35 protein-coding genes and 4 pseudogenes (1 of these 39 cut by a window edge) are annotated in these 57,671 nt (G+C 68.0%); 24 read left to right on the top strand and 15 right to left on the bottom strand.

Annotated features, from left to right (window positions below):
* Nucleotides 1–465: 465 nt before the first annotated feature.
* Both POL25_RS04550 and POL25_RS04545 read left to right on the top strand, forming a co-directional pair.
* The gene (locus tag POL25_RS04550; protein ID WP_272084596.1) at nucleotides 466–1,713 is read left to right on the top strand and encodes a LysM peptidoglycan-binding domain-containing protein; all 1,248 of its coding nucleotides are present in this window, start codon (nucleotides 466–468) and stop codon (nucleotides 1,711–1,713) included.
* Between the two features lie 428 nt (nucleotides 1,714–2,141).
* On the top strand, nucleotides 2,142–3,239 hold the full coding sequence (locus tag POL25_RS04545; protein ID WP_272084595.1) for an IS5 family transposase: 1,098 nt from the start codon (nucleotides 2,142–2,144) through the stop codon (nucleotides 3,237–3,239).
* 400 nt (nucleotides 3,240–3,639) lie between these two features.
* On the opposite strand, the gene POL25_RS04540 is transcribed toward POL25_RS04545, so the two are convergent.
* The 3 genes from POL25_RS04540 to POL25_RS44845 all read right to left on the bottom strand — a co-directional run bounded on the left by POL25_RS04540 (nucleotide 3,640) and on the right by POL25_RS44845 (nucleotide 5,827).
* A complete protein-coding gene (locus POL25_RS04540) occupies nucleotides 3,640–4,446 on the bottom strand; it encodes a hypothetical protein (RefSeq protein WP_272084594.1) in 807 nt (268 codons plus the stop codon).
* 119 nt (nucleotides 4,447–4,565) lie between these two features.
* Nucleotides 4,566–5,513, bottom strand: coding sequence for a hypothetical protein (locus POL25_RS04535; RefSeq protein WP_272084593.1), 948 nt, complete (start codon nucleotides 5,511–5,513; stop codon nucleotides 4,566–4,568).
* Nucleotides 5,514–5,524: 11 nt separating this feature from the next.
* Entirely contained in the window at nucleotides 5,525–5,827 is a 303-nt protein-coding gene (locus POL25_RS44845; protein ID WP_373372065.1) for a MerR family transcriptional regulator, read from the bottom strand.
* A 54-nt stretch (nucleotides 5,828–5,881) separates the two neighbouring features.
* Here POL25_RS44845 and POL25_RS04530 point away from each other — a divergent pair, with 54 nt between their 5' ends.
* The 4 genes from POL25_RS04530 (at nucleotide 5,882) to tnpB (ending at nucleotide 7,947) form a co-directional block, all read left to right on the top strand.
* Nucleotides 5,882–6,331 carry a hypothetical protein gene (locus POL25_RS04530; protein ID WP_272084592.1) on the top strand — a complete coding sequence of 150 codons (450 nt, stop codon included), beginning with the start codon at nucleotides 5,882–5,884 and terminating at the stop codon, nucleotides 6,329–6,331.
* A gap of 53 nt (nucleotides 6,332–6,384) precedes the next feature.
* Nucleotides 6,385–6,663, top strand: a complete 279-nt coding sequence (locus POL25_RS04525; protein ID WP_272084591.1) for a hypothetical protein — start codon at nucleotides 6,385–6,387, stop codon at nucleotides 6,661–6,663.
* A 460-nt stretch (nucleotides 6,664–7,123) separates the two neighbouring features.
* Entirely contained in the window at nucleotides 7,124–7,387 is a 264-nt protein-coding gene (locus POL25_RS04520; RefSeq protein WP_272084590.1) for a hypothetical protein, read from the top strand.
* Nucleotides 7,384–7,947: an IS66 family insertion sequence element accessory protein TnpB gene (tnpB, locus tag POL25_RS04515; protein ID WP_272084589.1), complete on the top strand. Its 564-nt coding sequence runs from the start codon at nucleotides 7,384–7,386 to the stop codon at nucleotides 7,945–7,947. The genes POL25_RS04520 and tnpB overlap by 4 nt, the downstream gene beginning before the upstream one ends.
* A gap of 1,020 nt (nucleotides 7,948–8,967) precedes the next feature.
* Here tnpB and POL25_RS04510 read toward each other — a convergent pair.
* Nucleotides 8,968–9,252 (bottom strand): hypothetical protein, encoded by a 285-nt coding sequence (locus POL25_RS04510; protein ID WP_272084588.1) that lies wholly within the window; start codon nucleotides 9,250–9,252, stop codon nucleotides 8,968–8,970.
* 144 nt (nucleotides 9,253–9,396) lie between these two features.
* On the opposite strand from POL25_RS04510, the gene POL25_RS04505 reads away from it, so the two are divergent.
* The gene (locus tag POL25_RS04505) at nucleotides 9,397–10,116 is read left to right on the top strand and encodes a hypothetical protein (RefSeq protein ID WP_272084587.1); all 720 of its coding nucleotides are present in this window, start codon (nucleotides 9,397–9,399) and stop codon (nucleotides 10,114–10,116) included.
* Nucleotides 10,117–10,408: 292 nt separating this feature from the next.
* On the opposite strand, the pseudogene POL25_RS04500 reads toward POL25_RS04505, so the two are convergent.
* Nucleotides 10,409–11,775, bottom strand: a pseudogene (locus POL25_RS04500) (IS3 family transposase); the annotation flags it as partial.
* A gap of 789 nt (nucleotides 11,776–12,564) precedes the next feature.
* Here POL25_RS04500 and POL25_RS44840 point away from each other — a divergent pair.
* The 3 genes and pseudogenes from POL25_RS44840 to POL25_RS04485 form a co-directional block, all read left to right on the top strand.
* Nucleotides 12,565–13,023 (top strand): annotated as a pseudogene (locus POL25_RS44840) (formylglycine-generating enzyme family protein); the annotation flags it as partial.
* 31 nt (nucleotides 13,024–13,054) lie between these two features.
* Nucleotides 13,055–13,321: pseudogene (locus tag POL25_RS45175) on the top strand (SUMF1/EgtB/PvdO family nonheme iron enzyme); the annotation flags it as partial.
* A 205-nt stretch (nucleotides 13,322–13,526) separates the two neighbouring features.
* Nucleotides 13,527–19,154 carry a pentapeptide repeat-containing protein gene (locus tag POL25_RS04485; RefSeq protein WP_272084586.1) on the top strand — a complete coding sequence of 1,876 codons (5,628 nt, stop codon included), beginning with the start codon at nucleotides 13,527–13,529 and terminating at the stop codon, nucleotides 19,152–19,154.
* 453 nt (nucleotides 19,155–19,607) lie between these two features.
* Here the strand turns inward: POL25_RS04485 and POL25_RS04480 are convergent, their stop codons facing one another.
* Complete coding sequence (locus POL25_RS04480; RefSeq protein ID WP_272084585.1) at nucleotides 19,608–19,982, bottom strand: hypothetical protein; 375 nt, start codon at nucleotides 19,980–19,982, stop codon at nucleotides 19,608–19,610.
* Nucleotides 19,979–20,458 carry a MerR family transcriptional regulator gene (locus tag POL25_RS04475; protein WP_272084584.1) on the bottom strand — a complete coding sequence of 160 codons (480 nt, stop codon included), beginning with the start codon at nucleotides 20,456–20,458 and terminating at the stop codon, nucleotides 19,979–19,981. Before POL25_RS04475 ends, POL25_RS04480 begins: the two co-directional genes overlap by 4 nt.
* 104 nt (nucleotides 20,459–20,562) lie before the next feature.
* Between POL25_RS04475 and POL25_RS44835 the strand changes: the two genes are divergently transcribed.
* The 7 genes from POL25_RS44835 (at nucleotide 20,563) to POL25_RS04445 (ending at nucleotide 33,547) form a co-directional block, all read left to right on the top strand.
* On the top strand, nucleotides 20,563–20,892 hold the full coding sequence (locus tag POL25_RS44835; RefSeq protein WP_373372064.1) for a hypothetical protein: 330 nt from the start codon (nucleotides 20,563–20,565) through the stop codon (nucleotides 20,890–20,892).
* 24 nt (nucleotides 20,893–20,916) lie between these two features.
* Nucleotides 20,917–21,651 carry a Crp/Fnr family transcriptional regulator gene (locus tag POL25_RS44830; protein WP_373372063.1) on the top strand — a complete coding sequence of 245 codons (735 nt, stop codon included), beginning with the start codon at nucleotides 20,917–20,919 and terminating at the stop codon, nucleotides 21,649–21,651.
* A 297-nt stretch (nucleotides 21,652–21,948) separates the two neighbouring features.
* The gene (locus POL25_RS04465; protein WP_272084582.1) at nucleotides 21,949–25,629 is read left to right on the top strand and encodes a hypothetical protein; all 3,681 of its coding nucleotides are present in this window, start codon (nucleotides 21,949–21,951) and stop codon (nucleotides 25,627–25,629) included.
* 74 nt (nucleotides 25,630–25,703) lie between these two features.
* Nucleotides 25,704–26,471, top strand: coding sequence for a Crp/Fnr family transcriptional regulator (locus POL25_RS04460; protein WP_272084581.1), 768 nt, complete (start codon nucleotides 25,704–25,706; stop codon nucleotides 26,469–26,471).
* A 33-nt stretch (nucleotides 26,472–26,504) separates the two neighbouring features.
* The gene (locus tag POL25_RS04455) at nucleotides 26,505–27,011 is read left to right on the top strand and encodes a hypothetical protein (RefSeq protein WP_272084580.1); all 507 of its coding nucleotides are present in this window, start codon (nucleotides 26,505–26,507) and stop codon (nucleotides 27,009–27,011) included.
* A gap of 36 nt (nucleotides 27,012–27,047) precedes the next feature.
* Nucleotides 27,048–32,891 carry a SpvB/TcaC N-terminal domain-containing protein gene (locus POL25_RS04450; protein WP_272084579.1) on the top strand — a complete coding sequence of 1,948 codons (5,844 nt, stop codon included), beginning with the start codon at nucleotides 27,048–27,050 and terminating at the stop codon, nucleotides 32,889–32,891.
* Between the two features lie 137 nt (nucleotides 32,892–33,028).
* Nucleotides 33,029–33,547, top strand: a complete 519-nt coding sequence (locus tag POL25_RS04445) for a hypothetical protein (RefSeq protein ID WP_272084578.1) — start codon at nucleotides 33,029–33,031, stop codon at nucleotides 33,545–33,547.
* A gap of 20 nt (nucleotides 33,548–33,567) precedes the next feature.
* Here the strand turns inward: POL25_RS04445 and POL25_RS04440 are convergent, their stop codons facing one another.
* Nucleotides 33,568–34,317: a suppressor of fused domain protein gene (locus POL25_RS04440; protein ID WP_272084577.1), complete on the bottom strand. Its 750-nt coding sequence runs from the start codon at nucleotides 34,315–34,317 to the stop codon at nucleotides 33,568–33,570.
* 443 nt (nucleotides 34,318–34,760) lie between these two features.
* On the opposite strand from POL25_RS04440, the gene POL25_RS04435 reads away from it, so the two are divergent.
* The gene (locus tag POL25_RS04435) at nucleotides 34,761–35,867 is read left to right on the top strand and encodes a hypothetical protein (protein WP_272084576.1); all 1,107 of its coding nucleotides are present in this window, start codon (nucleotides 34,761–34,763) and stop codon (nucleotides 35,865–35,867) included.
* A gap of 11 nt (nucleotides 35,868–35,878) precedes the next feature.
* On the opposite strand, the gene POL25_RS04430 is transcribed toward POL25_RS04435, so the two are convergent.
* The 3 genes from POL25_RS04430 to POL25_RS04420 are packed head-to-tail and all read right to left on the bottom strand — an operon-like array spanning nucleotide 35,879 to nucleotide 40,401.
* Nucleotides 35,879–37,534 carry a hypothetical protein gene (locus tag POL25_RS04430; RefSeq protein WP_272084575.1) on the bottom strand — a complete coding sequence of 552 codons (1,656 nt, stop codon included), beginning with the start codon at nucleotides 37,532–37,534 and terminating at the stop codon, nucleotides 35,879–35,881.
* A gap of 36 nt (nucleotides 37,535–37,570) precedes the next feature.
* Nucleotides 37,571–38,638 carry a hypothetical protein gene (locus POL25_RS04425; RefSeq protein WP_272084574.1) on the bottom strand — a complete coding sequence of 356 codons (1,068 nt, stop codon included), beginning with the start codon at nucleotides 38,636–38,638 and terminating at the stop codon, nucleotides 37,571–37,573.
* Nucleotides 38,635–40,401 carry a serine/threonine-protein kinase gene (locus POL25_RS04420; protein ID WP_272084573.1) on the bottom strand — a complete coding sequence of 589 codons (1,767 nt, stop codon included), beginning with the start codon at nucleotides 40,399–40,401 and terminating at the stop codon, nucleotides 38,635–38,637. Before POL25_RS04420 ends, POL25_RS04425 begins: the two co-directional genes overlap by 4 nt.
* Before the next feature lie 283 nt (nucleotides 40,402–40,684).
* On the opposite strand from POL25_RS04420, the gene POL25_RS04415 reads away from it, so the two are divergent.
* Nucleotides 40,685–41,092: a MerR family transcriptional regulator gene (locus POL25_RS04415; protein WP_272084572.1), complete on the top strand. Its 408-nt coding sequence runs from the start codon at nucleotides 40,685–40,687 to the stop codon at nucleotides 41,090–41,092.
* A gap of 173 nt (nucleotides 41,093–41,265) precedes the next feature.
* Here the strand turns inward: POL25_RS04415 and POL25_RS04410 are convergent, their stop codons facing one another.
* The 3 genes from POL25_RS04410 to POL25_RS04400 all read right to left on the bottom strand — a co-directional run bounded on the left by POL25_RS04410 (nucleotide 41,266) and on the right by POL25_RS04400 (nucleotide 48,224).
* Nucleotides 41,266–41,772 (bottom strand): hypothetical protein, encoded by a 507-nt coding sequence (locus POL25_RS04410; RefSeq protein WP_272084571.1) that lies wholly within the window; start codon nucleotides 41,770–41,772, stop codon nucleotides 41,266–41,268.
* 772 nt (nucleotides 41,773–42,544) lie between these two features.
* The gene (locus POL25_RS04405; RefSeq protein WP_272084570.1) at nucleotides 42,545–45,847 is read right to left on the bottom strand and encodes an ATP-binding protein; all 3,303 of its coding nucleotides are present in this window, start codon (nucleotides 45,845–45,847) and stop codon (nucleotides 42,545–42,547) included.
* A 319-nt stretch (nucleotides 45,848–46,166) separates the two neighbouring features.
* Complete coding sequence (locus POL25_RS04400) at nucleotides 46,167–48,224, bottom strand: hypothetical protein (RefSeq protein WP_272084569.1); 2,058 nt, start codon at nucleotides 48,222–48,224, stop codon at nucleotides 46,167–46,169.
* Between the two features lie 214 nt (nucleotides 48,225–48,438).
* Between POL25_RS04400 and POL25_RS04395 the strand changes: the two genes are divergently transcribed.
* Both POL25_RS04395 and POL25_RS04390 read left to right on the top strand, forming a co-directional pair.
* Nucleotides 48,439–48,942, top strand: a complete 504-nt coding sequence (locus POL25_RS04395) for a hypothetical protein (RefSeq protein ID WP_272084568.1) — start codon at nucleotides 48,439–48,441, stop codon at nucleotides 48,940–48,942.
* Between the two features lie 747 nt (nucleotides 48,943–49,689).
* Nucleotides 49,690–51,072: pseudogene (locus POL25_RS04390) on the top strand (tyrosine-type recombinase/integrase); the annotation flags it as partial.
* Nucleotides 51,073–51,097: 25 nt separating this feature from the next.
* Here POL25_RS04390 and POL25_RS44150 read toward each other — a convergent pair.
* Nucleotides 51,098–52,309, bottom strand: coding sequence for a glycoside hydrolase family 44 protein (locus POL25_RS44150; RefSeq protein WP_308477889.1), 1,212 nt, complete (start codon nucleotides 52,307–52,309; stop codon nucleotides 51,098–51,100).
* A gap of 353 nt (nucleotides 52,310–52,662) precedes the next feature.
* On the opposite strand from POL25_RS44150, the gene POL25_RS04380 reads away from it, so the two are divergent.
* The 3 genes from POL25_RS04380 to POL25_RS04370 form a co-directional block, all read left to right on the top strand.
* Nucleotides 52,663–53,274, top strand: a complete 612-nt coding sequence (locus POL25_RS04380) for a TetR/AcrR family transcriptional regulator (protein WP_272084566.1) — start codon at nucleotides 52,663–52,665, stop codon at nucleotides 53,272–53,274.
* 105 nt (nucleotides 53,275–53,379) lie between these two features.
* Nucleotides 53,380–56,562 (top strand): efflux RND transporter permease subunit, encoded by a 3,183-nt coding sequence (locus POL25_RS04375; protein ID WP_272084565.1) that lies wholly within the window; start codon nucleotides 53,380–53,382, stop codon nucleotides 56,560–56,562.
* A protein-coding gene (locus POL25_RS04370) for an efflux RND transporter periplasmic adaptor subunit (RefSeq protein ID WP_272084564.1) crosses the window boundary here: on the top strand, nucleotides 56,559–57,671 show its 5' portion. It continues 27 nt past the right edge of the window; the window shows 1,113 of its 1,140 coding nt (coding positions 1–1,113); the start codon lies at nucleotides 56,559–56,561; its stop codon lies off the right edge, out of view. Before POL25_RS04375 ends, POL25_RS04370 begins: the two co-directional genes overlap by 4 nt.

Below are 57,671 nucleotides of genomic sequence, written 5' to 3'. Positions count from 1 at the left end.
CCGGGCGTGACGAACGGTCGCGGCGCGGCCTCCTTGGGATTGATCGGCTTCCCGTCGCCCCGACCTCGAACATCGGCTGCGTTCGACAGGCGAGCCGACCGCCGCCCCGCAACTCGCCAATCCGCGCCGCGACTGGAGCGCGATCGAGGTGAGCCGCTGGGACGCGTGCGGCCTGCGCCAACTCGGCGACGGAACGACCACGGATCGAGACGAACCGGTCCGCGTCGGCAAGAACGCCGGGCGGACGGACGTCGCCGCTGGCGGATCGACCACGTGCGGCATCGATCGCGGTGCGCCAGTCGCTGCGCTTACCGACGCGTCGAGGGTGCCGGAACGTACCGCCGCCGGTGACCGACAGCCGCGCGCGCCGCTCCTCGCCTGCGATCGTGAGTCGTTCGCGGCGTCCGCCGCGGCGCCGCACAAATTTTGCTGCGCGCCGCGATCGGGGCTAACGTGCCGTCTGGAATGTCGGGGGCTCTCACCGCCCTGCTGGCCCTCATCGTGGTCGGGGGCGCCAATCCGGACGCGCCCGTGACCGCCACGGTCGCCGGCGATCCGGCGTGCGTCCGCTTGCTCGAGCAGACCAGGTTCCTTGAGGAGCCCGAGTGGATCGACCATGTCGTCCGGCCGCGCGAGACCCTGTGGCAGATCGGCGTCCGCTACGGCGTGACCCGTGAGGCGCTGGTCGAGTGGAACGAGCTCGAGGGCGTGCGGGCCCGCGTGCGCTCGGGCAATCGGCTTAAGGTGCTCACCGACCGGGTGCCGCCGCCGCGGGAGCGGATCATGTACACCGCCGAGCCGGGTGATGACTGGGGCGAGGTGGCGATCCGTCACCGCGTCAACCTCGACGACCTCCGGGCCTGGAATTGGAAGAAGACCGACACGCTCGAGCCCGGGATGACCCTGGCGATCTGGATCGATCCCGGCGCCCCGCGGACTGTCCATTGTCGCCGCGGCGAGCCCCCGCCGCCGCTCGAATTTCGCAAGGACGCCGTGAGTCGCGGCTATCCGTCGGGCGGACGGCTGATCCGCGGGATCCTCGTCCCGCTCTCGCCGCTGTGGAAGCGCGGCAAGAAGGACGAGATGTGGGCCAGCTCGCACACCCTAGCGACGATGATCGAGGCTTTCACGCGCCTCCGGGTCGACAGCGGCTACGACGGCGAGGTCTTCGTCGGCACCGTCAGCCGCCGCAAGGGCGGCAAATTCAGGCCGCACAAATCGCACCGCACCGGCCTCGACATCGACGTTCGTCTGCCGCTGTTGCCGACCATCCCGCTCGAGACCTACCCGACCGCCGAGGCCGTCGACTGGCCGGCCCTCTGGGAGCTGATCAAGGCCTTCCTCGACACCGGCCAGGTCTCGGTCATCTTCCTCGACGAGCGCCTGCAAGAGCACCTCTACTGGGCCGCGCGCTGGGACGGCAAGACCCCCGACGAGCTGGCGCCCATCATCCACTGGCCGCGCAAGGGCAAGAAGTGGGAGTCCATCATCCAGCACGCGCGCGGCCACAAGGGCCACATCCACGTCCGCCTCCTCTGCGGTCCGAACGAGGCCCTCTGTCGACCCGGCCGCGCCGAGACCCTCGAGCGACGCGGATGGGTCGAACCCCGCCCGAGCTCCAAGGACTCGCGCGACGGCGCCCGCGCACGCCGGGAGGCGTGGCTGCTCTCCATGCGCGGCGTCGACAGCGAGACCGGCGAAGACGAGCCCTGAGCGCTCGCCGACCATGCTGCGGCGAATCGTCATCAGCCCTGCGCTCGTCATGCTCGGCGCAGTACCGGTCACGGACCGGTGCTGGTGTCGCCCGGATCTGAGGCTGACGAATGCGAAGTCGGGTGCGTCGGCGGCGAAGGTGACCACGACGACGAGCTTCTGCCCGCACACCTCACTCATCGGAGCCGCGACGACGGTACCGATCAGGCTCAGGCCGTCATGGGCGTAGCTCACCGCCGCGCTGCCAGCGTGGCAGAGCTCGGCCGCGCCATCGCCTCCACGCCGCTTCAGGTCGTTGCCGGGCAGGCGAGAGCGCCGCGACAGGCCGCGAGAGAACTAGCAGGGTGCTGAAAAAGGACGGCGTAACCACACGCGCGGGACGGAACTGAGGGCGTTGCCTTGCGTGCGCGATTTCGTACATTGGTCGTATGCGCGGCACCAAGGCCCCTCAGTCCAGCATGATCTGCTTGATCTCGACCGAGTCGAGGATCCCTGAGCGGCACCCGCTGCGCGCAGTGAAGAAGCTCGTCGACGCGGCGCTGAAGGACCTCGTGCCTGTGTTCGAGGGCATGTACGCGAAGATCGGACGGCCGTCGATCCCGCCGGAGTCGCTGCTCAAGGCGACGCTGCTCATGGCCCTGTACTCCGTGCGAAGTGATCGGATGTTCTGCGAGCAGCTCGACTACAACATCCTGTTCCGCTGGTTCCTCGACATGGACATGACCGAGGACGCGTTCCATCCGACGACGTTCACGAAGAACCGCGAGCGTCTCATGGACCACGACGCCGCCCGTCAGTTCTTCGCGCTGGTCGTCGGCCAGGCCAAGGCCGCCGGTCTGATGAGCAGCGAGCATTTCTCGGTCGACGGCACGCTGATCGAGGCGTGGGCCTCGCTCAAGAGCTTCAAGCGCAAGGACGAGCCTGTCGAGGAGAAGCCGCCTGTCGGCGACGCGAAGAACCCCACGATCGACTTCCATGGCGAGAAGCGGGGCAACGAGACGCACGCGTCGACGACCGACCCGGAGGCCAGGCTGGCGCGCAAGGGCAACGGCAAGGAGGCCAAGCTGTCGTATGCCCAGCACGTGCTGATGGAGAACCGCAACGGGCTCATCGTCGACATGTGCATCACCCACGCCCATGGCCGCGCCGAGGTCGAGGCCGCGTACATGATGCTCGAGCGCAACGATCCGACGCGAAGCCGGCGCACCGTCGCCGCCGACAAGGGCTACGACACGCGCGACTTCGTCGAGGGCTGCCGCAGGATCGGCGTGACGCCGCACGTCGCCATGAACACGGGCCGCAGTGGTGGGTCGGCGATCGATGGCCGCACCTCGCGTCACGACGGTTACCTGAACAGTCAGCGCTTCCGGAAGCGAATCGAAGAAGTCTTCGGCTGGGAAAAGACGGTCGCTAACTTCCGCAAGACCCGATTCCGCGGCAAGCAGCGGAACGAGATGGCGTCGCTCCTCGTCGGCGCCGCCTACAACCTGCTCCGGATGGCGAAGCTGCTGCTGCCAATCGCGTGAGGCCCCGCGGGTCCGGGGTCGAACCCCGGGCCCGCAGAGGGCGGCAGGCCTCCCGCGGGGAGGCGGCCGGCCCAACAAGTCTTCTCGGACAGGCGTGTTGGACGCGGCGACCGGCTCAGATTCGAGCGCTCGAGTCTTTCTTCAGCGTCCTGCTAGTATTGAGTGGAACAAGTTCTGACCCGCCGGCCACCCTCTCGAAATCCAAGCCAAACTCAGAACGATCGAGAACCTGCTCTCCGAGGGGTTCCGAGAGGATGGGGTCTTGCCTCCACATGCCCCCAGGTGACCCTCCGAACCCCGGTTCGGGTTAAGTTTTGGTTAAGTAAATCTGGCTGGACAAACAGGAGCCCGCCTTCGGTAGTCCGGAGGCGGGCTTCGTGGTGTCGAGCTTCGTCCCAGCTCACGTAACCGGTTCTTCGGCCTCGGCCTGCGCTTCAACGAGAGCGAGGAGCCGAAGGCCGAGTTGTGTGGGGATACACCTGCCTCGGGTATCGGATATGCCGAAGTCGGTTTCGATGGCAAGGCGACGAGAGATCAAGCGAACGGCATGATCGTGTTCCAGGCTATCGGGCAACCCCATGTTCACCGGAGGCATGTTCTCGCTCCTAAATCGATACGGTTGCTTGCGGAACTCGAGATTGGGGCCCATGTCTATTAAAGTCCGGATGTCCCCATACGTAAGCTCCGACAGAATGCCCAAGAGCCGCAGTGTCAACCCCTCCTCATACTGTTTGGGGTCAAAGGCGTTCCGCAGAGCGTTGCCCAGGAGCTTGCGCTTCTTCGCGTCCGAGCTCTGCCGCCAGACGTCGAACCCGGCCCGGAACAGCGCAACAAGGTCGCTTGGACTCGCCCCAAGGTGCCCGAGTCGGGTTTGCCACTCTTCGAGGGTGGCCTGGAGCTTCGCTGTTCGACGGTCAGAGTCCTGGAGCGCCTTCTGGATCTCCTCCAGGGTCCATTCGTGACGATGGATCCTGGGCTCCATGGCGGAGACTCGGTTGGCCACCCGAGCTACATTGTTCTTGGCGAACAAAATCTCCTCGAACACGAACTCCTCGTACTCGTGGGCGCATAGCTTCTCCATCCGCGATGCGTTGCCTTCGAGGCCGAAGAACGTCGCCACACCCTCGATGAATTTGAGGGGGCTTAGCGACGACGCAGCGTCGACGATCTGGATCGCAGCCTTGGTCTGGCGAATGTCGTCATTCATGCCCGATGGATTTCCGGCTCAGGTTGAGTTTTCCGTCACGCAAGGGTCGGTCGCTTGACCCCCGTAGAGGGCCAGGAAGGCCACGAGGACGAGGTCGATCCTGGAGGTGAATAGGATCACTACGAGGCCGCCCCCTTCCAAACGTGATCTTCGTAAGCACGGGCGATCAGCACCAGCAGGCTCGCGGAGAGATACACCGTGGCCTCTGCGTCCTTCTCAGTCGCGCGCCCCTCTTCCGGCTTGGTGGCCTCGCTGTGCGCCCCACGATCGCCTCGAAGCGCATGGAGCTTCTTCATGATCTCCCCGTGCTGCGGCGCCCAGAGTTTCTTCTGGTTGAGGATGTCCACGCTCGCATTGGTCTGAAGAGAAGCGGAGTGCTTTGCGGGCAAGATCTCCTTGACCAGGACTCGAAGCATCCCTTCAAGGGCTTCGGCAGAGTGATGCACGGCCTGCTTGTAGTCCTTCTTCTTCCAAGAATTGAGGGCCTTGCGAAATTCCCGCTCGGTGTCTCGGAAGATCTCGTAACGAATTAAGACATGAAGGCATGGCTCCATCACATCTTTGAACAAGACCGGCTCCGAGGACCGGATCAGCTCGCCTCCGTCGAACTGGTAGCCAATATTTCGCTCCGCCAGATGGCCGTTGACGTTGGAGATTCCGGTTGCAAACCGTTCATTCAATGCTTGAGAGCCACGCCCATCTTCCACAATCCGAACCATGTGGCGGAGCACGACCGCTGTGGCGTCAAGCGCGGCAAGATCCTCTTTGGCATCGAGGATATATGCGAGGGTATTCGCTATTCCACGAGGTGGGCGGTCCGCCTCGATCTGCCGCCTAAACTTGTCAATGTTGGGCCCGGGTGGATGCTCTCCATGGAACACGTGCTCCACGATGTCGAGCCGAATATCCTCGACAATGTCTTCGTACTCTTGGAACAGCTCAAGTTCCTTGAAAGCGCGACGGATGGAGAACACCACCGCGGTGCGTGCGGCGAGATCGAATGGTGAAAGGGGTTCCACGATCAGTCCACGTGCTTTCTTTCGCTCGAGTGTGTCTAACAAAGCCACGGCGTACTCCTTCAGCCTGTCTTTTGGCCCCCATCTGAGGATGGCTTGAACTCTCCGGCGGCGAGCTTGGAACGGATCTCCTCGAAGCTGAAGCCGTTCTCGAGAAGAGACTGAACCCACGCGGCTTGGGAGACCGAGTGGAGGGGCCACCGAGCGCTCCGACCCCTCCGACCGCCATGAACGATCGTGGACTTGGGCATGACGCCCTCGCGTCCCCACCTCGTGATCGTCGATGCATCTACACCGACCGCTTCAGCGATCTCGGCGGTCGTCCGCCACGGCCTCCCCGACGCGCCTGAAGTGTCGTCCGACACGCCCCAAGTTTAGCTGCGCGGAGCTTGTGATTTCCGGGCCCTCGAGGGTGACTCGTGCGTCATCAATACCTTGTCGACGCGCTGAGGAACCATCATGACCAACACCCCCAGGAAGCCCAGAACCCGCGCCAGCCCCTGCCAGACGGCCGCATCCTCCTGTTGCGCGAGGACACGAGCATGTCCTCGGCGCTTGGCGCGCTCCTTCGCCAAGCCCTGGCCCGGACCCGAAACGTCGAGGAGTGCGCACAGCTCACCGGCGTCTCCGTGGCCAAGCTGCGAGCGATCGCCCGGTCCACCAACACCCCCCTGCTGTTCCCGGTCCGCGACCCTCTCGACGATGAGGATCGGCCCAGGCGCCTGCAGTTCGTGACCCAGCAGCTCGGCGATCTCGGCATCGAGGCCCGCGTCGGCGTCGGCCTTGTGATCCTCGAGCTCGAGACCGCCGAACACCTCGTCGCTCTCCTGCGAGACCTGCAGGAGTTCGAGACCCGGGGGCACTTGTGATCGCGGTCGACATGGACGTCGAGGACATGCCGCCGCGCCCTGTAGGGTCCCCCGTGGACTTCTTCGAGCGCTTGAGCCTCGCCCTCAAGACCACCGACGCGACCGTGCTGGACGCGGCCGCGAGGGACTTCCGCGGGATCTACCACATCTCGAACCAAGTGGCCGAACACCTGCCGCCCTTTCTCGGCTGGCTCCCGGCCTGCTGCGACCCAGATCGTCTGCGCGAGGGCTACGAGGCCGGACAGATCATCGTCTGGATTATTCCGCTCGAGGAAGCCCGGGTCATGGTCTTCGAGAGCCCGCGCGAGTCCGGTTTCCTCAAACTCGCGTAGCCGTACACATGCGCGAACGACAAAGCCCCCGGGGATCAACCTGGGGGCTTTGCATTTCCTACGGATTCCGTTGGGAATCCTTCAAGGGTCTACCGCGGCCCTATCGTTTATCCTCCTCGATCGCGCGGAGCATCTGGTGTCGCACGAACTCCAAGTGAAAGCATGCATCCTGGATCTGCCCCAGGTCCCTAAGCGCGCGCCCGCAATCCTCGAGAGAGAGGGGCTTTTCGGGATCGTGGCTCTTGGAGGTCTGCTCCATCAGTGCGCACCGGAAAAGAGCGCATGGTATTCCCGATCTCATGGATTGCATTTTCGAGGTCATTGTCTTTCATGGATTCACTTTCCCCCTTTCAGGGTCGACAAGAACGACCTGGCGAAGATTCCCACCAAGTCAGCAGCATCCTCACCACCAAGTAGTTCCGCCAAGAGCTTCTTGTTCTCGCGGGCACCCGCGACCGGCATGCCGCCCGATATGGGCGCGGTCGTCGCCGGAATCCTCGACGACGAGGGCCCCGTCAAGAGCCCCGCTCGGTTCAAGCCGAGCAAGAATCGCGGGGTGCTGCTTGTGGGGCCGGAGATGCCGAGGCGCGGTAGGTTCACGCTGCTGGTCTCGGATTCGTTCTGGCTCGATGTCACCGAGGTCGGCGATACGGTGCGGCTCGACTTCAGGCCGAGGAGGATCCGCGAGCGGGTGGAGCTCTGGCGCAGGAAGTGGGGCCTATGACGACGCAAGAGCGCTGGCGAGCCCACGTGGACGCGTGGAAGTCGAGCGGCCTGTCGAGCAGGGCCTACGCGGCGAAGGCCGGCGTCAACCAGCGGACGCTGACGTGGTGGAAGTCGAAGCTGGCGAGCGCGGGCGCGACGGAGCAGCTCGCAGCGCCGGCTGCCGACGCCGGCGTGATCGAGCTCGACGTCGGCGGCGTGCACGTCCAGGTACGAGGTCGCGTGGAGGCCGAGGCGCTCGCGCTCGCGCGTGCTCGACGTGCTGGAGGCGCGCCGATGATCCCGACGTCGGTGCGGATCTTCGTCTGCACGCAGCCCCTCGACATGCGGCGCAGCTTCGATGGACTCGCCGCGGCGGCGAAGCAGATGCTCGGCGAAGACCCGCGGAGCGGCGCGCTGTTCATGTTCACGAACCGGCGCTCGAACCGCCTCAAGGTGCTGTGGTGGGACAAGAACGGCTACTGCTTGCTGTGCAAGCGGCTGCACCAGGCGCTGTTCCGGTTACCGTCCGCGAATGACCCTTCGGACAGGTCGGGAGCGCCAGGAGGTCCTGGAGGCTAAGGCTCCCGCTCGACGGGCGGCGCTATGTTGCCTCGACAGAGCCCTTCCGCCAGTCGGAGCCGTCTGGCCACAACGGAACAAGTCCAGGTCGTGCCCAGAACTCCTCGCACTGGCCGAGGTGCATGAGGCGACTCATGTACTCGTTCGGGATCTGCGAAGTCGCCATCCAGACCGCGATTCTCTTCTCGCCGTCTGGGCGGTCCTTGGGGCTCATCCCCTGGACGCGGCCGCCACTTCGAAGGTAGAGGGTATGGTGCGTCTTGACGACCCTATCAGCCTCGCCGCCCAGCTCGTCGCGTAGTTGCAGGAGGAGTTCGAAACAAGCTGCGCGGGTGTCGGCCCAGAGCCAGACATCGGTTTTTTTGTGACTGCGTATCCGCTCGGCGATAAACTGGATGGGATTCGAGGGGAGGTCGTTTGCGATTCGAAGCGGAAGAGGCGCCATTGCGCTCCATCTTGTGCCTCGCATCGCGGCGCGCAAGTGGCGACGTGGCCACTGCGTCCACGCCTCTTCGGCGCCGGTGAGCGCTGCCCGCTGACGCGGCTACGCCCGGACCGTGTCCCCGCATCCGGCGAGGACCAGCGCAGCGAGGATCGGTGCGCGGGTCACCCTGCAAGCCTCACCCCGGCTGGGGTCCGTGTCAGCTCGAAACCGCTCCGCGTCCACCCACGCGCTCGTCGCTTCACCGCGCCAGCACCGCCCAACACATCGCGGCTGATCAACCCCTCGCTCGAGGCCGCGTGACGCCTGCTCCGTGGCGTGCGGCGGTCACCGCAGAACTGCCTGTTCGAGTTGACCCGCTCCGGCGGCTCGGCGAGCTTCACAGTCGACGGGTCGGCGAGGTCCTCGGCGATCCGCACAAACGATTGAGCGCGGGCTCGCCGGGCCCGAGATGCTCGCCAACACAGGCGGCTTCGCGGTGATCCGGCGGCGCTGCAGGGGATGGGGGCGGAGATAGCGCGCCTCGGCGTCGATCGCCGCCGGCGAGCAGAAGCGAGCGAGACGAGGCGCCCTGGGCGTCAGCTATCGATCTGGACATCATGGAACACCCGCAGGATCAGCGCCGCATTGATGACAGTCATGAAATCGGCGAATTGATCCTGCTCCTGCGATACTGCATCCAAGGTCGCGCGTCGCCCGCGAGTTCTTCGCGCTGGTCGTGGGCCAGGCGAAGGCCGCCGGTCTGATGAGCAGCGAGCACTTCTCGGTCGACGCACGCTGATCGAGATCTCGAGGCCCTCGCGCGCCATCTGCTGGCGCTGCCGATTGAGCGGCAAGTGATTCCGCACGGACGCCGGGATCATCGTCGCCCCTCCGACACGTCGAGCACTCGCCCGAGCACGTCGGCCTCGACATGGCCGCGGAGCCGGAGCGGGCTGCGTGGTGTGCGCATGTTTCCCCTTATCCCCTGCGCGCAAGAGTGCCTGTCTTGAAGTAAACTCGGATTCATGGGCAAGGAGTCCAAGAGCCGGAGAGGACGGCGTCAGGATCGCAACAGCGCTCCAGCTGCAAAGCAGCCGGCGAATCCACTGTCGCCCGAGAGCCCTTCGGTGTCGCCGGCGACCTCGGTCGCGCCCAACGACTGGGCTATCACCCTCTCTATTTCCCAGTACGAGACGTTTTTTCGTATCGCCCGCGCAAGCTTTTCGCAGCTCGGGAAGGTCCAGGAGAGGGAGATGGTCTGGCCGGCCGGAACCCACCCGGATCCGGACTCGATGAGAAAATCTTCCTACGAGCAGAGACAACGCTTTGCTGCCGTCGCGGTGATTTTTTCGGCGCTCACGCTCGAGTCGTTCATTAATCACTATGGCAGTCAACTCGACACAGATCTTTTCGATGCATTAGACAGAAGCAATGCGGCAAAGTGGCAACTATTTCCGTTGCTTCGATGCGGAAAAAAGCTGAAGCCGGGCACGACCGCGATGAATGGTATCGTTAGCCTTTTCAGAATCCGAGATCGACTAGTTCACGATAAGCCGCATAAGTCCACGATCGGGCCTCAGCTTGATCCGAAAGATTTCAAGGTCCAGCCGATCGATCAGGCAACAAAGATGGACCCGATAAAGCACGTACGTGATGCGCTAGAAGCTCTTAGAGAGCTAGACCCTTCCATCGAGATCGATTGGGCATTTGAAAAAGTGGAGCCCGATTGGAACTTTCTCCTTTGACTCACTCCGACTTCGGCGCAGTGAAGCGGCCCGCACCCTTCGGCGAGCCCGAGCGCGTAGCTCTCCCTCCAAGGAGGTGGTCCCGAGCATCCAGCTCAGAGCCTCATCGACCTTGAAGACCTTGCGGAGGTGCAGCTCGAAGCGGAGCCTGTCAATGATTTTGAGACACGGTGCTGGCCAGGTTTAGTGAGTGTGAGAATCCACCGGCGTGGCAGTCCTGGGATGCCTCGGCAGCGATGCACCTGTCCGTAAGGACATGGATGTCGTACTCGCGAAGGCCGCTGTCGAAGCGGCGCGGTGGGTTGATATAGACCGCGGAGGGGGGTCGTCGCGGCGTGGACCGTCCGCGGACGAAGCGCTCCGGGTGGGCCTCGTAGGCGGCGTGGAGGGCGGCAGTCCTGACGGACAGGATGGCCTCGGTGCGGCCGTAATGCACGTCGGCGGGCGCCAGGAAGGCGATGCCGGAGTGACGGTGGTGATGGTTGTAGCCGTCGACGAAGCGGGCGCAGAAGGCGTGGGCGTCGTCGTAGGAGGCGAAGCGGGCGGGGTAGTCGTGGGTGTACTTGAGGGTCTTGAAGTGGGCTTCCGAGTACGGGTTGTCGTCTCTGACGTGGGGCCGGCTGTGCGAGCGGCGGGCGCCGAGGGCGTCGTAGAGGTCGGCGAGCTCGCGGGACGTCGGGACGGCGCCGCGATCGGCGTGGATGGTCAATTGGTCAGGTTGGATGTTCTGTTTGTCGCAGGCGGCGCGAATGAGGCGCGCGGCGATGTCGGCGGTCTCGCGGCGCGCGAGGGTCACGCGGACGACACAGCGGCTGTAGATGTCGAGCAGGACGTACAGGTAGTAGTATTGGCCCTTCGTCGGTCCTCGCAGCCAGGTCACGTCCCACGACCACACCTGGTTCGGCGCGGTCGCCAGCAGCTCGGGGCGCTTGTACTCGGTGTCGCCGCTGGCGCCGCCGCTCGCGGAGCTCGCCCTCGGCGGCGAGCAGGCGATACATCGTCCGCGCGCTGCACACCCAGCGCTGCTCGTCGAGCAGGGTCGGCACGATCACCTCGGGCACCTTGTCGATGAAGCGCTCACTGTGCAGAAGCGCCAGCGCCTCCTGGCGCTCGTCCGGGCTCAGCGCCCGCGGAGACCGCCGTGGCCTGGGCGGCCTCGCCGGCGCGGGGTGGCGACGGCGGTACACCGTCGCCCGCGAGACCCCGAGCGCCTCGCATGCCCGTGGAAGACCTGTCCTCTCGGACAGCTCGCCCGCCTGCGCGATCAGAGCTTCTCGGACGGCTCGAGCGTCGCTAGCGGGATCCCGAGCAATTGCGAGACTTTTTTTTGGACGTCGATGATCAGCTCCGCCGTCTCGAGCTTCTGCTCGAGCTGCGCCACCTTGCGGCGCAAGCGCTCCATCTCCCGGTCCTGCTTCGGCTTCGGTCCGCGCTTCTTCGGCTTCAACGCCCCCAGCGTACCCTCGTCCCGCTGTCGCCTCCAGGTCGACAGCAACGAACTGTACAGGCCCTCCCGCCGCAGGATGGCGCCGATCTGCCCCTGGCGTGATCGGTCAGGGCGAGGATCTTCCGCTTGTACGCGGCCGTGAAGCTGCGGCCGGTCGCCTTCTCGGCGGTCTCGGGGTCGGGCTCTCGTGCTTGAGTCGCCATCGGATCCATGCCTCCGCTTATTCGCCCGATCCCGCCCCGAGCTCCACCCTCGGAGGCTCTTAAATCTCGAAAAGCACCGCCCCACGTGCAGCAAGAATTTCGACGGGACTAAATGTTGCGGACTCGTCGCATCGGTGCTCGACACGCTCTCGCCCGGTCTGCTCGATTGCTCCCCGTTGCCGCGCTTGTGGACGGCGCTCCTGCCGCTCGCACACGATGTCATCGGTGCAGCAAGAATTTCAAGGGGACTATACCGTTGCGGACTCGTCGTATCGGTGCCCAACGACCTCGACGCGCTCTCGTCCAGCCTACTCGATTGCCTCCCGTGGCCGCTCTTCTCGATGGTTACTCGAATGCCTGCTACCGAATGGCGGGGGCGAGCTTGAGGGCGCGGCTCTTGGGCAAGGATGGGACGAGGCACAGCAACCTGCTGTGCCGCGAGGGCGAGCGTGTGTAGCTGCACCGCATGTCGTGCGGCAACGAAGGTAGCCGGCGAGCCGGCCCCGGCCCGCCGCTGGCTCTCCGCGCCTGGAACAACGGCACAGGTCCTTCCGACCGGGCGCTGAGGCGGGCGCGGGCCGCCCTCGAGCTTGCCGCCATACTCGCCGCCGACGCCCCCGCCTGCGCGACGCCCAACTGACGACAAACTATTCTACACTCCCCGTTGTGCGCACTCTTCCGTGGCTCGTCTCGTTGCTCTCGGCCTGCACCGCCGTCCCACCGCGTCCGGACGTCGCCGAACCGTCCGCTCCCGTCCCTCCGTCTGTTCCCGCCCCTCCGCCCGCGATCCCGGCGGGGATGGTCCGCGTCCCCGAGGGCGCGTTCATGATGGGCTGCGCCTCCCACGACGCCGCCTGCCGAGACGCCGAGCGACCGCAGCATGAGGTCTGGCTCGACACTTTCGACATTGACAGACTCGAGGTGACGCTCGCCGACTACCGCCGCTGCGTTGCCGACGGCGCCTGCAGGACCGAGCACATGACCCATGAATACTGCTTGTGGGGCAAGACCGATCGCCCCGATCTCCCGATCAATTGCGTTCGGTGGCTCGACGCAGCCGCATATTGCGCATGGGCCGGCAGGCGGCTGCCGAGCGAAGCCGAGTGGGAGAAGGCCGCGCGCGGCACCGACGCCCGCATCTACCCGTGGGGCAACGACCCGCCGGGCCCGACCCACGCCAACCTCTGCGACGCGCGCTGCTCTCCGGCCTGGCCGAAGTTCCCGCCCGTCGCGTGGGACGACGGGCACGAGGGACTCGCGCCGGTCGGCCTACCCCGCGGGCGCCTCCCCGTACGGCGCGCTCGACATGATCGGCAACCTCGCCGAACACGTCCACGACTGGGTCGAGGAGGACCGCCTCGCCAACATCCGCGGCTACTCGCCCTCGGTGCAGCGCAACCCGACCGGCGCGCCGCTCGGCCGCAAACGAGCGATCCGCGGCGTCGACTATTACCTGCCGATGCTCGGCTGGGAGCGCGTCTCGGCGCGCAATGCCGGCGAACCGACGAGCAGCGACTTCAAGTACGGCATCCGCTGCGCCCGGTCGGCCCGCTAACAGACCTTCAGACCCGAGGAAGAAACTGTATCCGTCCGGACCCCTTACGTAGCCCAAGAGACCGATCTTGGCCGCTTCATGAGCTGGAAGCTCGCCGGCGGAGAGGTGTGACGAAAGACCCGACGTGGCGACAGGCGGTACAAGGGTTCCTTCCCAGGGGATGGAGCCTAGGTCGCAGGCGCGGCATCGTGTTACCGTGCTAGCCATGCGTGAACGGAAGGCGCGAGTCGCTGTCGTCCAACTCGCGGGTCGTCTGGCGTTCGAGGCCCCCGGGCACGACTTCCTGAGTGAACCAATCGACCGCTGCATCCTCGGCGAGATGTGCGAGCGGCTGTCGCCAGACTCGACGCTGCTCGGGCCTCTCGCCCGTCTGCAGCGCGACGTGACGCGCGCCTACTGCGACGCGCTCCTCCCCAAGCTCAAAGCCGTCGTCGAGTTCTGCGGTGCCTTGGACGTCGACCTCATCGTCTTCTCCGAGTACGTCATCCCTGGGCAATTGATGCCGCGGCTTGTGACTCTGGCGCAAGCGGCCAGATGCACACTGGTTGCCGGCACCCACCTCGTCACGGCACAGTTGCTGCGCGACCCAGCTTACCGCGAGTGCTTCGCCGACGTACCCCCGACCAACCGCGCGATCGCTCCATTCATCAAGCCCCAAGGCCACGTCCAATACCAAGACAAGCTGTGGCGGAGTCAGTGGGAGACCGTGCTCGACACGGGCTCAGAAATTCGCCCGTGTGTGGTTCCCTTGCGCGGAGGCGACAGCATGACGGTCGGCGTAGCGATCTGCATCGACTTCCTCCGCCACCGCGACGACGCAGCGGCAGAGAAGCACCAGAAGCTGTACGACTGCGACCTGATTGCCGTCCCCTCGTATACCTCGAAGGACACCGCCCCGCTGTTCGCCCACAACGCCGACGACATCTACCGCCATTTCCACCGGCCGGTCGCGTACGCCAACCACGCCAGCCTCGGCGGAACTAACGTGTTCTGCTTCGGCGCTGGCGACGGCCGCTCGCTGCTACCCGGGAGCCGGCTCAGCCCGATGCCGGCCGAGACTGAGGCAGTGTGCGTCGTCGACCTGTCCCTCGAGCATCCCGCCGCGACTCGTCCGAACACCTACCTCAGCCATGTCCCGAGCGAGCTCGTCACGTACTCGCTAATCCTGCCGGAGGCCGGCGATCGCCAGCTTGCGAGTGTCGCCCGGTCGCTACTGGCGACCCCCAACGTGTTCGCCTTCCATGACGAGCGCGAGCGCCAGCAGGCCGAGCTCGCCCTCGCTTGCAAGCGCTACACTACAGTCCCGCAGGTCGCCCAGCGCTGGCGGATCCTCGCCAAGGGCGCGCAGGGGGAGCATGGACTTGCCCGGTTGCGCATGCTGGCGCGCGATGTCTGGCTCCCGGACACGGTCTCGTCTGCGGACGACATGGAGCGCCAGCTGGCACTCGGCGTGCTCCACACGCTGCGCCGGTTCGTCGATCGTGTCGGAGTGGACGCGGACGAGCGCATGGCGATCGAGCGTGCCCGCGACGAGCTCCAGCACGCGTGCTCACAGCGCCGCTGGACGCTCGAGCCCGACCCGAACGATCGCATTGCTGCCGCCGTGACATCGACACTCTTTGAGGAGCCCGCGCCAACCCTGTCGCGCCCGGCGATCGACGCCAACGGCGAGGTCGACGCCTGGGCGGCCGAGAGGCCGCCACCCACGAACCTCGAACGGCGCGGCTTCCGGTTGTGGCCGGCGCGCGCGCTGCTGACGGCTCGCGCGACCACAGCAAACTCTGAGGCGCCGGAGCGCGACCTGGGCGCGTTGGTCGGCTCGCGCGACGACCTCGAGATCGCTGCCACCTTCCTTGCGCTACGGCGTTCCTGCCCGGCATGGGTTGGATGGTCTCCAGGCGGCGTCCCCGTCCTCGTCGTGCCGCCGCACCACGTCGTCTTCGTCACCCCGGTGCTCCCGGACGCGAGCGACCTCCGCGAGGCCCGCACCGTCGCTTGTCACCTGCTTCCGGTCGTGCTGCTGAGCGGCGAGGGCTCGCAGATCACCCGCATCCTCGACCACGACGTCGTGCCTCTCGACCGTGCGATCCAGCAACTCGCTGCTCTCGCGCCACGGCTGCGCGAGCTGTCCGACTTCGTCTACAGCCCGGTCGGGCTCCGGTTCGTGGATCCCGCCTGTCACATGTCTGGCGAAGACATGTCCGGGCTCGCGGCGCTCGACCGCTGGCACACGCACGGGGGTGAGACCGCCGTCCTTCGCGGCCGGCTGTTCGACGGCCGGACCACCCTCGTGCGCGCTTGGCTGGCGCGCCTGGCTCAACAGGCGCTGATCAGCGATGGCGCTCCGGTCTTCTATCACGACTGCGCGCGGTCCTCCGAGTTAGGTTTCCACGACCTCCTCGCCGACCTCGATCCCGTGGAGCGGGCCGCCGTGCGGCTAGCTGTTCGATCGGGCAACTGCCTGCTCGTGCTCGACGGACTCGACCACCGTGCGCTCCGGGGCACGCGCATGCGGCTCGCGCCGCACGTGAGCGACGCGAGCCGCATCATGCTCGTGACCTGCCGGCAGGAGACCCTCGCCGGCGCGACTGTGATCGAGCTACTCCCCGCCGGCAAGCATGAGCAGGCCGTGCTGATCCGCCAATACGGGCCGAAGGACAGGCCGGCGGCTGGCACTCCGCGCGGCTTCATCGCGCTTCCGCAGGGCGAATCGCCCGAGCCGCCGGCCGAGGCGCTCGAATTCTACCTCGATCGTCACGCGCGCCTGATCGACCCGGTGGCACCGGAGGCGTTCATCCGCTCGCTCGAGCACCTCGCGTTTGCGATGTGGACCCCGTTCCCGCGCACGAGCACGCATTCGGCGGGCTGGGTCCCTATCGAGCGATTTGTCCGTACGCACGCAGAACGGAGCAGCCAGGAGGGTTATTGGCCGCGCCTGGACGGGCTGGCGACGTTGACGCAGTCCCTGGTCGCTTCAGCCCAGGCCAGCCCGCAGCCCGGCGACGCGAGCGAGGTGCATGATTGGCTTTCCATGCAGCTCGCCATGCGTGGCAGCCTGATCCGCGACGACCCGTTCGTCTCGCCTGGGCCACCCACATTCTACACGCTCGCCTGGGACCCCGCGGCCGAGTACCTGCTCGCCCGGCATATCGTCCGCGCACTGGTTGGGGGCGACGCCGCGGTTCTCGAGATTCTCCCGCTCTATAACCATGCAGTCCACCACGCCGTGCGGCTCAGCGCCTGGCCGCAGGCGCAGGCGCGCTTGGTCGACCTCCTATGCACCGGCCTGTCGCCGACTCAGGCCGCGAATGCGCTCTTGCTCGTCGCCGCCGACCCGAGCATCGGGTCGACGCGCGAGCGACCCTGGAAGCTACCCGGGGCCGATCTACGCGCGGTCCATATCGATTGCCTGCGCCTACACCACGCCGACCTCACGGGCGCCCGTCTGTGCGGCTGTTACCTGCGCAACAGCTTGTTCTGTGGCGCCGATCTCAGTGGCGCCGACCTACACGACTGCGACCTCACCGGTGCCGACTTCACCGACGCCGTCGCCGTGGACGCCGACTTCTCCGGCGCGGAGCTCGATCGCGTCGTGTTCCGCGCCACCGATCTCCGCGGCGCCGACCTCAGCCGCACCCGTGCGGCCACCACGGCGCCCGATCTCGAGGGCGCCGTTACCGAGGGCCTTCGCATAGTCGACGTCGCCTGGGCGTCCGAACACACCGACGCGAGCGCGATCGCTTACGACGAGCTCACGCTCGCCCCGCCGCCCCAGCGCCAGGTATCGGCGCTCGCCTGGTCACCCGACGGTCACAGGCTTGCGGTCGGGTACGCGAGCGGCCTCGTCGAGGTATGGTCCGTCGGGCCGTTGCGTTGCATGATGCGCTGGCGCGATCAGTCTTCGTCCGTCCGAGCCCTGTCCTTCTCGCCCATGGGCGATAGGCTCGCGGTCGCTGGCGACGACCCGGTCGTCTCCGTGTGGAGCCTGACCGATCTGTCCCGGTCCGTCGCGCTGACGCATCCGGCTCCGCCGATTACCGGGCTGTGGTGGGAGGACAGTGACACCCTGTGGACATTCTCCGAGCACCCACGCCGCTGGTGCCCCGCCGACGGCATCCTCCTGGAGGTCCTGGCCTGGGTGCCGCGCTGCTTCGAGGGACGGTTGGTCGACGGGGGCCGCGCGCTCGTCACCGTCGCCGGCTCAATCCCCCCGACTCTTCCCCATCGTCAACCGCGGCTCACGGTTTATGACCGCGCCTCGCAGCGGCTCACGGCCGAACACGCCGGCGGCGTCCTCGGGCTGACCTCGCTCGCGCCAAGCGGCCGCTCGCTGATCGTCGTCACCGACCACAAAGTAATGCTCCGCGCCATCGACGAGCCGACCACGACGCCGGCGCGCGAGCTCCTGAGTCCTCGCTTCCGGGCCCACCCGTTCGGCGACCTCCCCCGCACTGGCTGGTCCCACGACGGCTCGCTGTTCCTGTTCCTGTCGGGGCATTCCCTCGGCACAGTCGTCTGCATTGATACTGGAGAGTTCGCCCTGCGTTCTTTCCCCCTCCCGTTCGCCACGCGCGCCGAAGCCCTGCTCGTCTCGCCGCGCGGCCGTCGGCTTGCCCTCGTCCTCCAAGGCGGCGTCCGGGTGCTCGACCTCGACACCACCTGTTCGCACTCGCCCCAATACCCTCTCCCCGCTGAGCAATCACCGCAGCACATTGAATGGACGTCCCGGGGCTTGCTTCTGCGGAGTCGGCAATTCATCGAGGAGCTAGATCTCGAGGCCGGCACCCGCATTTCCCGTTATCGCCAGGTCGAACACGACCCGTGCGACCACAACCCAGGGGAAGACGCGGCCGCGCGACAGCGCGTGTACCGACGCGACGGTGTGTTCGTCATTGAGTGCGACGAACAGAAGCGGCTGATCGTCCTCGACGAGGTACCGATGCCACCCGTCCGGGCCGAGTACGACGGCGAGTCGCGTTGGTGGTTCACACCGGACGGCGAACATGTGCTGATCCAGCAGCCGCACCGTCTGAACGAAACGCGGACTGACATCTGGTGCACCCGGACAGGCAGGCATCGGCTGCACTTCCTCGCGCCGGACGGCGGCGCGTTCATCGTCCTGAACGGCGACGGGATGTGGGTATTCGGCGGTCACCCTGGCTCACTGATCCTGTTCGACGCCCCCCGCCGGGCTCTGCTCAGGGTCGAGCTCCACACCAGGGTCTGCGCTGCGCCAGACGCGGAGGACCTCGTCGGCATCGACGCGCACAGCGGGGCGGTCGTCCGCCCTGATCTCGCTGCGCTCTGCGGGAGAGTGCGCGCACAGTTGGTCGATAGCCGACACGACCTCGCCCCCGAGGACCTCCCGTGCGTTTGGCAGCACGAGGGAGCGAAGGGCGCGACCCATTGCGCGTTCTCCGCCGCCCGCGATCTTTTCGCCGTTTCCGCTTGGGGTGTGCTCGAGCTCCGCCGGCGTAGCGACGGCGAGCTCCTCGGTGCGTTGTCCACCGGCCTCGATCAAGGACCCGTGGTCTTCTCGCCCGACGCCCGCCACCTTGCCTGTGGTTCAGGCGCGTGGGTGCAGATTTGGCGCGTCGACGCATGCGAACTGGCAGCGACGATCTTCCGTCACCGCTCCGGCGCCCTGTTCCTGGCTGACGGCCATTACCAGCCGCTGCGGGAGCCGTATGTTCCAGCGCCTGGGATTGACGGCTTCTACGGCCGCCATGGAGCGAAGCTCGTCCCTTTGAGCGGGGCCGGCGGGCTCGCAGCTGACGACTTGCTAGCTACCTTCCTCCGGGACCTACGGGGTCCCGCCGACACCGTCGCTTGAAGCACACCCGGTCGCCGTCGGCTCGCAGTGGCGGCGGGTAGCATGTCTGCGAGCTCCTGCAGTGGCCCAAGGCTGGCCGCCTGGTCAGCCGCGCAGAACATCAGCGACGAGGGCTCGCCGAGTTGGACGCCGCCGTCGATGAGTACCGCCGACAGGCCAAGGCGAGGCGATGGCGCCGTGACTCAGCTCGGCTCGGACCGTGGCGGCCGGCCTCATCGCGCCGCACCGAGACCTCTTCGAGCACATCCGAAAGGTGATCAGGCGCCAGCGCATCCGTAAGGTCGCAGGAGTAGACGCCGCTCTCGCCAATGTGCAAAAGTTCCTGTCCGACGTTCCACGTCCGCCCAGGTGTCGCCTCCAACCTGCTCCACGGTCAAGCGTATCGCACTTCCCCCGCCTTTCGCGCGGGAGTCGAACAAGTTCCGGGTCGTCCATGTCACGGCTGGGTGAAGATCAGGCATCCTCGCAACCTTCCACCTCGATCCGGATCGAGGCAACGGCCTGCAGTGCCGCGTCGCGTTCCTGCAGCGCCAGCGCGAGCGCTTTCACAGTGTCCTGTATCTGCGCCTCGAGGCGGCGCTTGTCCTCCAAGAGCTCACCGACTTGCAAAATCAGCGTGGCTGCCCAGTACGTCGCAGCGCCCACCACGATGAAGAGCCCACCAAAGAGCAGACGGGGGTCGTCGTAGTAGACCCCGGCTGCAACCAAACTTAGGGCGACGAGGCAAGTTTCGATCGGCATCCTTCTCCTCCGGAAAAACGACAGCGAGCCGGGCGCATCAATAGCGAGATCGTCATCGGCAGCGAGCCCGAACAACGGCAACATCATTCCTGCGAGCGCTCTTGCTGCTTTCGCTTGGCGAGTTCGGAACGTGACTCGCGCGGGGGTGCAAGTAGTTCAAGGATCCGCGGGCAAAAAGTGGCCACCATGATAGGTCGCAGGTCCGGGAGGCCGAATCCCTGCTTTCGTTGCTCCCGGATGAACTTGGCGAGGGTGACCGCGAACAGCGGGAACCTGGCCTTGTTGCCACGCCCGCCGCTGCCTCCTGGCGCCGGCAGGAGGCCGGCGCGCACCCAATCACCGACCGTTCCGCGCTCGATTTCACCGGCGCCTGCGACTTGGTCTGTCGTCGCGTAGATGTTGGGGAAGGCCTCGCGGACCGCGAACACGTCCCCTGCGCCGAGCGCCTCGGTGAGCTCCGAGGGAGTGGCGAAGCGTGGTGCCCTCGGTGCGTCGAGGGCCTTGTCCCGGACGGTCCCGGGAGATGGAAGGGGTCCGGTGGCCCCAGACTGGACGCGTTCCATGACTTCGACGAGGGTACATCCTCTTAATTTTCCAGCAAGTTAATCTTGCATATATCTGTAAATGACTTTAGCTTTTCGTAGGTTTTCACGGAGATACTCTCTCGATGAGCGATTCCGAGCGATCTTCGAGCACAGACGAACACGAGTTCGAGGTCACGATCCATGAAGTTCGGCGGCTAAAACCGGGCTTCTACATGAACCGGACGCGGGTCTGGTATGTGGACGCGACAGGAGCCCAGTGGCTGCTGTGCGCACCCGATGCGCCTCTTCTACTCCAGCCTGACGGCGACGAGCTGCCGCGAGACGCGGAGCTTGTGGGCCGCTCCGGGGTCCGTCTGGTATCTCGTGAACTCGCGGCGCTGGTCGACCGGCACTTCGGCTCGCGTCGACTGGCGTGGCCTCCGGGCCCTGGCTCGACGGGTGGACCGCACTGACTGCCGGCAGGTGGAGACCGGCGCATGCACGTCAGAACCGTCCACGACTTTTTTCGGCGGCTCCCTGTCGGGGTGCTGCCGCCGTCGAGCCTCGCGGTGCTTGTCGAATCCGCGGTTACCCGCGAGCACCCTGCTGGGAGCAGCATTCACTCGTCTGGCGATCCCGCCGAGCACGTCTACCTCATCCACTCGGGGCGCATCGCAATCGGCCGACGTGCGAGCCCGCATCGAGTGGTCACAATTGATATCCGCCGCTCGGGCGACGTCGTAGGCGAAGGCTGTCTCTGGCAAACGGCGATTTGGGAGGATGACGCTGTCGTGGTCGCTCCTGTTTGGGCGACGACGTTCACTCGCGCCTGCTTCCGGCTGTTTCTCGACGAACATCCGGGCGTTGAACGAGCGCTGATGGAGCAGGCCATCGCGCATCGGGATGCCGCCTTGCGTCGTACCTTCGCGGTATTGAACCGCAGTGTCCGCGCTCGTCTCGCCGCGGTGCTGCTCGATATGGGAGATCAGGACGGGCGAGGGCAGCAGCGGCGCGTGCGTCTGCGCCAGCGAGAGCTCGCCGCGCTTGTCGGTGCGACGCGAGAGACGATTGCTGTCGAACTTCAGCGCCTTGAGCTCGAGGGCTTCATTGTAAGAGCAGACGAGGCCATCGTCCTCCGCGATATCGTGGGATTGCGGGCCTTGACGAGCGACGACGCGGATACGGAGCCGTCCCCGCCCGCTCGCCGCCGAGTGAGACGAGGTGGGCGATGAGATCAAGCGGGACTCCATTTCTCTTCAACCCTGAGGCGCACGCCTCCTGATCTACTCCGCGCCCGCTCCGGGCGCCCGACGACGGCTGCCGCCGCCGAGTTCGTTCGCTCGATCGCGCCGCTTCAGGCGTCACGGGAAAGGTGTGTCATGAGTACGCGTTACCTCCGGATGGCCCCATGGGCGCTCTCTTGTCTTCTGGCCTGTCATACGGATGTTGCCCACGCACCGGGTACGTCGTCGGACACAACATTCGACATTCTCCAGCCCGCGGCCACCAGACCGCCCGGCACGGTGTGCTTGCTCGACGCGGACTGTGGCGCGGGCCGCTACTGCGAGCTGCGCGTATGCGTCGATGGCTGCCCGAGTGATGCCGTCTGCGGCGGGGGCACGTGTGACGCGCACGGGCGCTGCGTCGGCGACGAGCAGGCGCCGCTCGTGATCTCCGCGGTGCCCGTGCTGGCGTCCCGCACGACGATCGTACGTCCTGGCGACCCTGCCGCGACCACCGTCCTCAGCAACGACAGCCCGCACCCCCTCATGTACCGCCTCGCGGCCGGAAGCTCGGCGCTGTCGTTCGATCCGGCGCCTTCCGAGCTCGGAGCCGGTGAGGAGGTCGAGCTGGTCGTCGCCCTCGACTGGGCCCAGATCTCGCCGGATCATCGCGTGCTGCCGGTCCAGATCGTCGCCGGCGGGGGCACGCTGCTTTGGTCGATCGAAGTGGAGGGCCTGCCACAGTCCGGCTACTTCGAGGGGGCACTGCAGCATGAGGCGGGCGACGTCGGCCTGGGTAGCGCCGCGCTGGCGCTGGAGCTCGATTTCAGGGACGGCGGGACGATCGCGGGTCGTGTCCGCGGCGACGCGAGCCCCTTGTGGCCGCTTCCGGTGGTCGTCACGGGGACGTGGACCTCGGGCGGCGACGTGGCGGTCGTGCTGCGGGATCGGCTCCCCGCCGAGGACTGGCGACACAGCCCCATCGCCCGCGAGCTCGGCCGCGAATTCGTCCTGAGCGGCAAGCACACGGCGGACCAGATCGCGGGTTCGGTCCACGAGACCCTCACGGGCATGCGCCCCACGCCTGTCGAGCTCGCGGGGTCGTTCGTACTGCGGCGTCGTGGACCCCTCGGAGGCCTCGTGCTCCCGGCGGCGTACGTGCCCGAGGATGCGACCGCGCCGACGTGGCTCGCGCCGCCGAGCCTCGACTTCGAGGCCTGCGTGCTGCTTGGAGAGTCCTTCGGCACCGATGAGGCCCTGGTCGAGCCGAGCGCCGCCTGCAGCGCCTGTGCGACCGGTGGATGCACGGCCGCGGACCGGCTCGAGTGCGCCGAGGCCCTCCGCGAGGCGACGTTCAACATCGACGCGGTCCTCGCCCCGCTTCAGGGAGACCTGGACGTGAGCCCGCCCGCCGGCAGCGACACCTGGACTGACTGCACGGCGGAGACGCCCGAATACGGGGACGACGGCCGAACCTGCCTCGACGTCGACGGGCTGCGCTGCGCCAACGCGCTCTTCCGTGCCGGTGCGGCGCAGACGCCCGGACCCTGGGGCGAAGCCTTCATCCGCCTTGCGGCGACGTTCGCGGCGGACGAGGGCCGGGCGGCCATGCTGCTGGCGCTCGAGTCGGAGGTCGATGTCGCATTGTCGTTCAAGGACTCCCTCGGGGAGCCCGTCGCGGACGCGCTCGCGCGAGAGCTGAAGCTGCTCGAGGCCAGCCGCACGCGCCTCGCGGCCGCGCTGGCACCGACGCTGGCGCCGGTCTACCCCGTCAGCCTCGAGTGGCTCGCGAACAACGCGGACTACGACTCCCTGGCGCGTGCGCGCACCATCTCGCTCGAGCTGCTGGCCCAGTACGCCAGGGCGACCGCTGCGTGGGCCCGGCTCGGCCATCGCGCCGGTCAAGAGGCGGCGGATCTCCGCACGGCCGTTCGCCTGGCGATGATCGCCGCGCACGCGGCGAGCGCCGAGCTGGCGGAGCGCCTCGCTGATGATGCGGACGCCGCTCCGGGGCTCCAGGCGCTCGGCAGCGTGCTCGACACGCTCGCCGGCGTACACACGGAGCTCGCCGAAGGCAGGAGCTGGTTCGGCTACCCGGCGGCGTATGTGCCGCTCGCCCTGGATCAGGCTTCCATTACCGAGGGCCGGACGAATTTCGAGGCCGTCAAAGCGATGGCGACGGGGGACCTCGAGATGTTCGAGCAGGTCGCGGCGGAGGCCTGGCAGGCGATCCGCGACTACGAGACGAAGTCCCACGACCTCCAGGCCACCGCGCTGCGGATCCAGGACGAATACGGCGGCAAGCTCCGCGGCTACTGCGGCAGCCGCCCCGGCGAGAATGGCCCGGATCTGGCGACCTGCGGGGACCACGGCGGGCAGATCGCGGAGCTGCAGGCAAACATCGAGGCGACGACGCTGCGCATCAACCACGCCGCGCAGGCGGTGCAGAACAACCTCGACGCGGTCGAGGTGGAGGAGCAGCGGTTCGCGGCGGAGCTCGCGGCGCACGCGGAGCTCGAGCAGGCAGTGGCCGACGCCCAGGGGAAGATCATCAATGTCGTCACCGCTTACGGCACGGCGCGGTCGGCCGCGGAGCAGGCCGCTGCGATCGCCGAATGCACCCGCGTGCGCGCCAGCGCCAACGCGGAGTACCAGTCCCTCATCGCCGGGTGCAAGCAACAGACGCAGCAGGCGTTGCTCTCCGGGCCCGGCGTCTTCGGCTTCTCGACGCCCGACTGGCGGGGTCTGGTGCTGGCGAGAGACCAGTGCGAGGCCCAGAAGGCGGCGCACGTCGCCGCGACGGACAACCAGTGCGAGAGCCTCATGGCCAACGCCGATCTCGCGGGCGAGATGGACGAGCTCAGCCGCAACGAGGATCTCGAGCTGCGCATGATCAACGCCGAGATGGACGCCATCATCCGCGCCGGCGAGCTCAACGTCCGCCGCGCCGAGTCGGAGGCGCGCGTCAAGAACCTGCGCTCCGAGGCGCTGCTCCTGCAGATCGAGGTGAAGGAAGCCGAGCTCGCGCGGGACACCGCGATGACCGCGATGTCGAGCGCGTTTCAGGAGGTGGGCGCGCTGCTCATCGATCAGGCGAACGCGGTCGGCCTGCTGGTGGACGACAGCCCCGACAACCCGCTCAAGCGTCCGAACTTCCTCGCGGCGCGCCTCGCCGCGGCAGGCCGCGTCCTGCGGACGCGCGAACAAACCCTGCGCCGGGTCTACCTGGCCCTCCGGGCGCTCGAGTACCACATCAACCAGGAGTTCCCGACACTCCGCAACTCGCTCGCTGCAGCGCGAGCGCCCGCGGACTTCGTGGACCTCCTCGCCTGCCTCGACACGATCGCGGAGGACTATCGGCTCGAGCAGGGCGCCCCGCAGGCCTACGTCACGGAGGTCAGCTTGCGTGCCGACATCTTCGGCATGGCCTCCGACATCCCAGACGTCGACGGCTCACCGGCGACGCCGGCCGAGCAATTCTCGGCGCTTCTCACGGATCCACTGCACCGCGCGCCGGACGGCTCGGTCCACCTGCCGTTCACGCTCAGCGCCTTCGAGCACGCGTTGTTCTCGGCGTCGCTCTGCGACGACCGCCTCGAGCAGATCGAGGTGAAGCTCGTCGGCGATTACCTCGGCGACGCCGAGGGCGAGGTCATCCTCACCCGCCAGGGGCTCGCCGGCGTTCGTCGCTGCGACGGCGCTGAGCTGCCCGACTGGGACGCGTACGTCCCGTACAGCTTCGAGCGCGACGAGCTCGTGGTCCAGGCGGGCGTGAACGACTGGGGCACGGCCGGCGCGAACTGGGGGTTCGCGGCGTGGCCGGTCCACGGGGAGCAGTGGACGCTCACGATCCCCGCCGCGGACCGAGCGCCGGCGAACCGCGACCTCGAAGTCCGCCGCATCAGCGACGTCGTCCTGCGCCTCCGCCACCGTGCCGGCACGCTCGCGCCGCAAGGGCAAGGGCTGTTCACCCCGGGCTGCGGCTGAAGTTCCCTCCGGGTCGCTGCCCGCACGCATCGTCCCCCTCCCGTGCGGGCAGCGGCCTTCCTTTTCGTTCCTGCATGAAAGGTCAGGTCCGCGTGGCCATCGATCGGCACTTCGAACTCCTTCAGTCTCAGCCCATCCTCGCGGGGATCGGAGAGATCCAGCTTCAAGCCCTCGTGGAGCGAGGACATCTCCGGTCGGTTCGGCGCCGGCACGTCCTGTATCTCACCGGAGACGTCGCCAGTCAGGTGTTTCTCGTCCACGACGGCCGCGTCAACGAGCTTCACGTCGACGCGGGCGGCGGTGCGATCGGCCTCGCCCATCATCACCGCGGGGACCTGTTCGGCGAGGAATGCTGCTGGACACCGCGGGTGCGCGACACGATGGCGCTCGCCGCGACTCCGGTGGTCTATTCCGAGTTGTCGCGGGACGACTTCCGCCGCTTGCTCGACGCGCGCGTCGACCTGGAACGGACCCTCTATGCCCGGCTGATCGAGCGCCAGGCGTGCTCTGCCGGGCGGCTGTGCTCCGCGCTCACGAACAGCGCGAGGTCGAAGGTCGCCGCGGTGCTCCTCGAGTTTGCGGTGCACGGCATCACCACGGAGGAGGGGTGTCGGCTCCCGTGGCGACTGCCCCAACAGGAGATCGCCGCGTTCGCTTGCATGACGCGTGAGACCGCCGCGCTCGAGCTTCGGCAGCTGGAAGCGAAGGGCGTCGTCCGCCGCGAGGGCCGCTTCCTCGTGCTGGTGAGCCCGGAGCGCCTGGCGGTCCTAGCGAGGTCGGTTCGCGCCCAGCCGGGCAGTCGAGCCTCACCGAGCGAGGAACACTCCTCGTACTTCGCGTGAGCGCCTGGCCTGAAGTTCATCAAGGGATTCACGATGCCCACGAACCATTCATTTCTCGCCCCGATTGTGGCGCTCGCGCTCCTCCTCGTCTCGACTCCTGCCGAGGGCGGGAGTCCTCGAACGGCCTCGGCCGCCGCGAGCGTGAGGGCCCGTTACGCCGCGCTCGAGCAGCAATTCGGCGCCGCCTACACCGAGGACGACGGTGTGGGCCTGCGCAGGGCCGGCATCGCATTGACTGCCCTCGGCGGCGGGGCGCTCGCCTTCGGGATTCCGTTCCTCGCGGTCGGCTTCGGCCGGGACGACCTCCCGGTGGCCGATGTCCTCCTCGGCGTGGCCAACTATCTCGTCGTGCCCGGCGTCGTCTCGATAGCCGTTGGTATTCCGCTGCTGGTGAAGGGCACGCGCAGGCGCGACCGCTATCGCCAGTGGCTCGACGAGCAGGATCGTCAGCGTCACCTCTCTCGCACGCCGCCTCGACTCACCCCATTGCTACGACCCAGCCGAGGCGGTCTGTTTCTCGGGCTATCTCTGCGCTTCTAACCACGGCTCCACGTCGCCGCTCTCGAAAGGACCGTCATGCGTGCATCGCTGTCTTCCCTCATCGGCGTGCTGGCACTCGGCGCCTGGCTCGCCCCGACGCTCGTCCACGCCGACACCAGCGCGACGCTCGCGACCGCGATCAATCTCCCCAAGGGTCCAGCGACCATCGAGGGGCACGGTCAAGGGTACGACGTGAGCGCGGCGAGCGGGCTTCCGTCGATTCGCTACGCGCTTGAGGTGCCCCCGGGGCGAGCCGGCCTCGAGCCCCAAATCGCACTTCAGTACGATGCGGGTAGCGGCTCGGGTCCTGTCGGCCTCGGCTGGTCGTTGGAGCAGCCCGCCATCGAGCGCTCCCTTCATGGAGGGCTCCCGCGTTACGACGGCACCGACCGCTGGAAGCTCCGCGGCCTCGGAGGTGGCGAGGACCTCGTCGAGGTCGAGGATGGCGTCTACCGCGAACGCATCGAGCAGGGCACGCCGGTGGTCGTCCGCGCGCTGGCGGGAGGCGCCATGTCGGCCGTCACGACGGATGGGACGGGCTACCTCTTCGGGATCGAGCCCGAGGCCCGCCTCGAGGAGAACGGCAACGTCTACCGCCTCGAACTCTCCGCGGTCACAGATCCTCACGGCAACCGCCTCGACTTCGAGTACGTCCGCCTCGAAGGGTCCCCGCCGCTCTTGGCCGCGATCCGATACGACGACGGTCGCGCTGTCGTGCGGCTTGAGTACGAGGCGCGGCCCGACATCGTCCGCTCGCGCGCCCCCGGCTTCACGACGGAGCTGCGGCACCGTCTGCGCACGATCGCCACCGAGTTCGACGGCGCTGTCTTGCGGACCACGACCCTCGACTACTCGAGCGACGCGTGGATCCCCTCCAGCAGGTTGATCACCATCCGCACTGTTGCGAGCGACGGAGCCGCGCTCCCATCCTGGCACCTGGACTACACGGGCGCCGCCGACGAGGCGCGCGTCGCAGTCTTCGCCGGGGCGCCGGCGCTCGATCCGACCGCCGACGGCCGAGCGTGGGTCGACATCGACGGCGACGCGCTCCCCGATCTCCTCGACGCGTCGCCAGGCGCGTGGCGCTACCGCAAGGGTCGCGGCGACTCACTCGCCGCGACCTGGACGGACATCCCCTCGCCGGCGCTCGCGCTCACGAAGTCCGCGCGGTTCGCCGATCTCACCGGCGACGGCATCGAGGACTTGCTCGCGCAGCCCAATGCTGACGAGGTGTGGGCGTACACGACGACGAGCGGCGCGCCCTTCGGCGAGGTCACGCCGATCACGCTCGACGTCAGCTTCGAGCTCGCTGATCCGCAGGTCGCCGTCGTCGACCTCAACCTCGACGGTCGCATCGACGTCCTGCGGCATGACGACGCGGACGGCTGGATCTGGCTGCGCCACCGTGACCAGCCGGGCTACCTCGAGGCCGAGGCGGTCCCGCCGCCGCCCGCCGGCATGCGCCTCGGCGACCCGGGCGTGCAACTCGCGGACATGGACGGCGACCGGATCCCCGAGCTCGTCAGGGTGATGCAGAGCGAGAGCCGCGTCCTCGTCGCCGGCGGCGAGGGGCGGGGCTTCTTCGCCGACCCGGTGGAGCTCGCGGGCGTGCCGGCGATGATCGAGCACGAGCGCTGGGAGCTCTCCGACGTGAACAGCGACGGTGCCGCGGATCTTGTCCGCCTAGGCGCCGCGCTCGAGGTCCATGTCAACCAGCTCGACGGAAGCTTCGCCCAGGCGCTTACTAAGACCTGGCCCGAAGTTCAGGCCGACGAGGTCCTCATCCTGAGCGACGTCGACGCGAACGGGACGATCGACGTGCTCCGGATCGACACGGACGGCTCCGATCCGTGGCGCGTGTGTTCCATCGGCGCGCGTCCGGGTCTGCTCGCGGGCGTGCGGACGGCGCTCGGCTACTCGCACGCGTTCACGTACACGACCGCTGCCGCCCTTGCGCTCGCCGACGCGGACGCCGGCGCGTCGTGGTCCTTCACGCCGCCAGCAGCGACCCCAGTGCTCGCCAAGTCGCGCGAGGCCGACGCGCACACGCCCTGGACGCGGGCGGCGGCGCACCACGTGCGGGACGGCTGGTACGACCCGGCGCGCGGCGAGTTCCGCGGCTTCGCGGAGCTGCGGATCGAGCGCCCCGGCGACGCCTTCACCGAGGCCTCCACCGAGGTCGCGCGCTACGACCTCGGGCAGGACGACGAGGCGCGCAAGCTCCAACTCGTGACGAGCGAGACGCGGAGCCCTCGCGGTGTGCTCGTGCGAGACGAGCACGAACTCGAGATCGACGCGCCCGCGCCAGGCGTCCGGGCCGTGCGCCGGCGCGCCACGGACACCTATCACGTCGAGGCCGGGCCGGAGGCCGCCGCGGCGCGGACGCGGACCGAGTGGGACTTCGACGCGTGGGGCAACCTGCTCGAGGAGCGCGCGCTCGGCCGCGTCGACCGCACGACCGGCGTCGATGTCCCCGGCGACGAGCGCATCACGACGCACGCCTATGCGACCGCGGAATCAGCCGACGCGCCGCGCGACCGCATCGCCGAGATCGTGGTCGCCGAGGCGGACGGCACCCAGGTCAGCGCGACGCGCACGTACTACGACGGCCCGGAGGAGCGCGGCATGCCGCTCGGCCAGCTCGGCGCGCGGGGCGTCGTCAGCCGCGTGGAGACCTGGCTCGCGGGCGACACCTGGATCCCGACCCTGCGTCAGCGCGTCGACGCCCACGGCAACGTCACCCGGATCCGCGACGGCGAGGACGGCACGCTCGAGCGCCGCTACGACACGAGCGGTCTGTACCCTCTCGAGGAGCGTCTCCTCCTAGCGAGCGAAGAGGCCCTCACGACGCGCGCCACCTGGGATCCGGCGATCGGCCACCCCACGCAGGTCGTCGCACCGAACGGCGCCGCGCGCTCGTTCGAGTACGACCGCCTCGGTCGCCTGGTCGCGGATGTCGAGCACGGAGACTCCGCGGAGCTGCCGACCCGCCGCTATCACTACTTCCTCGCCGGCGACGCCGGCGCGCCCGCGGTCGTCACCGAGCTGCGCAAGCACCGCGGCGCGCCCGAGATCGAGACGAGCATTCAGCACCTCGACGGCCTGGGCCGCTCGCTCGCGCGGGTGACAGCGGACGACGCTGGGGTCGCCGCGATCGTCGCGGAGGCGATCGTCTACACCGCCGAGGGCGAGGTCGCCGAGCAGTTCACGCCGCACGCGGTCCCGGCTTCCAGCCTCACTCCGGGCCAACCGCCGACGCCGGCGACCGACTGGCCTCGAGCGCGTCACGCCTACGACGCGCTCGGCCGCGTCACGCACACCCGCGACGCGGACGGCCGTGACACGGCCACCGCCTACGGCCCGCTGCGGAGCGAGCTTCGAGAGCACGAAGATCTGCACCCCGAACCGCCGTACGCCGACACCCCCGAGCGCAGGCTGCAAGACGGGCTCGGGCGCACCACGCTGCTCGAGTCCCATCGGGTCGACCGGATCATCCGCGACCGCTATGGCTTCGACGCCGCAGGGGGCGTCGTCTCGCACACCGATCCCGCCGGTCACGAGAGCCGGTACACCTACGACGGCGCCGGCCGCCTCACGGCGATCGACAGCCCCGACGCCGGTCACATCGTCCAGCGCTACGACGATGCTGGCCGCCTGATCGAACGTGTCACCGCCACCGGCGCCCGCGTGCGATGGTCCCACGATCGCGCCGGCCGGCTCGTACACGAGCTCGCGCTCACCCCCGAGGGCAAGGCGGCGCGCGAGTCGACCCGCACCTACGACGGTCCCGGTCCCTGGGAGCGTGGCTATCTGAGCCGCGTCGACGACGACGCCGGGCACCTCGAGATCGGCCATGACGCCCGCGGCAACGTCAACCTCCAGACCCGCCGCTTCGCGGCGCATGCGGGTCCGGTGACGCTGACCGTGCGCACCGACCACGACGCCCAGAACCGACCGCTGCGCGAGGAGTACCCGGACGGCAGCGGCTTCGAGCGGCAGTACACGGCGCGCGGCCTCGAGGCGCCGCTCGCCGGGTGGATCGATGGCGCCGTGCTCGACGCCGCGGGGCGGTGGACCCGGATTGACCTGGCCAACGGCGTGACCCGCACCCGCGAGCTCGACCACGCCGGTCGCCAGCTCGGCGAGCGCGTCATCACCGACGTCGCCACGCTGCGCGCGCTCACCCACGCGTACGACGCCGCGGGCCTCCTCGGCGAGACGCGTGACCTCGTCGGCCCGACACCGCACAGCCCCTCGCTCGACGCGCGATACCAGTACGACGACCAGCACCGCCTGGTGCGCGCCGAGGAGGCCGGCAAGGTCCAGGCGTTCGCATACACCGACGACGGCAACCTCTCGAGCTTCGCCGGTGCGGCGTTCACCTACGACCGCTCGCATCCGCATGCCGTCGCCGACGCGCACGGACAGCACCTCGCGTACGACGACGCCGGGCGACTGACGCGAGTCGCGGGGGACGGCCCGCTTCCTCCCGGCACCTGGCGCTGGGACCCCCTTGACCACCTCGCGTCGTTCGTCGCCGAGGACGGGCAGCGCACCGAGCACGTCTACGACCACGCGGGTCGAGAGGCGATCCGACGCGAGTACACCGCCGCCGGCGCGCTGGCCCACGAGACCCTCTACTTGACCCCCGCGATCGAGGTCCGCGATGGCCGCCTCGTCCGATGGATCACCTGGGGCGGCGAGCGCATCGCCGAGGCCCCGGCGAAGCTCCCCCGCGGCGGATACCGGCCCGCGGCCGCGGCGCTGCTCGTCGCGCTCGTTCTGTTCGTCGTCGGCCTCGCCCGGTCGCGGCCCCAGCTCGGGCGTCTCGCCGCCGTGCTCGCGCTCGTCCTCGGCGCGCAGAGCTGCCGGCACGAGCCCGGCGCCGCGTCGCTCCTTCCGGACACGCAGACGCGGTGGCACGTGGCCGACCGCCTCGGGAGCGCTGCGCTGATCCTGGACCACCGCGGCGAGGTCGTCGCCCGCGACGCGAACACCGCCTACGGCGCGCCGCACACCGCGTGGCGCGAGGGGCAGGCCGCCGGCCCGATCTACCGCTTCACCGACAAGGAAGACCTCGCGCTCGCCGGCGCGGTCACGATCGGCGCGCGGCACTACCTCCCGGCGCTCGGTCGCTGGGCCACGCCGGACCCGCGGTTCCTGTACGAGCCCGGCGCCGACCTCGACAACGCCGGCGAGCGCAACCTCTACCGCTACGCGGCGAACAACCCGGTCGCCAACGTCGACCCGGACGGCCACAGCTTCTGGTCGAAGCTCGCCAAGGCCGGCCGCTCGATCGCCAAGGGGGGCAACGGCCTCGACGCCTTCATGGGCATCGTCGACGACGCGTGGACCGTCGTGAACCCGGCGTCCTCCTGGGTCGATCGCGGGGTCGCCCTGGTGTCGCTCGCCTCCGAAGCGCTGCCCGTCAGCGCCGGCGACGCGAAGGACGCGTACCGCTACGTCCGCGGCGCCGACAACGTGGCCGACGCCGTCAAGCGCGTCGAACGCCGTGACTACGGCGAGGCCGCGAAGGCCATCGAGAAGTACACCAAGCCGGTCGAGATCCCTCTCAGCAGGTCGCGCTTCCCGGGCTCGGCTGCACATACAAGTGACGCGCAACGGGCAGGTCACCCCATGGAGTTGACGATCGATCGTTCCGGGGCCCGCCCCAATCGCTCTGAGGCTCTCCGCGGGCACGCCCCTGTGAAGGGGATGGATCGGGACGAGTACCCCCCGGCTTTCACTCGTGAGGGCGGCACTGGCGCAAGTGTTCGCCCAGTCGCTCCCGGCGACAACCGAGGTGCGGGAGCTTGCATCGGCGCGGCTTGCCGTGGCCTGCCGAACGGGACCAAGATCAAAATCAAGGTCACGGAGTAAGACTGATGACGCTCGATCGGCTCACGCAGCTCGTATCTCTCGCCGGTCCCCCGTTGGCCGAAATACCAGTCGCGTTCGACCCTTGGGTTCGGGAACACGCTGGCGCGAGACTTCTCGAGTTGGATCGCTTGCTCCGCATGCGCAACGGCTTCCTGGCCTTCGACCGAGCGCTTCGGGTGTTCTCGGCCGTCGCACAGGTACACCCGCTGAGCCTGACCGGCTGGAATGGCTCGACCTTGTGGCGCGACGCGTACGGCCCGCTCGTCGACGACCTAGTCTTCTTCGCGGACGACATCTTCGGCGGCCAGTTCTGCATCCGCGAGGACAGGATCTTCCTGCTCGACCCCGAGACGGCCGTGCTCGAGCTGATGGCAGAGAGCCTCGACGGCTGGGCCGAGCGCGTCCTCGAGGACACGAGCTACCTGACTGGACAGCGGCTCGCGCACGAATGGCGGACGAGCTTCGGGCCCATCGAGCTCACGCAACGGCTGCTTCCGAAACTGCCGTTCGTGACGGGAGGGAGATTCGAGCTGGAAAATCTCTACGCGTGCGACGCCGTGGAGGGCATGCGCTTTCGGGGAGAACTCGCGCGCCAAATTCAAGCCCTGCCAGACGGTACCCCGATCCGTTTCGTCTTTCGAGACGAACCAGAATAGGGCGAGCATTGGTCGGCGCGTCAGAAGAGCCCTAACAGCTTACGCCGGTGTACCGGGATGACACTGGGCCGCTCGGGGTCGATGACGTCGCCGACGTTGCGGGCCTCGAAGAGATCCACGAGCGCATCGGTGCCGTGCTGCAATTTGAACTCCAGCTCGTCCGCGTGGAGCGGGTAGAGCGTCCACAACTCCGCGACGACGACCCCCTTCGCGCGGACCTTCAGCGCGTCCACGCCAAGGGTAAGCGACGGGAGCAGCAGCATGGCCGCGAGCCGCGTGCTGGGGTCGAAAGGCTGCGGGGGTTGGCCGTTGGGCACGGTGTGGCCCCACCCCAACCACGTGTTGTAGTCGTGCGGCAGGCGAGCGAGGGTCTTGATGCAGCGTGTAGGCCAGTACCAACGCTCGTCGCTCCAGAACTCCTGGTCCACCTTCCACGTCGGTGGCAACAGCACGGACACTTCCGCGAACGGGCACGCCTCGACGCCCTCGGGCATGTGCATCGGCAGGGCGCTCATACCGGTGGTGAAGAGGAACCAGTAGGGGTGACCCGTCCCCGGTGGAACCGCGTGCACGTCGAGGTGGATGGTGGCCGAGATGATCTCGTGGAACACGGTCACGGCGGGGGCGACCCGCTGCGCCACGTGCGTCTCGATGGCCTGAATCCGCTCTGCGTCGCCATACTCGGGCGCTCGGAACCCGTCTGTTCTGGGTGCATGCGTATAAAGAATGCTGGCCTGCTCGCGCGGGGTTCTATTCTCGTTTTTCGCCATGCCGCGAGTATCGTGCATGGTGCTCGGCTCAGGAACATGTGAGATGACGAAAACCTCAACTGGTTGACGGCTCAAAATCGTTGTATGCGGCGTACATTCGATAGTTCTCGAGCGAGGAATCTCGCTCGACGGACCGAAGGGCAATTCGAGGATACCGGGCCGTTGGTATCGTTAAAATCTGTTGCGCGACATCTCGGCCTGATGCTCTCCAAGCCCATCCTGTCCAGAAAGACAGCCCACCGTGTATGCGGCATACACGTGCTGTCGTTCGTCCGCCAGCCGGGATCGCGCGTTACGTTCAACTGCGAGCCCCCGCCTGTTGCTCAGGGTCCGGTATGTAGGGGTCCAGGAACACCGTGAAGGCGGGGCGTCTCGGTCGAAGACTTGTCGCCAGGCGCCGGCCGACGCGTGACAGGGAGGCGCACTTCCGCTACAGTCAGCGTGTGCGGCCCGGGTTCTTCAGCTTCGCCGTCCTCCTCGGTCTGACCGTCGCCTGCAACGGCGGGGATGCCGCGACCGGGTTTTCGGGCCCGAGCCATCCCGGAGTGACGACGGTCCCGGTCGGCTCGAGCAGCTCGACGGACGCTATGGCGGAGTCGGACTCGAGCTCGACGTCGTCAACCAGCTCGTCCGGCTGGTCGGGCTCGACAAGCACCGGGCAGGACGGGCCCAAACTCGACATGGCCGTGCCCGACGCTCCCCCCATGCCTCCGATCGGGTGCAAGGGCAAGATCGACTTTCTTTTCGTAATTAGCGCGTGGGGCGGAATGGAGGAGGTTCAGAAGCAGCTCTCCGACGCCTTCCCCATCTTCATGAAGAAGATCCAGGATCAACTAGGCGAGTTCGATGTTCGGGTGTTGTCGGCGAGCCCTACCGGAGCTTTCAATATGGACTCCTGCAGTAACTGCGCGGACGCGGAGGACTGTACGTACAATGCAAAGCCCCCGTTGTGCAAGGCAGAGCTCGATGCTTGTGATACGACGCTCGGTGCGGGTGTAACCTTTCCCGCCGGTGCAGGTTCGGCAAACCGGCGATGCGACTTCTACGGAGGGCATCGATATATTTTGGGTGAGGATCCTATGTTCGAGCAGTCGTTCGCCTGCCTGACTCAGGTTGGCATTAATGGAGCGGTCCCTGAGACTGCCGCAGGAATGGTCCACGCTATCAGCTTCGAGCTCAACGCGCCGGAAGGTTGTAACGCGGGATTTCTCCGCGAGGATGCACTACTCGTCGTGACCCTGTTCGATGATGGCTATGACGCCTTCTCTCCGGGCACGGTGGAGAGCTGGGCCCAGTCTCTTCGAGACGCCAAGCACGATAATGAGGACGCGTTTGCTGTGCTCGCATTCTCCACGGACATCGACGCGGGCTTTGGCAATCTATGCAACCCCTTCAATCCTGTTGAAGACGTGAATCCTCTTCGGGAACTCGCGGACAACGTCGCTCACGGACATTTCGTCTCGATCTGCGAGCCGAGCTACGCGGAGCCGTTCGAGAGCTTCGTCGACGAGATCGTGATGCTCTGCGAGAATCTCCATATCCCTCAGTAAGAAGGCGTCGGTCACGGGTGGTGCACCTGCACTACGGCCACCGAATGCCCGTCGATTGTGCGGTAGCCTGGCCATGCGCAGAATCCTCGCACGTCGCAGGCCATTCCAAGGGCGGCGTCATCACCCTCAACGTGGAACGTGTAGGGGATGCGAGGGCCTTCCGCATCCATGAACGCAAAGACCTGTGCGTCAAGGTCGATCGACGGGCGCTTCCCCGCCACAACCGCTTTCCCTTCGCGGTCACACGCGGCGCCGAAGCCTTCGCTCGGCGTAGACTCGGCGATCCAGTGGGTTGAGGTCCCGTCGACCTCGATCCAGCGGGTCGACTGCTGCCGCTTGCTCGTGTTGATTGGGGTGCGTTGCGTCCACCCAGACCCGATCAGTCGCTCGCCGCAGAAGGCGAGCGACGTCGTCGCGTCTTGCAGGTAGAGTCCATCGCCAGCCGAGGTCCATGGTGAACTCAGCATCGCCCCTGTCAATGGATCGACGCGAGCGGTCCAGCTCCGAATCCAGACATTGTTGAAGTCGTCCTTGTAGTCCCGATCGCCGACGATATAGAGGATGCCCGTGTCTGGATGAAGGGCGGCCGCGCGCGCCCGCTCGCTAAATGTGTTGAAGAAATCCGGCTGCTCGTCCTCGGTCCAGGGGGCCGGGGCGCCCATTGTGTTCACGTCCTCGGCCGAGTGGATGCGCCACCACCGCCAGTCGGTCGACACCGGGTTCTCGCTCACGGTCCACCACCCCACCGCGACGACGATCGGGGCGGGCTGGGGCGTGATCGCCACGCCCGAGACGGCCTCGCCGACCAGCCCGACGACCTCGGTGTCGGCGATGGCGTCGCCCTCCGGCGTCAGCATCACCGTGTAGCGTTGCGGCAGCGAGCCCTCGAGCAGGTTGCCGCCGACCACGATGTTGCCGTGCTCGTCGAGGGCCAGGGCCGCCACGACCGAGAATTTAGAGGCGAGGGCTGGGTACTCGGTCCAGTCCCCGATCATCCGCGGCCAACCCGGCTGTGGCGTGCAGAAGTCCGGGTCGAGCTTGTGCACGACCATGCGCGCGCCGCTGCCGATGTCGCGCCAGCCGCCGACGACGATAGCGTCCTCGGTGTACAGGATGGCGGAGAAGGTCCCCGGCGGCTCGCTCGCCAGGTCGACGGGGAACGAGCACCGCACGCTCCCCGGCGGCGGGAGCTTGACCAAGACCTTCGCCTCGATCGTCTGACTCTGACCCTTCTTGTTCTTGAGGCGCGCCTCGAAGGTGTGCTCCCCGTTGTCCTTCTCCGAGAAGGCCTCCCACGTGTATGGGAAGTCGTCCGGCGTCAGCTCGGCGAGGAGCTTGCCGTTGAGCTTGAGCTCGACCGACTCGATGTCCGGCGGGATCTTGTGGAGCTTGAGGTCCGTCGTGCCGGCTTTTTCGAGCGCGTCCGGCTCGGCCTCCAGGGTCGGGCCCTCCGGCGGGAGGTCGAGCGAGGGCGTGTCGATCCCCGTCGACGACCCCGGCTCGGAGCTGCCGCTCGCCGCCGTCTGGATCTCGCCGGTCGGCAAGCCGCCGGTGGTGGTGGCGTAGCCGGACGTCGAGCTGGTGGAGGTCGACGCGCAGCCCGTCCCGTCGTCGCACGCGGGGAAGAACTCCCAGGGCGGAGGGCAGGCGGCCAGCGTGACGACCACGAGCAAGAATTCGTAGCGGGGGGACATGGGGACCTCCTAGAAGTTCATGCGCACGGCGATGCCGCCGGGATGGGGCACGAGGGCGGTGTTCGAGGCGGCGCGAGCCCGCTTGCCGCCAATGCCGAGCAGGATCGCCGCGGTGACGAGGGAGGCGCCGCCGGTGAGCGCGAGCGCCAGCGCCGGGGGGCCGTTGCGGCGATACTCTCGACCCAGCGCTTGCTCTTCTTCGCGTTGTGCATCGGTCGGAGCGCCCATGGCCTCGGCGTGCAGGGCCACCGCGTCGCGCTTGACCTCGACGAGGCCGTGACCGAAGTAGCTCGCGGCCGCGGTGAGCGCGAGCCCGGCTCCGAGCGTCACGCCGCCGGCGATCAGGAGGTCGCTACCGGGCCGCGGCGCTGACGTGCTCGCGGGTGCCGGTGACGGCGCACGTGCGGGCCCGTCGACGGTTGGCGCGACGGTCGGTGGCCTCGCAGCCGAGGTCGACGGGAGCGCGCCCGCTCCGCGGACGGGAGCGAGGTCGGCCGGCGGTGCGGCGTGAACCGGCGAGCGAGAGACTTCGGCGAGGTCCGCGATGACTTCCTTCGCCGGCGTCAGAGGCGGAGCAGCCGGGGCGGTCGCCGCAGCGGTCGGGTCGGTCGCCGAGTTTGCCGAATCAGTCGTCGAGGCGGCCGAGCCGGTCGCCGATGGGAGCTCTGTACGATCCCCGGAGCGGGGAGAGTCCTGGACGCGCGCTACCAGTGGCGACTTGGGCTTGGGCGTGCGCGCCGGCTTGTCGCGGCACTCGACGTTGGCACGTCGCTCACGCGCCTCGAGCTCCTCGCGCCGCGCCTTGGAGCCCGCGGACTTGCCCGCGGTCGCCACGCTACGATCGAACATCCTCCGGGCGGCGCACAGGTGCTTCACGTCGCCGGTCTGATCGAACAGCGCGAGGTAGGAGCGGTGGGCGGCGTGCAGGTACTGCGCGCGGAGCTCGGGAGTCTTGGCGTCCTTCGCTTGTCGGACGAAGTCCGCGGCCTTGCACGCGAGGTCCGTGGGCTCGCACTTCGCCTCCGAGGTCAGCGACGCCAACAGGACCGTGGACAGGATCCACGCGGTGAACATCATGGGCTGTAGACCTCCGTAAAGAAGACCGGCGCGGTCGGTTGGAACCGGATCTCGCGGGTCGAGTCGTCTACGCAACCAAGGACGTCGGATGCGTCGACGTCCGCCGACACCGAGGCGAAGTGATCGAGCTGCGCCGCCGCCGTGAATTCGACGAACAGCGGGCAGCCCGCGATCTTGGCGCAGCGACGCAGGGGCTCGGCAGCCCGATCCAGCGCCTCGCGCATGGTCGGCAAGGACCGCTCTGCTGTCGGTCTCGCCTCCTCTGGAGGCGGTGGCGCGTGTACAGCAGCGGGCGTGCTCACTGGCGCCTCGACCTCCTCGCGCGGCTGGGCAAGCGGACGCTCGAGGCGCCCGGCGAGGACGACGGGTTCGTCAGCAACACCGGGAGCTGCGGCCGGGGCCAGAGCCGCGCTCGGAGGGGCCCCTCGAAGCGCAGCGAGCGTCCCCACGACCCCGAGCATGGCGCCGCCGATTGCGTCGAGCAGACGCCGACGTATCGCACGATGGATCACGCCCGTCCGCACTTCGACGAGCGGGGCCGAGGACGCAGGATCGGCGGGCAGCGCCGGCCCTTTCGAAAGCGCGAGCTCAGACCCAACGCTCGCGGTCGAGGCATCGATACGCGCCTGCTCGAGCGACACCCGGAAGGGCACCATGGGCGGCGCGTTCATCGAACTCGATGCGCTGGCCAGCGCCGCTCGAGCGAGCTCGAGGCCGTCGCGGAGGGCCCTCATCGTCTGGGTGCGCGTGACCGGGTTGTGGTCGATCGCTCGCTGGATCACCGCCTCGAGCTCGGGGCACGCGAAGCCCGGTACGAACTCCGCGATGGCGCGCGGACGCCTGCGGTTCCCCGGGCGAAACGGCATGCCCGCCGTGAGCAGCCCGAACAAGACGACGCCCGCGGCATATACGTCGGTCGAGGGCGTGGGCGTGTGGGGGCCATCCTTGGCGAGCAGCTCCGGCGCCATGTACTCGGGCGTGCCGAACCGCGCCCCCATCGGGGTCGCCATCCGCGAGCCCGGCGGCGCGTCGTGGCGGTGCTCGCCTCTCGACCAGAACCGGTCGAGGTACTTGCAGAGCCCCCAGTCGAAGACCTTGATCCGCCCGCCGCGGGGGGCGTTCCGGAGGTCGGCCTCGTCGAACGACTCCGGCAGGAGCATGACGTTCGACGCGGAGAGATCGCGGTGGAGGATGCCCTCGCTGTGGGCGCATTGGAGCGCGTCGCAGAGGTGGAGTCCGATGTCGACGGCCTGCTCCGGTCGGAACCGATGGCCGGCCTTCCGCAGCGCGTTCAAGGTCTGCCCGCGGAGCAGCTCCATGCACAGAAACATTCGCCCGTCCTCGAGCTCGACGAGGTCGTAGATCCGGACGATGCCGGGATGCTGAAGATGCCCGAGCGCTTGAGCCTCGCGTCGGAAGCGCTCGCGGCTATCGTCGCGGAGCTGCAGGTCGTCGTAGAGCGCCTTCACGGCGACAGGAAGCCGGAGCTTGCGGTGGTAGCCGCGAAAGACCTGCCCGGTCGCTCCGTCCCCGATCGGCTCGTAGAGCTCGATGCGATCACCGACCACGAGCGCGGCGCCCGCCTCGGCCACCAGCCCCGGCGCCTGCGAGTCCTCGTCGAGGAGATCGTCGACCTCTTCCTCGTCGGGTTCTTCTTCGCACCCTTGCCCGCAAGGAGGGCTCGCCTGCAGAGCAGGCACTTCGTGATCCCCCAACACGTCCGCGACGATGCACGAGCAGATTGTCATGGTCAACCAGCTCACAGAGCCCGTTCAGCCGCGGAAATCTTGTATGCGGCATACATCGCTACCTGGCTCTTTGGACAGAAAGCGTCGAAAAAGACCTGCGTGCCGACATGGAGAACCATGCTCTTCGGAGCGCGCAAGGATCACCGGTCGACCTCCACCTCGGTCCACTCTCCCCAGCCGCACGACGCGCGGCGCACAGGCCGCGAGGTCTTCTACGACCGGTGGGGCGCCCCTGCCGGGAGATCGCCGGGGAAATTCGAGAAAAACTTGCGAGATGATGGCAACATCCCCAGCGGCCATGCCTCAGGAGCTCAAGACCCTTCCGCGCTTCGCCACTTCCGAAGAGGTCGAGGCGGCGATGACCCAGGGAGCCGTCGAGGTGTTCAAGTCGCTCCCCAACGTCTATGTGCTCGCCGAGCAAGTGGCCGGTGCAGGCGGCATCGAAAAGCTTTCTCTCACCGACTGGGTTCGTGCTGGCCTCCTGCCGAAGCCCGAGGGCACAGGCGGGCGCGGCAACAGGTCGAGGTACCCCCTCTATGCCGTCACCTGCGCGCACTTCGTCAAAGGGCAGCGCGAGATGGGCTTCAGCCTCGCCGAGCTGCGGCCCCAGCTCATCGTCAAGTTCGGCAAGAAGGTCGTCGAGCTGCTGGCAGAGCCTCGCCAGTCCCGCAACGAGGCGAGGAAAAGCCGGCTGAGCGACGCCTGATCTCGAGCCGCGTCGGCGCTGCAACACGACCTCGCCGCGTGCCATCGTGTGCCGGGCACGCCCTGGAGGTGGCGAGCGAGCCATCAACAGCGGGTCTGCTCATGCTGAGCTCGGACGCTGCGTCGAGGACCGGTTCCGCGGATGGAGCTGGCAGGCCAAGTCCCCGGCCCAATTTACCCACCCGCCGGAGTTCGGGATCGATGCGATCGTCCTGTGCCCTCTGTTGGCCCCCTCCGCGAGGGGGCGGGAAGGTCTAGCTCATTCTTCACGGACGCCTCATCCGCCGCAATACGAGGCGCCGGCTCCAGGGTGAGCGGGCCCAGCCCAGCCTCTCCCGGCAGCTCTTCCACCGCGGAATTCCTCTTGGCGTGAATTTTCATGGGCTTCGAGATCAGCAGCCGGGCCAATGCGAGGAAGTGGGCCTCTTTTCGAAAATCATAGGGGGTGTACAGCTTCGAATAATGCCTAGACACCAGCAAATAGAGGACCGACAGAATGACGAGCGGATAGAACATCAAGAATCCCAGGAGCAGCGTCCGCTCGGCGGCCCCCATAACATCGAGGCGAGCGATAACCACCGAGCCAGGGGTCCCGTAGCCCAGAATGAAAACCACCTTGAGGAGACCAATCGGGCTCTTGGGGGTCGCGTTCGCCTTGCGAGCGAGTTGCAGGGTTTGCATCGGCACCATGCTTTAGCCCTAACACATCGATTCCGCAGGAGGAATTAAATTCCTCCTGTTCTGCCGCGAAGCATCATTCTGCCGCTCATGTGAAGCCGGTTACTAAAACGTCTCGTCGTCCAGCACAAACTGCGCGCAGATGCTGTCCGAGGGGATTGCCGAGCAAATAGCTTCATCTTCCGACGACGCAACGGAGTAGATTGAGTCCCGATCCACCGCACCAAGCAGGTAGCTCGGCCCTCCAACTGCGCAAGGGTGTAGGCTTCCTGTGCGGGGTCGTTCGAGCAAACGGATAGACCCGCTCGCCACTCACGCATGTGTCGACTCACTCACGGAAGGGGTCACCTCGCTGTCCCGCCGTCACGCGCGCGGCCTCTTGCAGTACGGCGCGCAAGGCGATGGCCGCGGCTGCAGGCGTCGAGGCCCGGACGACCGGGGTGGCGGGTCGTGATCACAGCGATCACGGCCTCGCGCGTGGACACGGATGGCCCGAGGTCGCGGTCCTCGGCGTAACGTTCGAGTAGCGCCAACACAGCGCCGAGGCCAGCAGCGGGGCCGAGCTCATCGGCGTGAGGACAAAGCCGGCCCGCGGCGGCGATCCTGCGTCGGTCGGCCTCAGCGTAGATCTTCGGGTTGGTCAGGCAGAAGGGGATGTGCAGGCCCCAGGTGGCGCGCAGGTCCTCGACGGGTCGGCGATCGGGCGCCGACCTGCGTCGCGTCGGTCGCGGCCGAGCTCCCGACGCGACGGGTGGCATCGCCGCGCGGAGGGTTTCTATGGCTCGCTCGCTCCGTTACCGTGGACCTCGCGCCATCGCGCATGCGTGCGCGCCGACTCGAGGGCCGCGCCGCCGCGGTCGAAGCATTCGACGCTGGCCGCGAACTGCTCGTCGATGGCGCTGCGCGGAGCCCCCGTGGCGGCGAGCGCCTGACCGCAGACGCGCCGGGCGAACCCCTCGCCGTAGATGCCGTCCACGGCGACCGCTTCGTCGATCGCAGCGCGCGCCAGGGCGAGTGCTGCGTCGGACCGCCCGGCGTTGAGCGCCACCTCGGCCTCCATCGCGGCGAACCAATCGGCGGTCGCTAGGTTGGGGCCGAGGCTGGCGGCCGTCTCACGCTGCCGGCTCAGGCTCTCGGCCGCCGCGGCATGGTCGCCGAGTCGGCTGTGGGCCAGCGCCTGGTACCCGTGGCTGAAATAACAATACATCCGGTCGCCCGAGGCGTCCGCGAGTTGCCAGGTCCGCTGGCTCTCGAGCAAAAGGCGCTGCATGTCGCCCGTGTGCACCGCGATCACTGCGAGGAACATGTGGCCGTAGATCTGGCCGGTGTTGTTGTGAGTCTCGACGGCCCGCGCGAGCGCTTCCTGGGCCAGCCGCTCGCCCTCCTGCGGACGACCCAGCGCGGCCTCGGCCAACCCGAGGAACACCACGGTCAGGATCCACTCGGTGAGGTCATCCCAACGCGACAGCGGCTCGATGACCCGACGAAACAGCGGGATCGCGTCCCGGAACTGGCCATTGACCACCAGGATCTTGCCGATATTCGTCGACGGCGCGACCAATAGTTCCTCATCTTGAAACTCCTGCGCGACCGGGAGCACCCGCTGAAAGCAGTCGATCGCCGCCGCGACTGCGTTCCCGCGCATCATGTACGAGAGCGCCTGGAACAGCAGGATCCGGGCGAGGCGCAGGCGGTCCTCCGCGAGCCCGCTGCGCGCGAACAGGTGGCCGACGCGCTCTTCAGCCCGCTTGAGGCGCGCCAGGTTGATGCCGGGATCGTCGGCGACATAGGACACCCGGGCGAGGCCGATCGTCAGATCGATGGCGGTCCGCTCGATCGTATCGTCCGGAGGCAGGTGCTCCAGCGCCTTCAGGGCCTCTTTGTAGTGGGTGCGGGCCTCCACATAGGCGTAATGGCGAGCGGCGGCGGCGCCGGAGCGGGCGAGGTAGTCCGCGGCTTTGGCCCAATGCTCGCCGAGCAGGAAGTGCCGGCCCACGATCGGATAGAACTCCGCCAGCCGGTCGGCGAACACGGCTTCCATGACGTCCCCGACCTTGCGGTGAAGCTCCTTGCGCCGCGGGCCGAGCAAGCTCTGATACGCCACCTCCTGCGTCAGCGCGTGCTTGAACATGTACTCGACCTCGGGCTGGCCCGAGCGCTCGCGGATCAGTCCCTCGCGCTCGAGCAGGTCGATGTCGGCCTCGAGGTGGTCGGTTGACGCCACTCTCGACAGCACCCGGTAGAGGAAGACGCGGCCGATGACGGAGGCCTGCTGGACGATCCAGCGGGTCTCCGGGTAGAGGCGATCGATGCGGGCCATCAGGACCCCGTGGAGCGTGTCCGGGATCGAGACCTGTTCGAGGAGATCGGAGGGGACCCAGGCGTCGCCGTCCGGCGCGCGCACCAGCGCCCCGCGCTCGACCAACATGCGCAGGACCTCCTCGATGAAGAACGGATTGCCCTCGGCCTTGAGCAGGACCGCCAGCCGGACCGGCTCGGGCAGCGTCGTCACTTGCAGCAGCTCCCGGACCATCGCGGCGCTTCCCTGCTCGCTGAGCGCCGCGAGCGGGAGGAGCGTGGAGCGCTCGGCGTAGCGGGCCCCGCCGACTTCCTGGAAGCTGCGCATGACCCCGTCGTGCGCGCCACGAAACACGCCGGTCACGATCACCGGGTGAGTCTCTACCAGCGGCAGGAGCGACTGGATCAGCTCGACGCTGGTTGTGTCGATCCAGTGCATGTCCTCGAAAACCAGGACGACTGGCCGCTCGACCGCCAGGTCGACCAGCCACTGGCGGACCAGCGCGAACAGGCGGCGGCGGCGGCCCTCGGCGGGCAGGGCGGCGAGCAGGGCCTCCTCCTCGGCGGTCGGATGCAGCGCCAGCATCGACGCGAACAACGCCTGGGCCTCGAGGTTCGCCGGGAAGAAGCGCTCGACGATGACGCGCAGGCGCTGGCGGGCCAGCTCCTCGCGGTCGTCGTCGCCGATGCCGGCGTAGCGGAGAAACAGGTCGAGGAACGGCCCGTAGGGCAACGAGCCGGTGTGGGGGAACGAGCGGCCCTCCAGCCAGCGCACCGCCGGCGGCAAGGCGGCGCGCCAGCGGGCCATCAGCCGCGACTTGCCGATGCCGGCCTCGCCGGTGACGACCAGGACGTGGCCGCTCCCGCTTTGGAGGCGCTCGGCGAGGGCGCCGAGGAGCGCCAGCTCGCGCTCGCGCTCGACGAAGACAGCGCGAAAGCCCGTCAGGCCGCGCGACTTGCTCGGTGTCAGCCGGGCGTGGTCGAGCTCGTAGACGACCAGAGGCTCGCGCTTGCCCTTGACCTGCAGCGGATCCAGGGCCACGAACGCGAACGAGTCCTGAGTCAGTCGATAGGTGTTGTGGCTGACCAGAATCTGTCCGGGCCGGGCGGCGCTCTCGAGCCGCGACGCAGTGTTGACAGTATCGCCCATGACTGTGTACGAGAGGCGCATGTCGGAGCCGATGTTGCCGGCGATGACCATTCCGGTGTTGATGCCGATGTGTAGGTTCAACGGCTGGCCGACCCGATCGCGCCAGCGGCGATTGAAAGCCTCGAGGCGCTCGCGCATCGACAGCGCGACCCGCAGTGCGCGGTCGGGGTCGTTCTCGTGGGCGATCGGCGCGCCGAACACGGCCATGACCGCGTCGCCGATGAACTTGTCGATGTATCCCTCGAACTCGTAGACCGCGCTGGCGAGCTCCTTGAGCACCGCGTGGGTGATCTCAGCGACCTCCTCGGCGTCGAGGCGCTCGCTGAGGTCGGTGAACCCGGACAGGTCCGCGAACAGCACCGTCACCTGCTTGCGCTCGCCGTCGATCCGGCCAAACGCGCGCATCTTGTCGGCCAGCTCGCGCGGCAGGTAACCTTGGAGCAGCTCAAGCATCCCGTCGCTGCGGCTCGCCTGCGCGGACCCCTGCAACTGGCTCTGGAGCGCCTCGATTTGGCTGCGCAGCGCGGCCACTGTGATGTCGACGACCGCGTCGCCGAGAGTCGAGCGCAGCGATTCCTGCGCTGAGATGGCGGCCTGACACTGACGAACCTGCTCCTCCAGCGCTGCCATGTGGACCTGCCTTGTCGACGAGAGAAGGGAGTGAGCATCCCACGTCCGTCACTCGAGGGCAATCGCGCGCCGGGCCGCGCTTGTGCAACACGAACGCCGGCCGCGCGGCTCGGCCGGTTTTGGCTGGTGCGCGGGCGAGGCGGTGGTGTTGGCCAGCACACGGGCTGTTGCCGACGCTGAGCGTCGGCAGGGCGGAGGTGTTGGCTGTCGTGCGCGGGCTGTTGCGCGGGCCGTTGCTCCGCGCGGGTGTCGGAGGAGCTCGAGTGAAGACGGCGGATGGGCGAGAAGACGGTCCGGGAGCACGAGGCGAATCGAGCTCCTACCGATGCCACCTCCTGGAGAGGCTCTTCGCGGAGCGCGGTTTCGTGGGAGGAGCTGCGCGCTCCGCCTCGAGGTTTGATAGTGGTCCATCGATTGGCGCGAAATCCATCGAAGCTTTGCTGTCGTCAGTCGGGAGCCCGTCCTCCTCAGGCAGCCGGCTCGCTCTTCCCGAGTGCCGGTCGACGCACTGCTGCCGTAGTGCCGCGTTCTCGATCTCGAGCCCCTTCTGGGTGTCGAGCAACGCAGCCTCGCGCACGGTCAGCTCGGCGAGCCGGCCGTGTAGTTCGGCGAGCTCGGTCTTGTGCTGGTCGGCAATTGCCTCGGCCCTCTGGCGAATCTCGGCGAATGTGGCCATGAGGATTTGCCGATCCTTGCCGTGGGCGCCGGCATCAGCCCTAATCTCGGCGAGCTGGGCATCGAGTCGCTCCACCGCGGCGGCGAATTCACGACGGAGCTCGGCATTCTCGAGGCTGAGCGCCTGGTGCTGAGCCGTAGCATCCTGAGCCGCTTGCTCCGCGGCGTCGTCGGCCCTCCGCTGGGCATCAGCTCGTTGCGCGCGTTCGTCCGTGAGCGCGAGTCTCGCGGCGGCGAGCTCCGCTTCGAGCTGGTTTGCTTTCGCCCTGGCCTCGCGGTCGGGTTCGACGCTCTCCGCCTCGACGGTCGGAGGGGACGCAGGCTCGACCGTGACCTCCCCGAATTTCTCGGCGGGGCCGGCCCACACCACCCGCGCGCCAGTCGAATCCACCTCGAGCAGCGCGATGGCCCAGGAGAGGGCGCCGAGCAGGTAGATGCGGTCGCCCAATCGCAGCTCGCCGAACACCGGGCCGGCGTGGATGTGCTCGAAGGCGCGGAGCTCGTCACCCACTGCGAGATCGAGCCGAACGTCGGGATCCGCGATGACTGTCGCCTCGCCGTCCACGACCTCGACGATCCGCGCAAGTCGATGCGGGCGCCCGCCCTGGCTGAGGCGGATAATGACGTTGTAGGTGCGGGATAGCGCTGCGTGGATGACGTGCGCGCGGCCTGCGGGATCGTGGACCGTCGACGTCCCGCGAGCATGTGGAGCTGTCTTCGAGGCCATCCAAAACTCGATCAAGGGGGACGGATCGGCATCCTCGAAGGAGACCGCGGCCTGCGCTTCCTGCTCGGAGTGGGATGGCGGGGTTCGACGCAGGCGCTGGAACAATCGCTCGGTCCCGTTCGCCAGGCGGTCGATGATGTCGGCGGGTACGTCCCGCGCGCCGGTGACGAATCGAAAGAGGCCCTGGTACAGGGTCCGCCACGTGGCGCCCGTCGTGTCGGCCAGGTTGAGGAGCAGGGTGCGCTCCAGCGCGTAGGACGGCTCTCGCGGGGTATAGGTCGCGGCTGGGCCCCGGGGGAGGGCGGCCGACTCCGGTGGCGCGTCGCGGTAACGGCCGAGCTTGGGTGGGGACAGACTCCAGCGCGAACGCGCGGGCGCCGGCTCGCTCTTCGACGGCGTCGTCACGGTGGCGACGAGCGGCGGCGTGGTCGCCGGCTCACGATCGATCGACGCAGGTTCGGACTCTCGCGCGGGTCGGACACCCGCGTGACGGGTGCGTGATGCGCCGGAGGTCCGTGTTCGCTGCTTGCCCCTGGATTCCTGCTCACGGCTCTCCGTGGCTCGCGCATCGCGGGCGTCGACCAGGAACAGCTCGATCCCGAGGCGGCCCGCGAGATCGAGCACCACGTCAAGCGGGAGCTGTTCGGGCGCTTCGCTTCGCTGCCTGGCGAATGTAGACGCTGTCGTGTCACTCCCCGCGACCAGTTCGTCCCAGCCCAGGCCGCCTCGCTCTCGCTCGCTGTCGAGGAAGGCGACCAGTTCGGCGGCGGTCCGTGCTGCCGCCGGCGCGACCCATGAGTCGAGCGGCTCCATGAGGCGCATCATGGTCCCGAGCCGCGGGCTGGACGATGAGCTCGTGAGCAGGCGGCGGAGGTTGCTCGGCCGCATCTCGGCCGCACGAGCCAGATCGGCCAGAGACAGGCCTCGTGCCTCGGCCCGGGCGCGGATTTCGCTGACCCACATACCCACGGTCATGCGATCCATAGTACGGCACGAGGGGGCGACGAGGCACGCCTTCGTGATGCTCGAGAGCGTCGGCCCTCTATCTGCTCCCGCTCACGGCCGTGATGCACTGAGCATGAGCATGAGCGCGGCGCTGATTCGAGAGCACACACCAACGTGAAGCGCTTCATGCTCGCATGCGCGCCATGATTCGAGGATGCACCCTTGAGCATCATGAAGCGCTACAATGATGCGGACCGAGGTTGAGATGGGGCAAAGATCTACGTATCGAGTATTCCGGGCGAGCGGCCAGGGCGCCGGAGCAACCGCGTTCGAGATTTCCGGTATCACGGGCGAGCAGATCGAGCAGCTTCGCACGCTGATCGAGCCAAATCTCAAGAGCGGTTTCGTCGCCGCCATCGACGACCAGATCGTCGCGCGCGGCCCCGAAGACCCGAGCACCGGGTCGGCACGGCTGGAATCGACTGTCTCGCTCCATGAGGAGACCTTCCGACGGGTCCACCAACTCACCGAGATGGCCGTCCAGCAGCACGAGTATTGCTGCGCGGAGCTGAAACGGATGCGCCGCGAGTACGAGGAAGATTTCGCGCAGGAGAGGGCTGTCCTGCGGACCCTGCGGCAACAGTGGCTTGAGCGGATCTGTGACGACAAGGTCCGGGGCGAGGACGCGCTGCGTTACGTCGCCGACGTGGTGCGCTCGGCGGCGAAGGCGGGTGAGCCGACTACGTGACCATCCTGCTCCCTGTTGACGAGACCTTCGTCGGGGAGGGCTTTGGTGCTGTGTTCGTGGATCGCTCGTCGCCTCGCGGCTTGCGCGGAGCTCTGCGACCGTGCGGCCACTTGAGCAGAAAACATTCGAATAGCGACGGCTCCCCGATGAGCGTTGAGCAGTAGCGACCCTGCCACCGACCGCGAGGGATACGCGCTCACCGAGGCCGGTGCGATGGGCCGGCACCCATCGTGGCGCCACCGAGCCAATCTCGCCTGGGCTAACCCAACGCGGATTGGATCGTGGCGCCACCGAGCCAATCTCGACCCAACGCGGATTGGTGATCGAGTCAGCGACGACATCCCGCCGGGACAGGCGGCCCATCGGTGACCTTGCGGGACCCGATCGTGCACCGATCGGGACCCTATCGGGACCGGATCGGGACCCTATCGGGACCGGATCGGGACCCTATCGGGACTTTTGTCGTGAGTTCGACCGGTGCGATATTGCGCCGCCGCATCGCGTTGGCCTCAAAATCGACGCTGCACCTTGCACGGCATCAGAACTTCAGCTTCTCTCATCGATTGAGCGGCTCGCTTTGGGGGCGTGCGAATCTGGTGACGGGGAAGCAATATTGGTCAGAGTGATTCCGAGCTGGCCGACCGAGAAATCATGACAGCGAGCGAATGAGGGAGCGGCTCGGAAGAGCCCAGCGCCTACGCGCGCCGCGCGAACAAGATCCGAGGATGGCCGCGGTGCCAGGGCATCATGGCCGAGGGAGTGGGTTGGGTGATGCGGGGAAGGGTCGAAGAACGCACGAGAGCATGTCTTGATGGACATGTCCGTGAGGACATGCCATCTGGCCCGGAGAAGAGCGTCGGGCGGAGTCTTCAGCGCGAAGAGATCGTGCTGACTGCGGCGCCCGAGCTGCCGCTGATCTTGAGGGTCGAGGACTTCGCGCGGCTCTTGGGCATCAGCCCCAAGGCCGTACGCAGCCGCGCGCTGCGAGGGCAGGTCCCGAAACCCTTCAAGAGCGGGAAAGCGCTTGCGTGGACGCGCGAGGCCGTGCTCTCTTGGGTGCGGGATTGCGCCCGGCCGGCAGGCCCGGCCATGAAGATCAAGACACGCCCGTACAACAGCGACCCCTCCCGTTTCCAGATCGACATCCGTTTCATGAACCCTTGCAAGGACAACGATGAGATCCGCCGGCGCATGGTCGCGCCCCCGGGGCTGGACGAGAGCCAGGCCCGACTCTGGGGCGAGCGCCAGGTGCCGGCGATCCTTCGAGAGCTTGTCGGGGCCGTGAGCGGAGGCGGCCCGGAAGCGGCTCAGACCCCGAAGGAGACCAGCCCTCCGCGCTCGTCACTGACGTTCGCGGACTTCTACGAGCAGCGCTTCGTACCCGAGTACGTGGAGCTGCAGAAGCTGGGCACGCAAGTCAGCTACGACGTCATCTACCGCCGCCATTTTCATCCCTTGCTCGGCGATGTCCCGCTCGCGGAGATCGACGAGGACCGCCTGTCCCAGCTCCGCGCGGCGCTGCTGAAGCGCGTCGCCCGTTCGACCGCGAACATGTTCCTGACGAAGCTGGGCAAGATCCTCCGTTTCGCGCGGAAGCTCCGCAAGCTCGAGGTCGTGCCCGAGGTCGAGAAGCTCAAGACGAGCAAGATCGACACGAAGACGGTGTACTCGGACGACGAGCTCGACCGGCTCCTCACGGCCGCGCGCGCGCTCGGGCCGGAGACCGAGCTGATGATCCTGCTCGCGCTCGACACGTGCCTGCGCGTGTCCGAGATCTGCGCGCTCGAGTGGACCGACGTCGACCTCAACGTCGGCACGATCAAGGTGCAGCACAACGTGTACCGCGGGCACAAGCAGACGCCGAAGGGCACGATCGGGACGGTCGCGCTGACGGCGGCGCTGCGGCGCGCGCTGGTCGAGCACAAGAAGCGCGAGCCGATCGGCCCGCTGGTCCTCTACCGCCGCAGCCAGTACACCGGCGGTGAGTGGGCGCCGCACAACCCGCGCTCGATCGAGTACATGCTCAAGCAGGCGCAGCGTAGCGCTGGCCTGCTCACGAACGGCCCTCACCTGCTCCGTCATACGGGGCTCACGCGCCTGGCGAACCTGGGCGCGAGCGTCTACGTCGTGCAGGCCGTCGCCCGCCACGCGCGGATCACGACCACGCAGGCGTACCTGCACACCCAGCAGTCGGAGCTGTCCCGGAAGGGGGCGGCGCTCCTCGACACCGCGGCGAACCAGGTGGTTGGCAACGCGGTGGCAAAATTGGCAAAACCTCGCAAGAAATAGCGCGTAGGCCAGGTTTGCTGGCCATGCGTGAGTTGGAGAGGAACTCCCCCTGGGCGTCGGGGGCGTCCTGCAGGCTGGTGAAGCCGCCGAAGCCGTAGGAGACGAAGCCGGCGACGATCGCGTTGGCGGCGACGTCCTTGATCGCGGCCGCGAACTCGGTGTTCTTGGCGACGAGCTCGGCGTAGCCGACCGGGTCGGGGTGGATGCGCTCGTGGGTGTGCGACCAGAGGTCGGGCTCGTTGTCGAGCGAGAACAGCACGCGGGCGCGCTCGGGGTAAAAGGCGTCGGGGAATTTGGCCTGCAGCCAGGCGACGAACTCGTCCTGATAGACGGCGTGGTCGCTGGCGTCGGGCTCGTTGTCGAAGGCGCCGTCCTTGCGGGCGATGGTCGGGTGGAACCGCGTCTCGAGGTAGTTGGGGGATTGATTGACGTCGCCGCCGCCGTCCTTGTCGGCGGCGACGTGGCCGCAGATCGGGACGGTGACGAGCATGTCGGCGCCGGCGTCGAGGGCCGCGGCGGTGGCGGCCCGCACGACCTCGCCGGGGATGTCGCCGTCGACGCCGAGCTGCGAGGCGAGGTAGTCGTCGTTCTGGTGCTCGTAATCGGCGCCGGCGTTGCTGGCGTTGTTCTCCCAGTTGTACGCGGTCATACGATTGCCGCCCTGGCGCACCAGGCCGAGGCCGCGGTTGGTGGTGGCGAGGTCGTCGTATTGATTGGTGCCGTAGATCCACGGCGAGATCGGGTGACGATCGGTGTCGGCGCGGATCGTGAACGTGACGTCGCCGCGGCCGGGGTCGCCCGGCTCGACCAGCGGGCCGGGATCGGGGCCGGTGGTGGTGGTCGTTTCGGTGGTCGTGCTCTCGGTGGTCGTGCCGGCGGTGGTCGTGCCATCGGTGGTCGGATCGCCGCCGGGCCCGGCGGTGGTCGGACCGTCGGTCTCGCTGCCGGTCGGGTCGCCGGTCGGGTCGCCGGGCGCGGACATGAAGGGGGGCGTGAGGGCGGTCGTGGTGCCGGGATCCTCGGTGCAAGCGGCGAGCAGCGCGAGCGGAGCGGCGACTAAACGAAAGCGAAGTTGCATGGCTGCCAGGGTAGCCGAGGGCGCGAGCGCTCAGGCTGTCCTCGAGGACATGTCGAAGGATCGCATACGAGAGTTCGCGCGGGCAGATGCAGCGAACGGGGCTCGACGGCGCACGCGGACGCGAGCGTTCGCGGCAACGAGCGGCCGTCGGTCGGGCTCGCTGCGAGCGGGCATCGTCGATGCGTGCTTGCGAGTTCGTGAGCGTGGACGACTGACAACGAGCGCGACGCATCGGCTTCGAGCGGGCGGGCTCGAGTTCGCCAGCGCAGACGTCTCCGCGAAGCAGCGAAGCGTATCGTCCTGCGTAAAGCGCGCTGTTGCGCCGAGACGATCGGTCAAGTAGAACCGAGCCCGTGAGCCGAGGCGACGCGCGCGACCGTCTGATCCAGGCGGCCATCGACCTGATCTGGACCTCCAGCTACGGGGCCGTCAGCGTCGACGCCATCTGCGAGCGCGCGCAGGTGCGCAAGGGCAGCTTCTACCACTTCTTCGCCAGCAAGGACGACCTGGTGGTGACGGCCCTGGACACCCACTGGAGCACCCGCCGGCCCGTGCTCGACGAGATCTTCTCGGCCTCGCGCCCGCCGCTGCAGCGGCTGCAGCGGTACTTCGCCCACCTCGGCGAGCGCCAGGGCGAGGTCCGCGAGCGGTACGGGCGGGTCCTGGGCTGCTTCCACCACGCGATCGGCAGCGAGTGCCTGCAGAAGCCGACGGCCGTGGCCGCCAAGGCGCAGGAGCTGAGCCTGGCGCTGCGGCGCTACCTCGAGACGGCGCTGCGCGACGCCCAGGCCGAGGGCTCGCTGCCCGCGAGCGACCCGGTGGCGTCGGCCAAGAGCCTGTTCGCGTTCGTGACCGGGGCGCTGACCCAGGCCCGCGTCCACGACGACCTCGAGCTGCTGCGCCAGGTGCCCCGCACCGGCTGGCTGGCGCTCGGCATGGCGGGCCCGCCCGAGTCAGCGGCCTGAGCTCGTGTCGGGCGCGATCCGACGCGCGTTTTTGCGCTCTCGAACTTGACTAAACAGTCATCTCCTCCGACTCCCTCCCACCCCTGCTCAGCCCGGTAATCGCTCATGTGGATCGTCCGTCTCGCGCTGCGCCGCCCGTACACGTTCGTGGTGATGGCCCTGCTGCTGCTGCTGTCGGGCATCTGGGTGGTCCGGCAGACGCCCACCGACGTGCTGCCCGATGTCGACATCCCGGTGATCAGCGTGGTGTGGACGTACACCGGCCTGCCGGCGCAGCAGATCGAGCAGCAGGTCACGCTGTTCAGCGAGCAGTCGCTGGCGGGCAACGTCGCCGACATCCAGAGCATCCAGAGCGACAGCTTCGACGGGGTGTCGGTGATCCGGCTGTTCCTGCAGCCGGGCGCCGACGTGGCGTCGGCGATGGCGCAGGCGACCGCGGCGTCGCAGACGATCGTGCGCCGCATGCCGCCCGGCATCGTGCCGCCGATCATCCTCCGCTACACGGCCTCGAGCGTGCCGATCCTGCAGCTGGCGTTCTCGAGCGACACGCTGTCGGAGGCCGAGATCTTCGATCACGTCAACCAGCGGGTGCGGACGATGCTCAGCGTGGTCCGCGGCACTCGCTTCCCGCTGCCCGCGGGCGGCAAGCTGCGCCAGATCACGGTCGACCTCGACCCCGCGGCCCTGCGCGCCCACGGCGTGTCGCCGGCGGAGGTCAGCCAGACGATCGCGGCGCAGAACCTGACCCTTCCGACAGGTGCGGCCAAGATCGCCGAACGCGAGTACCGCATCAGCCTCAACAGCAGCCCCGAGGCGATCGCGGCGCTCAACGAGATCCCGCTGACCGGCGCGGCCGGCCGGCAGCTGTTCGTCCGCGACGTCGCCCACGTGCACGACGGCTACGCGGTCCAGACCAACATCGCCCGCCGCGACGGCCGCCGCTCGGTGGTCCTCAGCGTGATGAAGACGGGCGACGCGTCGACCACGGAGGTGGCCGAGCGCGTCAAGGCGCTGGTGCCGACGATCCGCGCGGCCGCGCCGGAGGGCCTCGAGGTCGAGCTGCTGTCCGACCAGTCGACGTTCGTGACGCGGGCGATCGACGGGCTGCTGGTCGAGGGCGTGATCGCCATGGTGCTGACGGCGGCGATGATCCTGCTGTTCCTCGGCAGCGTGCGCGCGACGATCCTGGTGGCGATCAACATCCCGCTGGCGGTGATCATCTCGCTGCTGTGCCTGCGGGCGCTGGGCATGACGATCAACGTGATGACGCTCGGCGGGCTGGCGCTGGCGGTCGGGATCCTGGTCGACGACGCGACGGTCGAGATCGAGAACATCCACCGCAACCTGGCGATGGGCAAGCGGCTGACGCGGGCGATCCTCGACGGGGCGCAGCAGATCGCGGTGCCGGCGTTCGTGGCGTCGCTGTGCATCAGCATCGTGTTCGTGTCGGTGGTGTTCCTCGAGGGCCCGGCCCGCTTCATCTTCCTGCCGATGGGCATGGCGGTGGCGTTCGCGGTGATGGCGTCGTACCTGCTGTCGCGCACGCTGGTGCCGACGCTGGCGCAGCACCTGCTGGCCGAGCACGACGACCACGCGCCCGGGCGCGGGCTGTTCGCGCGCGTCCACCACGGCTTCGAGGCCGGCTTCGAGGCGCTGCGGGCCCGCTACGTCGGGCTGCTGGCGTGGGCGCTCGGCCGCCCGCGCACGATCGCGGGGCTGTTCGCGCTGGTGGTGGCGGCGACGGTGGCGCTGGCGCCGTTCGTCGGCCGCGATTTCTTCCCGCAGGTCGACGCGGGCCAGGTGCGCCTGCACGTGACGGCCCCGCCGGGGACGCGCATCGAGGAGACCGAGCGGTGGTTCTCGCGGGTCGAGGACCGCATCCGCGAGCTGGTGCCGGCCGACCAGCGCGAGAGCATCCTCGACTTCATCGGCATGCCGAGCGGCTACACGCTGGCGATCACCGACAGCAGCAACGTCGGCTCGTCCGACGGCGAGATCCTGGTGACGCTGGCCCACGACCGCACGCTGAAGACCGCCGACATCGTCCGCGCGCTGCGCGAGCAGCTGCCGCGCGAATTCCCCGAGCTGTCGTTCTATTTCCAGCCGGCCGACATAGTCACGCAGATCCTGAACTTCGGCCTGCCGTCGCCGATCGACGTCCAGATCTCGGGGGCCCAGCGCGACGCGACGCTGGCGGCCGCGCGCTCGCTCGAGGCGGAGCTGCGCGCGGTGCCGGGGGTGGTCGACGTGCACCTGCACCAGATCGTGGCGGCGCCGCGGCTGCACGTGGAGGTCGACCGCCAGCGAGCGCACGAGGCCGGGCTCAGCGAGCGCGACGTGGCCGCCAACTTGCTGCTGATGGTGTCGTCGTCGACGCAGGTGAGCCCGACGTTCTGGACCGACCCAAAGTCGAACTTCGCCTATCCGGTGGCGATCCAGGTGCCGGAGCACCGGGTCGACTCGCTGGCGGCGCTGCAGGGGCTGTCGCTGCCGACGGCGGCGGGCGAGCAGAAGCTGCTGGTCGACGTGGCCGAGTTCCGCCGCGCGACCACGCCGGTGTTCGTCAGCCACATGAACGTGCAGCCGACCTACAACGTGCGCGCGGACGTGCAGGACTCGGACCTCGGGTCGGCGGTGGCGCAGCTCGAGGCGATCGTGCAGCGCCACCGCGAGGCGCTGCCGCCGGGGGCGACGATCACGGTGCGCGGCCAGGCCGAGAGCATGCAGGTCGGGTTCGCCCGCCTCGGGGTCGGGCTCGGGTTCGCGGCGCTGCTGGTCTACGCGCTGATGGTGATCAACTTCCAGTCGTGGAAGCTGCCGTTCATCATCCTGATGGCGCTGCCGGGGGCGGCGGTCGGGATCGTGTTCACGCTGTTCGCGACCGGGACGACCTTCAGCATCCCGTCGCTGATGGGCGCGGTGATGAGCATCGGCGTGGCCACGGCCAACTCGATCCTGGTGGTGTCGTTCGCCAACGAGCTGCGGCCGCAAGGCATGTCGGCGGCCGAGGCGGCGCTGACGGCCGGCAGCGTGCGCCTGCGCCCGGTGCTGATGACGGCGGCGGCGATGTTCATCGGCATGCTGCCGATGTCGCTCGGGCTCGGCGAAGGCGGCGAACAAAACGCGGCGCTCGGCCGCGCAGTGATGGGCGGGCTGGCCGGGGCGACGCTGGCGACGCTGGGCTTCGTGCCGGTGGTCTACAGCGTGCTGGCGAAGCGCTGGCGCGCGCCGGCGCTCGACCCCGACCTGGTCGAGCCGGGTGATTTGCAGGCGGAGGAGAACGCATGACGACGTTGCAGTCTGGCAGGCCAGGGTGGCCGGTAATGGCGATGATCGCGGCGGTGCTGGCCGGCGCGGTGGTGGTCGGCGTCGGGCCGCGGCTCGAGCAGCGCGACGCGCGAGCGCAGACGCTGGCCCAGGCGACCGGGCCGAAGCGAGTCCGCGTGGCGTCGGTCCGCGCCGGCGACGAGGCGCACGAGCTGACGCTGCCGGCGAGCTCGACGCCGATCCGGCAGTCGACGCTCTACAGCAAGTCGACGGGGTTCGTGCGCCGCTACCTGGTGGAGCTCGGGGACTCGGTGAAGGCCGGGCAGGTGCTGGCGGAGATCGAGGCGCCGGAGACGGACGAGGAGATCCGGCTGGCCCGCGCGCGGCTGACGGAGGCGCGCGCGAACGTGGGGATCCACCAGACGACGTCGGACCGCACGCGCACGCTGGCAGGCAGCGGGGCGGTGTCGCGGCAAGAAGCGGACGACGCGCTGGCGCTGGCGAACTCGGCGGACGCGCTGGTGGCGACGCGCAAGGCGGACCTGAAGCGGTTGCAGGCGCTGCGCGGGTACCAGCAGATCGTGGCGCCGTTCGACGGGGTGGTGACGCGACGCCTGGTCGACTCGGGGGCGCTGGTAGGACCGGCAGCGGCCGGCGGGGCGCCGCTGTACGAGCTGGCCGATGTTTCGAAGCTGCGGGTGCTGGTCGATGTGCCCGACAGCCACGCGGCCGATGTGAGGATCGGGAACCCGGCGGAGCTGTTCTCGCCGCGCGACCCGGCCCGCACGGTGAAAGGGGTGGTGACGCGCACGAGCGGGGTGCTCGAGACGCGGACGCGGACGCTGCGCGTGGAGATCGAGGTGCCCGGCGACGAGGCGGTGCTGCCAGGCTCGTTCGTGTACGCGCGCCTGCAGGTGCCGCGCGCGCGACCGGTGCCGACGATCCCGGCGAGCGCGCTGGTGGTCCGCAAGGAGGGGACGCTGGTGGCGAAGGTGGCCGAAGGCGCAGTGACGCTGGTGCCAGTGAAGCTGGGCCGCGATTTCGGCAAGGAGATCGAGGTGCTCGAAGGCGTGGCCGCGGGCGACGAGGTGGTGCTGCAGCCGCCCGATACGCTCGAGAGCGGGCAAGCC

Origin of the sequence: Nannocystis bainbridge (assembly GCF_028368995.1) — a bacterium.
Lineage (GTDB): Bacteria > Myxococcota_A > Polyangia > Nannocystales > Nannocystaceae > Nannocystis > Nannocystis bainbridge.
This window is presented reverse-complemented; position numbering and strand designations above follow the sequence as displayed.

Bases quoted from the DNA above. Each gene is read 5' to 3' on its own strand.
- POL25_RS04550 (WP_272084596.1), top strand. From the start codon at position 466: ATGTCGGGGGCTCTCACCGCCCTGCTGGCCCTCATCGTGGTCGGGGGC.
- POL25_RS04545 (WP_272084595.1), top strand. From the start codon at position 2,142: ATGCGCGGCACCAAGGCCCCTCAGTCCAGCATGATCTGCTTGATCTCG.
- POL25_RS04540 (WP_272084594.1), bottom strand. From the start codon at position 4,446: ATGAATGACGACATTCGCCAGACCAAGGCTGCGATCCAGATCGTCGAC.
- POL25_RS04520 (WP_272084590.1), top strand. From the start codon at position 7,124: ATGCCGCCCGATATGGGCGCGGTCGTCGCCGGAATCCTCGACGACGAG.
- tnpB (WP_272084589.1), top strand. From the start codon at position 7,384: ATGACGACGCAAGAGCGCTGGCGAGCCCACGTGGACGCGTGGAAGTCG.
- POL25_RS04510 (WP_272084588.1), bottom strand. From the start codon at position 9,252: ATGATCCCGGCGTCCGTGCGGAATCACTTGCCGCTCAATCGGCAGCGC.
- POL25_RS04505 (WP_272084587.1), top strand. From the start codon at position 9,397: ATGGGCAAGGAGTCCAAGAGCCGGAGAGGACGGCGTCAGGATCGCAAC.
- POL25_RS04485 (WP_272084586.1), top strand. From the start codon at position 13,527: ATGCGTGAACGGAAGGCGCGAGTCGCTGTCGTCCAACTCGCGGGTCGT.
- POL25_RS04480 (WP_272084585.1), bottom strand. From the start codon at position 19,982: ATGATGTTGCCGTTGTTCGGGCTCGCTGCCGATGACGATCTCGCTATT.
- POL25_RS04475 (WP_272084584.1), bottom strand. From the start codon at position 20,458: ATGGAACGCGTCCAGTCTGGGGCCACCGGACCCCTTCCATCTCCCGGG.
- POL25_RS44835 (WP_373372064.1), top strand. From the start codon at position 20,563: ATGAGCGATTCCGAGCGATCTTCGAGCACAGACGAACACGAGTTCGAG.
- POL25_RS44830 (WP_373372063.1), top strand. From the start codon at position 20,917: ATGCACGTCAGAACCGTCCACGACTTTTTTCGGCGGCTCCCTGTCGGG.
- POL25_RS04460 (WP_272084581.1), top strand. From the start codon at position 25,704: ATGAAAGGTCAGGTCCGCGTGGCCATCGATCGGCACTTCGAACTCCTT.
- POL25_RS04455 (WP_272084580.1), top strand. From the start codon at position 26,505: ATGCCCACGAACCATTCATTTCTCGCCCCGATTGTGGCGCTCGCGCTC.
- POL25_RS04450 (WP_272084579.1), top strand. From the start codon at position 27,048: ATGCGTGCATCGCTGTCTTCCCTCATCGGCGTGCTGGCACTCGGCGCC.
- POL25_RS04445 (WP_272084578.1), top strand. From the start codon at position 33,029: ATGCGCAACGGCTTCCTGGCCTTCGACCGAGCGCTTCGGGTGTTCTCG.
- POL25_RS04440 (WP_272084577.1), bottom strand. From the start codon at position 34,317: ATGGCGAAAAACGAGAATAGAACCCCGCGCGAGCAGGCCAGCATTCTT.
- POL25_RS04425 (WP_272084574.1), bottom strand. From the start codon at position 38,638: ATGATGTTCACCGCGTGGATCCTGTCCACGGTCCTGTTGGCGTCGCTG.
- POL25_RS04415 (WP_272084572.1), top strand. From the start codon at position 40,685: ATGCCTCAGGAGCTCAAGACCCTTCCGCGCTTCGCCACTTCCGAAGAG.
- POL25_RS04410 (WP_272084571.1), bottom strand. From the start codon at position 41,772: ATGCAAACCCTGCAACTCGCTCGCAAGGCGAACGCGACCCCCAAGAGC.
- POL25_RS04405 (WP_272084570.1), bottom strand. From the start codon at position 45,847: ATGGCAGCGCTGGAGGAGCAGGTTCGTCAGTGTCAGGCCGCCATCTCA.
- POL25_RS04400 (WP_272084569.1), bottom strand. From the start codon at position 48,224: ATGACCGTGGGTATGTGGGTCAGCGAAATCCGCGCCCGGGCCGAGGCA.
- POL25_RS04395 (WP_272084568.1), top strand. From the start codon at position 48,439: ATGATGCGGACCGAGGTTGAGATGGGGCAAAGATCTACGTATCGAGTA.
- POL25_RS44150 (WP_308477889.1), bottom strand. From the start codon at position 52,309: ATGCAACTTCGCTTTCGTTTAGTCGCCGCTCCGCTCGCGCTGCTCGCC.
- POL25_RS04375 (WP_272084565.1), top strand. From the start codon at position 53,380: ATGTGGATCGTCCGTCTCGCGCTGCGCCGCCCGTACACGTTCGTGGTG.